At 69.1% G+C, this 55,711-nt stretch carries 51 protein-coding genes and 1 pseudogene (2 of these 52 only partly in view); 27 read left to right on the top strand and 25 right to left on the bottom strand.

Annotated elements, in window-relative coordinates:
• From FHS00_RS00355 to FHS00_RS00365, 3 genes are all read left to right on the top strand, one after another.
• Positions 1-784, top strand: the 3' portion of a protein-coding gene (locus FHS00_RS00355; protein ID WP_183468776.1) for a branched-chain amino acid ABC transporter permease. The gene continues 104 nt to the left of window position 1, outside the view; 784 of the gene's 888 nt are visible here — the last part of the coding sequence; its start codon lies beyond the left edge, outside the window; the stop codon is at positions 782-784.
• 1 nt (position 785) lies between these two features.
• A complete protein-coding gene (locus FHS00_RS00360) occupies positions 786-1,754 on the top strand; it encodes a branched-chain amino acid ABC transporter permease (protein WP_183468778.1) in 969 nt (322 codons plus the stop codon).
• 88 nt (positions 1,755-1,842) lie between these two features.
• A complete protein-coding gene (locus FHS00_RS00365; RefSeq protein WP_183468780.1) occupies positions 1,843-2,985 on the top strand; it encodes a CaiB/BaiF CoA transferase family protein in 1,143 nt (380 codons plus the stop codon).
• A gap of 166 nt (positions 2,986-3,151) precedes the next feature.
• On the opposite strand, the gene citF is transcribed toward FHS00_RS00365, so the two are convergent.
• The 3 genes from citF to FHS00_RS00380 form a co-directional block, all read right to left on the bottom strand.
• On the bottom strand, positions 3,152-4,651 hold the full coding sequence (gene citF / locus FHS00_RS00370; protein ID WP_183468781.1) for a citrate lyase subunit alpha: 1,500 nt from the start codon (positions 4,649-4,651) through the stop codon (positions 3,152-3,154).
• 101 nt (positions 4,652-4,752) lie between these two features.
• Positions 4,753-5,181: an ester cyclase gene (locus FHS00_RS00375; protein WP_183468783.1), complete on the bottom strand. Its 429-nt coding sequence runs from the start codon at positions 5,179-5,181 to the stop codon at positions 4,753-4,755.
• A gap of 27 nt (positions 5,182-5,208) precedes the next feature.
• Positions 5,209-6,156 (bottom strand): glutathione S-transferase family protein, encoded by a 948-nt coding sequence (locus FHS00_RS00380; RefSeq protein ID WP_183468785.1) that lies wholly within the window; start codon positions 6,154-6,156, stop codon positions 5,209-5,211.
• Positions 6,157-6,595: 439 nt separating this feature from the next.
• Between FHS00_RS00380 and FHS00_RS00385 the strand changes: the two genes are divergently transcribed.
• Both FHS00_RS00385 and FHS00_RS00390 read left to right on the top strand, forming a co-directional pair.
• Positions 6,596-7,393, top strand: coding sequence for an SDR family NAD(P)-dependent oxidoreductase (locus tag FHS00_RS00385; RefSeq protein WP_183468787.1), 798 nt, complete (start codon positions 6,596-6,598; stop codon positions 7,391-7,393).
• A 93-nt stretch (positions 7,394-7,486) separates the two neighbouring features.
• Positions 7,487-8,947 carry an aldehyde dehydrogenase family protein gene (locus FHS00_RS00390; protein ID WP_183468789.1) on the top strand — a complete coding sequence of 487 codons (1,461 nt, stop codon included), beginning with the start codon at positions 7,487-7,489 and terminating at the stop codon, positions 8,945-8,947.
• A gap of 419 nt (positions 8,948-9,366) precedes the next feature.
• Here FHS00_RS00390 and FHS00_RS00395 read toward each other — a convergent pair whose 3' ends face one another.
• On the bottom strand, positions 9,367-9,798 hold the full coding sequence (locus tag FHS00_RS00395; protein WP_183468791.1) for an organic hydroperoxide resistance protein: 432 nt from the start codon (positions 9,796-9,798) through the stop codon (positions 9,367-9,369).
• Positions 9,799-9,924: 126 nt separating this feature from the next.
• Here FHS00_RS00395 and FHS00_RS00400 point away from each other — a divergent pair, with 126 nt between their 5' ends.
• From FHS00_RS00400 to FHS00_RS00430, 7 genes are all read left to right on the top strand, one after another.
• Positions 9,925-10,347: a MarR family winged helix-turn-helix transcriptional regulator gene (locus tag FHS00_RS00400; RefSeq protein WP_183468793.1), complete on the top strand. Its 423-nt coding sequence runs from the start codon at positions 9,925-9,927 to the stop codon at positions 10,345-10,347.
• A 168-nt stretch (positions 10,348-10,515) separates the two neighbouring features.
• Complete coding sequence (locus FHS00_RS00405; protein WP_183468795.1) at positions 10,516-11,346, top strand: chromate resistance protein ChrB domain-containing protein; 831 nt, start codon at positions 10,516-10,518, stop codon at positions 11,344-11,346.
• Entirely contained in the window at positions 11,343-12,713 is a 1,371-nt protein-coding gene (chrA, locus tag FHS00_RS00410) for a chromate efflux transporter (RefSeq protein WP_183468797.1), read from the top strand. The genes FHS00_RS00405 and chrA overlap by 4 nt, the downstream gene beginning before the upstream one ends.
• Positions 12,714-13,117: 404 nt before the next feature.
• A complete protein-coding gene (locus FHS00_RS00415; RefSeq protein ID WP_183468799.1) occupies positions 13,118-13,972 on the top strand; it encodes a cache domain-containing protein in 855 nt (284 codons plus the stop codon).
• Between the two features lie 2 nt (positions 13,973-13,974).
• Positions 13,975-16,848: a bifunctional diguanylate cyclase/phosphodiesterase gene (locus tag FHS00_RS00420; protein ID WP_183468801.1), complete on the top strand. Its 2,874-nt coding sequence runs from the start codon at positions 13,975-13,977 to the stop codon at positions 16,846-16,848.
• 180 nt (positions 16,849-17,028) lie between these two features.
• Positions 17,029-19,899, top strand: coding sequence for a Hint domain-containing protein (locus FHS00_RS17835; RefSeq protein ID WP_183468803.1), 2,871 nt, complete (start codon positions 17,029-17,031; stop codon positions 19,897-19,899).
• A 91-nt stretch (positions 19,900-19,990) separates the two neighbouring features.
• Positions 19,991-20,539: a GNAT family N-acetyltransferase gene (locus FHS00_RS00430; protein ID WP_183468805.1), complete on the top strand. Its 549-nt coding sequence runs from the start codon at positions 19,991-19,993 to the stop codon at positions 20,537-20,539.
• Positions 20,540-20,619: 80 nt separating this feature from the next.
• Here the strand turns inward: FHS00_RS00430 and FHS00_RS00435 are convergent, their stop codons facing one another.
• The 5 genes from FHS00_RS00435 to rpsF form a co-directional block, all read right to left on the bottom strand.
• On the bottom strand, positions 20,620-22,578 hold the full coding sequence (locus FHS00_RS00435; protein WP_183468807.1) for a bifunctional 2',3'-cyclic-nucleotide 2'-phosphodiesterase/3'-nucleotidase: 1,959 nt from the start codon (positions 22,576-22,578) through the stop codon (positions 20,620-20,622).
• A gap of 117 nt (positions 22,579-22,695) precedes the next feature.
• Positions 22,696-23,712 carry a PAS domain-containing protein gene (locus FHS00_RS00440; RefSeq protein ID WP_183468809.1) on the bottom strand — a complete coding sequence of 339 codons (1,017 nt, stop codon included), beginning with the start codon at positions 23,710-23,712 and terminating at the stop codon, positions 22,696-22,698.
• Positions 23,713-23,916: 204 nt separating this feature from the next.
• Positions 23,917-24,501 carry a 50S ribosomal protein L9 gene (gene rplI / locus FHS00_RS00445; protein WP_183468811.1) on the bottom strand — a complete coding sequence of 195 codons (585 nt, stop codon included), beginning with the start codon at positions 24,499-24,501 and terminating at the stop codon, positions 23,917-23,919.
• Between the two features lie 12 nt (positions 24,502-24,513).
• Positions 24,514-24,741 (bottom strand): 30S ribosomal protein S18, encoded by a 228-nt coding sequence (rpsR, locus tag FHS00_RS00450; RefSeq protein WP_017929480.1) that lies wholly within the window; start codon positions 24,739-24,741, stop codon positions 24,514-24,516.
• Between the two features lie 24 nt (positions 24,742-24,765).
• Positions 24,766-25,119 carry a 30S ribosomal protein S6 gene (gene rpsF / locus FHS00_RS00455; protein WP_183468813.1) on the bottom strand — a complete coding sequence of 118 codons (354 nt, stop codon included), beginning with the start codon at positions 25,117-25,119 and terminating at the stop codon, positions 24,766-24,768.
• A gap of 279 nt (positions 25,120-25,398) precedes the next feature.
• Between rpsF and FHS00_RS00460 the strand changes: the two genes are divergently transcribed.
• From FHS00_RS00460 to FHS00_RS00475, 4 genes are all read left to right on the top strand, one after another.
• A complete protein-coding gene (locus FHS00_RS00460) occupies positions 25,399-25,947 on the top strand; it encodes an ABC-2 transporter permease (RefSeq protein WP_183468815.1) in 549 nt (182 codons plus the stop codon).
• 72 nt (positions 25,948-26,019) lie between these two features.
• The gene (gene fabD, locus FHS00_RS00465) at positions 26,020-26,946 is read left to right on the top strand and encodes an ACP S-malonyltransferase (protein WP_183468817.1); all 927 of its coding nucleotides are present in this window, start codon (positions 26,020-26,022) and stop codon (positions 26,944-26,946) included.
• Positions 26,947-27,073: 127 nt separating this feature from the next.
• Positions 27,074-27,811 carry a 3-oxoacyl-ACP reductase FabG gene (gene fabG, locus FHS00_RS00470; RefSeq protein ID WP_183468819.1) on the top strand — a complete coding sequence of 246 codons (738 nt, stop codon included), beginning with the start codon at positions 27,074-27,076 and terminating at the stop codon, positions 27,809-27,811.
• 193 nt (positions 27,812-28,004) lie between these two features.
• The gene (locus FHS00_RS00475) at positions 28,005-28,238 is read left to right on the top strand and encodes an acyl carrier protein (RefSeq protein ID WP_017929475.1); all 234 of its coding nucleotides are present in this window, start codon (positions 28,005-28,007) and stop codon (positions 28,236-28,238) included.
• 112 nt (positions 28,239-28,350) lie between these two features.
• On the opposite strand, the gene FHS00_RS00480 is transcribed toward FHS00_RS00475, so the two are convergent.
• Positions 28,351-29,196, bottom strand: coding sequence for a PilZ domain-containing protein (locus FHS00_RS00480; protein ID WP_183468821.1), 846 nt, complete (start codon positions 29,194-29,196; stop codon positions 28,351-28,353).
• A 155-nt stretch (positions 29,197-29,351) separates the two neighbouring features.
• On the opposite strand from FHS00_RS00480, the gene fabF reads away from it, so the two are divergent.
• The 7 genes and pseudogenes from fabF (at position 29,352) to FHS00_RS00510 (ending at position 35,371) form a co-directional block, all read left to right on the top strand.
• The gene (fabF, locus tag FHS00_RS00485) at positions 29,352-30,620 is read left to right on the top strand and encodes a beta-ketoacyl-ACP synthase II (RefSeq protein ID WP_183468823.1); all 1,269 of its coding nucleotides are present in this window, start codon (positions 29,352-29,354) and stop codon (positions 30,618-30,620) included.
• On the top strand, positions 30,620-31,783 hold the full coding sequence (gene mltG, locus FHS00_RS00490; RefSeq protein ID WP_183468825.1) for an endolytic transglycosylase MltG: 1,164 nt from the start codon (positions 30,620-30,622) through the stop codon (positions 31,781-31,783). Before fabF ends, mltG begins: the two co-directional genes overlap by 1 nt.
• A 178-nt stretch (positions 31,784-31,961) precedes the next feature.
• The gene (locus FHS00_RS00495) at positions 31,962-32,309 is read left to right on the top strand and encodes a hypothetical protein (protein WP_183468828.1); all 348 of its coding nucleotides are present in this window, start codon (positions 31,962-31,964) and stop codon (positions 32,307-32,309) included.
• Positions 32,239-33,441: pseudogene (locus FHS00_RS00500) on the top strand (DNA-packaging protein); the annotation flags it as partial. The gene FHS00_RS00495 and the pseudogene FHS00_RS00500, both read left to right, overlap by 71 nt.
• 370 nt (positions 33,442-33,811) lie before the next feature.
• Positions 33,812-34,060 carry a DUF7742 family protein gene (locus tag FHS00_RS18020; protein WP_484497039.1) on the top strand — a complete coding sequence of 83 codons (249 nt, stop codon included), beginning with the start codon at positions 33,812-33,814 and terminating at the stop codon, positions 34,058-34,060.
• A gap of 59 nt (positions 34,061-34,119) precedes the next feature.
• On the top strand, positions 34,120-34,926 hold the full coding sequence (gene cysE, locus FHS00_RS00505; RefSeq protein ID WP_183468830.1) for a serine O-acetyltransferase: 807 nt from the start codon (positions 34,120-34,122) through the stop codon (positions 34,924-34,926).
• Between the two features lie 34 nt (positions 34,927-34,960).
• Positions 34,961-35,371 (top strand): hypothetical protein, encoded by a 411-nt coding sequence (locus FHS00_RS00510; protein WP_183468832.1) that lies wholly within the window; start codon positions 34,961-34,963, stop codon positions 35,369-35,371.
• Between the two features lie 16 nt (positions 35,372-35,387).
• Here the strand turns inward: FHS00_RS00510 and FHS00_RS00515 are convergent, their stop codons facing one another.
• The 8 genes from FHS00_RS00515 to FHS00_RS00550 form a co-directional block, all read right to left on the bottom strand.
• Entirely contained in the window at positions 35,388-35,648 is a 261-nt protein-coding gene (locus FHS00_RS00515) for a hypothetical protein (RefSeq protein WP_183468834.1), read from the bottom strand.
• 82 nt (positions 35,649-35,730) lie between these two features.
• On the bottom strand, positions 35,731-37,101 hold the full coding sequence (locus tag FHS00_RS00520; protein ID WP_183468836.1) for a pyruvate dehydrogenase complex dihydrolipoamide acetyltransferase: 1,371 nt from the start codon (positions 37,099-37,101) through the stop codon (positions 35,731-35,733).
• A gap of 13 nt (positions 37,102-37,114) precedes the next feature.
• On the bottom strand, positions 37,115-38,515 hold the full coding sequence (locus tag FHS00_RS00525) for a pyruvate dehydrogenase complex E1 component subunit beta (protein WP_183468838.1): 1,401 nt from the start codon (positions 38,513-38,515) through the stop codon (positions 37,115-37,117).
• A gap of 3 nt (positions 38,516-38,518) precedes the next feature.
• Positions 38,519-39,565 carry a pyruvate dehydrogenase (acetyl-transferring) E1 component subunit alpha gene (gene pdhA / locus FHS00_RS00530; RefSeq protein WP_246390865.1) on the bottom strand — a complete coding sequence of 349 codons (1,047 nt, stop codon included), beginning with the start codon at positions 39,563-39,565 and terminating at the stop codon, positions 38,519-38,521.
• Positions 39,566-39,730: 165 nt separating this feature from the next.
• Positions 39,731-40,027, bottom strand: a complete 297-nt coding sequence (locus FHS00_RS00535; RefSeq protein ID WP_183468840.1) for an FtsB family cell division protein — start codon at positions 40,025-40,027, stop codon at positions 39,731-39,733.
• 169 nt (positions 40,028-40,196) lie between these two features.
• Positions 40,197-41,126: a class I fructose-bisphosphate aldolase gene (locus FHS00_RS00540; RefSeq protein WP_183468842.1), complete on the bottom strand. Its 930-nt coding sequence runs from the start codon at positions 41,124-41,126 to the stop codon at positions 40,197-40,199.
• A gap of 127 nt (positions 41,127-41,253) precedes the next feature.
• On the bottom strand, positions 41,254-42,066 hold the full coding sequence (locus tag FHS00_RS00545) for an SDR family NAD(P)-dependent oxidoreductase (protein WP_183468845.1): 813 nt from the start codon (positions 42,064-42,066) through the stop codon (positions 41,254-41,256).
• Positions 42,063-43,253 (bottom strand): phosphoglycerate kinase, encoded by a 1,191-nt coding sequence (locus FHS00_RS00550; protein ID WP_183468847.1) that lies wholly within the window; start codon positions 43,251-43,253, stop codon positions 42,063-42,065. The genes FHS00_RS00545 and FHS00_RS00550 overlap by 4 nt, the downstream gene beginning before the upstream one ends.
• A gap of 119 nt (positions 43,254-43,372) precedes the next feature.
• Here FHS00_RS00550 and FHS00_RS00555 point away from each other — a divergent pair, with 119 nt between their 5' ends.
• On the top strand, positions 43,373-43,879 hold the full coding sequence (locus tag FHS00_RS00555) for a peptidylprolyl isomerase (protein WP_183468849.1): 507 nt from the start codon (positions 43,373-43,375) through the stop codon (positions 43,877-43,879).
• Positions 43,872-44,417, top strand: coding sequence for a peptidylprolyl isomerase (locus FHS00_RS00560; RefSeq protein ID WP_183468851.1), 546 nt, complete (start codon positions 43,872-43,874; stop codon positions 44,415-44,417). The genes FHS00_RS00555 and FHS00_RS00560 overlap by 8 nt, the downstream gene beginning before the upstream one ends.
• Positions 44,418-44,468: 51 nt before the next feature.
• Here FHS00_RS00560 and FHS00_RS00565 read toward each other — a convergent pair whose 3' ends face one another.
• From FHS00_RS00565 to FHS00_RS00590, 6 genes are all read right to left on the bottom strand, one after another.
• A complete protein-coding gene (locus tag FHS00_RS00565) occupies positions 44,469-45,578 on the bottom strand; it encodes a sensor histidine kinase (RefSeq protein ID WP_183468853.1) in 1,110 nt (369 codons plus the stop codon).
• A 66-nt stretch (positions 45,579-45,644) separates the two neighbouring features.
• Complete coding sequence (locus tag FHS00_RS00570; protein ID WP_183468855.1) at positions 45,645-47,048, bottom strand: protein adenylyltransferase SelO; 1,404 nt, start codon at positions 47,046-47,048, stop codon at positions 45,645-45,647.
• Between the two features lie 122 nt (positions 47,049-47,170).
• Positions 47,171-48,103, bottom strand: a complete 933-nt coding sequence (locus FHS00_RS00575; RefSeq protein WP_183468857.1) for a nucleoside hydrolase — start codon at positions 48,101-48,103, stop codon at positions 47,171-47,173.
• A gap of 69 nt (positions 48,104-48,172) precedes the next feature.
• On the bottom strand, positions 48,173-48,739 hold the full coding sequence (ilvN, locus tag FHS00_RS00580) for an acetolactate synthase small subunit (RefSeq protein WP_183468858.1): 567 nt from the start codon (positions 48,737-48,739) through the stop codon (positions 48,173-48,175).
• A gap of 73 nt (positions 48,740-48,812) precedes the next feature.
• The gene (locus FHS00_RS00585; RefSeq protein WP_183468859.1) at positions 48,813-50,564 is read right to left on the bottom strand and encodes an acetolactate synthase 3 large subunit; all 1,752 of its coding nucleotides are present in this window, start codon (positions 50,562-50,564) and stop codon (positions 48,813-48,815) included.
• A gap of 286 nt (positions 50,565-50,850) precedes the next feature.
• On the bottom strand, positions 50,851-51,798 hold the full coding sequence (locus FHS00_RS00590; RefSeq protein WP_183468860.1) for a YihY/virulence factor BrkB family protein: 948 nt from the start codon (positions 51,796-51,798) through the stop codon (positions 50,851-50,853).
• A 178-nt stretch (positions 51,799-51,976) separates the two neighbouring features.
• Here FHS00_RS00590 and FHS00_RS00595 point away from each other — a divergent pair, with 178 nt between their 5' ends.
• On the top strand, positions 51,977-53,854 hold the full coding sequence (locus FHS00_RS00595; RefSeq protein WP_183468861.1) for a PhoX family protein: 1,878 nt from the start codon (positions 51,977-51,979) through the stop codon (positions 53,852-53,854).
• A gap of 111 nt (positions 53,855-53,965) precedes the next feature.
• Positions 53,966-55,615, top strand: a complete 1,650-nt coding sequence (locus FHS00_RS00600; protein ID WP_183468862.1) for an alpha-amylase family protein — start codon at positions 53,966-53,968, stop codon at positions 55,613-55,615.
• A 42-nt stretch (positions 55,616-55,657) separates the two neighbouring features.
• On the opposite strand, the gene FHS00_RS00605 is transcribed toward FHS00_RS00600, so the two are convergent.
• Positions 55,658-55,711: the final stretch of an arginyltransferase gene (locus FHS00_RS00605; protein ID WP_183468863.1), read on the bottom strand. 786 nt of this gene lie beyond the right edge of the window; the window shows 54 of its 840 coding nt (coding positions 787-840); the start codon falls outside the window, past its right edge; it ends in the stop codon at positions 55,658-55,660.

A 55,711-nucleotide genomic window follows, 5' to 3' on the forward strand; every position in this document is an offset into this window, starting at 1 on the left:
GATCTTCGGCCTGCTGCGGGTGATCAACTTCGCGCATGGCGCGCTCTACATGATGGGCGCCTTCATCGCCTTCCTGCTGGGCCAGTGGCTCGGCCTGCCGTTCTGGGCACTGCTGGTCGTGGCGCCGGTCCTCGTCGGCGTCTTCGCGGTGGCGATGGAGAAGCTGCTGCTGCGCCATGTCTACGGGCTCGACCCGCTCTACGGGCTGCTGCTGACCTTCGGCGTCGCGCTGGTGATCGAGGGCATGGCGCAGTACATGTTCGGCGTCGCCGGAAAGCCGTTCTCGCAGCCGCAGGCGCTGTCTGGCGTGAGCATGATCGGCGGGATGATCCTGCCGCATTACCGGGTCTTCGTGATCGTCGTGGCGCTGATCACCTGCCTCGGCACCTGGGCGCTGATCGAGCGCACCCGGCTCGGCGCGTTCCTGCGGGCCGCGACCGAGAACCGCCCGCTGGTCGAGGCCTTCGGCGTCAACGTGCCGGTACTGCTGACCGCGACCTACGCCTTCGGCGCGCTGCTCGCCGGTTTCGCCGGGGTGATGGGGGCGCCGGTGTTCCAGGTGAGCGCCTTCATGGGCTCGAACCTGATCATCATCGTCTTCGCGGTGGTGGTGATCGGCGGCATGGGTTCGATCGGCGGCGCCATCGCCTCGGGCTTCCTGCTCGGCCTGTGCGAGGGGCTGACCAAGGTGGTCTATCCCGAGGCAGCCAACATCGTCGTCTTCGCCATCATGGCCGTGGTTCTCTTCTTTCGCCCCTCGGGCCTGTTCGGAAAGGCTGCCTGACATGCAAAGCACCGATCTCTACATCCGTCCCGACCTGGGGCAGGGCGCGCGCCGCCTGCCGCTGCAGGCGCTGCTGCTGGCGGCCGGGCTGGTGGCGCTCGCCGCCGCGCCCTTCCTGCTCTACCCGGTCTTCGTGATGAAGCTGCTGTGCTTCGCGCTCTTCGCCTCGGCCTTCAACCTGCTCCTGGGCTATGTCGGCCTCTTGAGCTTCGGCCACGCGGCCTTCTTCGGGGGCGCGGCCTATGTCACCGCGCACAGCGTGAAGGTCTGGGGGATCGACCCGGTGGCAGGCATCGCGCTGGGCACCCTCGCCGCCGCCGTGATGGGGGCCGCGATGGGCGCCATCGCGATCCGCCGGCAGGGCATCTACTTCGCCATGACCACGCTGGCGCTGTCGCAGATGATCTACTTCCTGTTCCTGCGCGCGCCCTTCACCAATGCCGAAGACGGCATCCAGAACGTGCCGCGCGGCCATGCCTTCGGCCTGATCGACCTGAGCCAGACGCTCAACATGTACGGCCTCGTCGTGGCGGTGTTCCTGGTCGGCATGTTCGCGATCTGGCGGGTGATCAACTCGCCCTACGGCCAGGTGCTCAAGGCGCTGCGCGAGAACGAGACCCGTGCCGTCTCGCTCGGCTACCGGGCCGACCGCTACAAGCTCGGCGCCTTCGTCTTCTCGGCGGCGATCGCCGGGCTGGCGGGCGCGACCAAGGCGCTGGTGTTCCAGATCGCGACGCTGACCGACGTGGCCTGGCAGATGTCGGGCGAGGTGATCCTGATGTCGCTCCTGGGCGGCGTCGGCACGCTGGCCGGTCCCTCGGTCGGTGCCGGCCTGATCGTCACGATCCAGAACTACTTCGCCACCACCGGCTTTCCGGTGAACGTGGTGCTCGGCCTGCTTTTCATCCTCTGCGTGCTGTGCTTCCGCTCCGGCATCGTCGGAGAGCTCGCCAAGCGCGCCCGCCGCTGACCTGAAACCCGCGGTGCGGCCCCTTGGCCGCGCCGGTTCCCACCTCACCTCTGCACTGCCCGATCGGGGCACACGGGAGAGACCTGCCATGACCGATCTCGCCGGGCTGAACGTCGTCAGCCTCGAACACGCCGTCGCCGCGCCCTACGCCTCGATGAAGCTCGCCGATGCCGGCGCGCGGGTGATCAAGGTCGAACGCCCCGAGGGCGATTTCGCCCGCGGCTACGACAACCTGGCCAAGGGCGGCAGCGCCTATTTCGTCTGGCTCAACCGGGGCAAGGAATCCGTGGCGCTCGACCTCAAGGACGAGGCCGACCGGGCGCTGCTCGACGCGATGATCGCCAAGGCGGACGTGTTCATCCAGAACATGGGGCCGGGCGTGATCGAGCGGCTGGGCTTTGCGCCGGAGCGGCTGCGCGCCCGCGATCCGCGCCTCATCATCTGCTCGATCTCGGGCTATGGCAGCGAGGGGCCGCGCGCCCGCCAGAAGGCCTACGACCTGCTGATCCAGGCGGAATCAGGGCTGGCGGCGATCAACGGCACGCCCGAGGGTCCGGCCCGCGTCGGCGTCTCGGTCTGCGACATCGCCGCCGGGATGACCGCCTATCAGGCGATCCTGGAGGCGCTGATCGGGCGCGGCATCTCGGGCAAGGGGCGGCATATCGAGGTGTCGCTCTACCACGCCATGGCCGACTGGATGAACGTGCCCTACATCCAGCACCATTACGGCGGCAAGACGCCGGGGCGTCAGGGGCTGAAGCATCCGACCATCGCGCCCTACGGCGCATTCGAGTGCGCCGACGGCCGGGCGCTGCTGCTCTCGGTGCAGAACGACCGCGAATGGGCGCAGCTCTGCTCCGCTTTCGACGCGCCCGAAGCGGCGACGGACGGCCGCTTCCGCACCAACAACGACCGCGTCGCGAACCGGGCCGAGACCGATGCGCTGGTCGCCTCCTGGCTGGCGCGCGGCGACCGCGAGGCGAACATCGCGCTGCTCGAGGAGGCCCGGATCGCGGTCGGCCGGCTGTCGGATCTGCAGGACGTGGTCGAACACCCGCAGAACCGCTTCGTCGAGGTCGAGACCCCGCAGGGCACGCTGCGGCTGCTGGCACCGGGCGCCATCGATCGCGACGGTGCCGCGCGCCACTACGGGCCGGTGCCCGAGCTCGATCAGCACGGCCGCGCGATCCGCGCGGAATTCGCGGAGGCGCGCGTGGCGGCCGAGAGCTGAGACCGATATGGAATGACGGATGGCGTGGGGCCGATGCGGATCGGTCCCATGCTGTCGGAGCTGACTTGTGCGCTCCCCTGCGGGGCTCGCGAGATGGTTGGACATGTGACAGATGCCGGGAAGCGCGTAGCAGCGTCGGACGCCGGACCCTTGAAACGACCCGCACTCAGCGGTGGGCCGGGGACCCGACCTGCCGCACGACATCGGTGACGCTGCCATCCCGATACTCCGACACGGCGACGACGCGCCCTTCGGCGCGCGGCGGAACGGGACGGCTGGCGGCAGCAGCGGCGCGCGCGGCCAGATCCTCGATCCCGACCACGGGCAGACCGGCGGCCCGCAGCTGACCGGCCAGTTCCTCGCGGCGGGGGTTCACCGCGATCCCGCCATCGGTGACGATCACGTCCACCGTCTCGCCCGGCGTGGTCAGCGTGCCGACCCGCGGCACGATCTTGGCGAAACCCGCCGCCGTCAGCCGCGTGGTGATGATCGCCAGCCGCGACCCGGCGGCGGTGTCGGCATGCCCGCCCGAGCCGCCGATGATCTCGCCGCCCGCCCGCGTCGTGACGTTGACGTTGAAGCCGAGATCGACCTCGGCCGCGCCCAGCACGACCGCGTCGATCCGGTCGACCACCGCGCCGCCGACATGCGGCCCGGCATAGACCGCGGCCGACATCGCCTGGTGCCGCGGATCGCTCTGGTAGGAGCGCACCGCCTCGAGGTCGAAGCACTGCACGTCCATCAGACCGCGAAACAGCCCGGCCCGCAGCATCTCCACGTGGAAGCCGGTGATGCCCCCGGCGCAGAAGCTGCCGGTGACGCCGCGCGCGGCCATCGCCCGGCCGACCTCGGCAGCGGTGGCGAGCGAGATGCCCCCTGCGCCGGTCTGAAACGCGAAGCCGTCCTTCAAAAGCCCGCTCGCCGCGATCACCGCGGCTGCCTGCGCGCCGATGGCGCGGCTGCCCGGATCCTCGGCCGGGCGCGTGGTGCCCGAGGCGATGCCGGCGGGGTCGCCGATGCTGTCGACCAGCACGACGTGGTCGACGCGGTCCTGCGGGATGTCGATCGCGGCGGCGGGAAAGGGCACGAGCGTGTCGGTGACGGCGACCACATGCTCGGCCGACATCACGTCGGTCAGCGGATAGCCCAGCGTGCCGCAGGCCGTCCGCCCGGAGCGCCCCGACAGGTTCCCCAGCGCGTCCGCGGCGGGGGCGGCAACGAAGGCCGCGTCGATCTTCAGCTCGTCATGCGCGATCGCCCGGGCCCGGCCGCCATGGGTGCGGAGCACCACCGGCAGGTCGAGGGCGCCGCGGCTGATGGCGGCGCCGACCGGCCCGGAGATGAAGCTGGCCGAGATCCGGCTCACCGTGCCGCTGGCGATGTGCTCCAGGAGCGGCGCATGCACCGGAAAGATCGAGGTCGCCGCGACATGCAGATCCTTCAGCCCGCGCTGCGCCAGCGCCGCCATCACGAGGTTGAGCACGCCGTCGCCGTCGCGCAGATGGTGATGGAAGCTGACCGTCGCGCCGTCGCGCAGGTCGCAGGCCTCGATCGCCGCCCTGATGCTTTCGAGCAGCTTGCCGCGACGCCGATCGGTCTGGGCGGCGCGGATCCTGGTGGCGCGCAGCGGGCCGTAGCCGGGAAGGGCGGCGGGCAGATCTTGCATCACTCTCTCCATGGCGGGCGCCGGATATGGGCGCGGCAGGCCGGACGTCTGCCGGCCTGCCGTCATAGGGTCGAGGCCGGCGTCTGCGCGCCCGCCGGCTGTCAGCCCGGCAGCAGGCCAAGCTGTTGCTGCAGGCCGAGATTGTCGATCGCGGGCCATTGCTCGGCGATCTTGCCGTCCTGCATCCGGAACAGGTCGAGCACGGCGACGTCGAACCGCTTGCCGGTGGCCTCGTGCGGGCCGAACGGGCCGGAATGGACGCCCCGGAACTGCAGCCGCACCAGCACCTTGTCGCCCTCGGCCACGGTGTCCTGGATGTCGAGCTCGATCTCCGAGAAGGCGCCGAGCAGCAGATCGCCCAGCTGCAGAACCCCGTCCGGCCCTTCGACCGGAAAGGGAAGGGTGGTGTCGCGGCGGACATAGCCCGCGGCGACGTTCTGCTCGAGCCAGTCGCGATCCTTGGTGGCGAAGGCCTTGAAGTAGTCCTTCGCGCGCTGGCGGTTGGCCTCGATGTCGGTCCGGTCGGTCATGATGTGCGATCCTTGGAGCATTGGGTGTCAGGCGACGCTGCGGACGGCTTCGGTCGCCGGCAGCACTTCGAAGCCGGCGCGGGGGAAGTGGACATGCACGCGGCCCACCAGCGGGTCCTTGCGCGCGATCACCACCTCCTGCGCATCGGCGGCCACGAGCAGGCCCTCCACCGGCACGCGGGCGTTGTCGTCGGGCGTTACGGTGACCCGGCTGCCCTGCGCCAGTCCCGACGGGTCGTTGCAGCCGATGCCCGGCTCTGCAGGTTCGGCGGCGCGGGCCGCCTCGATCGCCGCCTCGGGCGCGATCTCGACGCAGGTGCCATGGCCGATCGCCGCGACCCGGTCCAGCCAGGCGGTGACGCGGTTTGAGAGGCCGAGCTGGGCGTCGATGGTGTCGGCGCCGCAATTGGCCCGCAGCAGCCAGAGCGTGTGGTGGCAGGTCAGGTCGGCGGCGCTGACGGCAGAGCCGGTCAAATAGTCGCCATGCTCCGCGAGCATCGAATCAAGCCACTGCGCGAAGGCGGTCAGCTGCTGGACATAGGCGGGCAGCATCGGCGCCATGGCGGGTTTCGAGATGTCGTAGCCGAGATAGTTCGTCTTCCGGTCCACGAGGAAGGCCTCGGGCAGATGCTCGCCGATGTGATGGACCAGCACGCCGATCGCGGGCTTCCAGGTGGCGCGGTCCCACCACAGCGACAGCGCCTTGGCGATGCCTTCGCCGCGCGGGTAGAGCGTCGGTTCCGGCGCGATCCGCTCGAGCGCGCGATAGACCATCTCGCTGTCGCAGTAGATGTCGGCGCCGATCTGCAGCACCGGCAGGCGCCGGTAGCCGCCGGTCAGCGCGTCCAGCAGGGGCCGGGGCGGCACCGCCTCGACCTTGACCGAGCTCCATGTCAGCCCCTTGAGGCCCAGAGCGAGGCGGATCTTTTCGCAAAACGGCGACAGGTCGTAATGGTGCAGGATGATGTCGGGCATGTCTCGGGTCTCCTCCGCGACCGCCGCTCCTCCCGGGGCCGCTCCCTGAGAGGGGACAATAGCAGGGCCTCGGGCCCGGCCGGTAAGAGCGTTTGGTGAGGGCGGGTATAGGAGAGTGGAATGGGTCGGGGGAGCGGGATCAGGTGGCATGCGAACCGGGTCTTCGACGTTGGGGCGTCCGATGGCCTGTTGCTGCAACGGGATGGCGCCTAGGGACCGTAACCCGGACCCTAGGCGAAGACTGATGGTAAGAGGCTCATCGGTCGGTCGTTCTTTTGGAGCCAAGTCCAGTACCGAGCGCGACCATTGCCGGAGATCGGGGCTCGACGCGTCGGCTATAGCCGCAAGCTATGCCCGCCAGATGGCACCGATCTTTGCATCCGGGGGGGATTTGGGGCTTTCTGCCGCTCGACCGAGTGCGTTGAGTGGAGGCCGCGCGATGGGTGAACGTCTGAAGGACAAGGTGGTGTTTGTCACCGGCGCAGGCTCGATCGGGCCGGGCTGGGGCAACGGCAAGGCGGCGGCGGTGGCCTTCGCCCGCGAGGGCGCGAAGGTGTTCGCGCTCGACCTGAACGAGGCGGCGGTCGCGGAGACCGCCGGCATCATCCGCGAGGAAGGCGGCACGGTCGAGACCGCCGTCTGCGACGTGTCCAAGGCCGATCAGGTCGAGGCGGCGGTGGCGCAGGCGATGGAGGCCTTCGGGCGGATCGACGTGCTGCACAACAATGTCGGCATCATCGATCCCGGCAATCCCGAACAGCTCTCGGAAGAGCAATGGGACCGGCTGATGGCGATCAACGTCAAGTCGATCTACCTGACCTGCCGCCACATCCTGCCGATCATGACCCGGCAGGGCGGCGGTTCGATCGTCAACATCTCTTCGATCGCCTCGACCCATAGCCTCGGCTACAGCTGCATCAGCTATTCGGCATCGAAGGGGGCGGTGAACGCCTTCTCGCGCGACATCGCGCTGAACTACGGGCCCAAGGGCATCCGCTGCAACACGATCCTGCCGGGCCTGATGAACACGCCGCTGATCCACAAGGGCAACGTCACCGAGGTCTACGGCTCGACCGAGGCGATGGTGAAGCAGCGCGACGCGCTGGTCCCGCTCGGCCATATGGGCGACGCCTGGGACGTGGCCTGGGCCTCGGTCTTCCTCGCCTCCGACGAGGCCAAGTTCATCACCGGGATCGAGCTGGTGGTGGATGGCGGCATCACGCTGAAGGTCAAGTAGGCCGACGATCCGAACCCGCCCCCCGGCACGCCCGGGGGGCGATCCGCAGTTACCGGGCGCCCCAGCGCGCCATCCCGACGTCAGGAGGCAACCATGTCCGACCAGGCCACCCGCGCGAATGCGAGCGCCACCGAGCTCGAGCGGCTCGACCACTGGATCGGGGGCGCGTCGGCGCAGCCCGCCACGGGCGACTACATCGAGACGGTGAGCCCGATGACCGGCGCGGCCCATCTGCGGGTCGCGGCGGGCGACGCGGGCGACGTGGCCCGCGCGGTCGCCGCCGCCGAAGCTGCGCGCGACGGCTGGCGCCGCTTCCCCGCGGCCGAGCGCGGGCGGCTGATGCTGGCGCTGGCGCAGAAGATGCGCGCCGAAAAGGAGCGCCTCGCCGAGATGGAGCGCGCCGATACCGGCAAGCCGATGGCCGGCGCGCTGGGCGAGATCGAGGGCTCGGCCCAGTATTTCGAATTCTACGGCTCGCTGGTCTACCTGCCCGTGGGCGACGTGCTCGACGTGGCGCCCGACCAACACGTCTTCACCCGGCGCGAGCCCTATGGCGTGATCGGCGTGATCACCCCGTGGAACCTGCCGCTCAACCAGGCCGCGCGGGCGATCGCCCCGGCGCTGGTGGCCGGCAACACCATCGTCGCCAAGCCCTCCGAGATCACTTCCCGCACCACCATCGAGATGGCGCGCATGGCCAGCGAGGTCGGCTTTCCGGCGGGCGTCATCAACATCGTGCTCGGCACCGGCGAGGCGGTGGGCGAGGCGATCGTGCGGGCCGAAGCGGTGCGCAAGGTGGCCTTCACCGGCTCGGTCGGGGTTGGGCGCGCGATCGGTCGGATCGCCGCCGAACGGATCATCCCGCTGACGCTGGAGCTGGGCGGCAAATCGGCGAACATCGTCTTCGAGGACGCCGATCTCGACCTCGCGGCGGCCGAGGCGGTCAAGGGTTTCACCCTCAATGCGGGCCAGGTCTGCTCGGCCGGCACGCGGCTTCTGGTGCAGCGCTCGATCTATGACCGGTTCATGGACAAGCTCGCCGCCGAGATCGCCAAGATCGTGCCGGGCGAAAATCTCGGCCCGCTGATCACCCCGGCGCAGTTCGAGCGGGTGAAGGGCTATTTCACCACTGCCGAGGAGGACGGCGCGCGGCTACTCGCCGGGGGCGGCATCGCCGAGGTCGCGGGGCAGGAGGGTGGCTTCTACGTGAAGCCCACGATCTATGCGGACGTGACCAACTCCATGCGCATCGCCCGCGAGGAGATCTTCGGCCCGGTCGGCGTGGCGATCGCCTTCGAGGACGAGGACGAGGCGGTGCGGATCGCCAACGACTCCGACTACGGCCTGATCGGCACGCTGTGGAGCCGCGACGTCAGCCGCGCGCTCAGGGTCGCCGACCGGATCGAGGCGGGGCAGATCTTCGTCAACGTCTGGAACACCATGTCGGTGCAGACCCCCTTCGGCGGCCACAAGAACTCGGGCTACGGGCGCGAGAAGGGGATCGAGGCGATCCACCACTACTCGCACCTCAAGACGGTGACGGTGAAGATCTGACGCCGCGGTCGGGCGGGCGGCGCTCCAAGACGCCGCCGCCCGATCAAGGTGCCGGGCAATCCGGCCCCTCCCGACTTGACCGGATGGGGGGGAGCCAGCTCGGGGCCACGGGGCGATCCGAGTCCGTCACGGCTATCTCGAGCCCTGCAAAGAAGGCGGTCTTTCCTCGAAACCAGCCGTTTCGCGGATCAGGCAGCGCATCTACCTGACGCGCAAAGAAGCCTGACGGAACGTGTTCGGCTGCGTCGAGATGCTCTAAAACCCCAAGCGAAAGCGCGCGCCGAACCGCATGCTGTCGCCCGCCTGCTTCGGGCGGCAGCAGAAGCTGAGGCACCACGGCCTCCGGGAAATGTGGGGCCATTCATCCTCAAGCGAACGGCCGCCCTCGGGCGGCCGTCGGTGTCTCCGGATCGTCGGCGTCAGAGCACGAGGGTCGTGACCTCGATGTTGCCGTGGGTGGCGTGCGAGTAGGGGCAGATGCCGTGGCCCGCCTCGGCGACCTTCTCGGCCTCGGCGCGCTCGACGCCGGGCAGGCTCACCTCGAGCGTCACCACGAGGCCGAAGCCCTTGTCGGCGCGCGGGCCGATGCCGACCGTGGCGCGGACGGTGGCGTCGGCAGGCACGCGGGCGAGGCTCTTGTCCTGCGCGGTCGCGAAGCGGATCGCACCGAGATAGCAGGCGGCATAGCCGGCGGCGAAGAGCTGCTCGGGGTTGTTGCCGTCGCCGGAGCCGCCAAGTGCCTTGGGCGGGGCGAGCCGGAATTCCAGCATCCCGTCCTCGGTCTTCACCAGCCCCTCGCGGCCACCGCCGCTGGCGAGGGCGGCAACGCTGTATTTCGCTTCGATCGACATGACATGCTCCTGATGAGTCGGGTGCGATTGTATCGTGTGCGATGTATCTAGCCGGCGCCGCGCTGCCCTGCAAGAGATTGCGACAAGATCGTGCGCGATATATTTATGGCTCAAAGGAGGCCCGCCATGTCCGACAACGCACTGCTCTGCCTCAGCCTCTATGCCGCCTCGCGGGCGATGACCCGGGTCTACCAGCCGCTGCTCGACGCGCTGGACCTGACCTATCCGCAATACGTGGTGCTGCTGTCGCTCTGGGCCGAGGACGACCAGCCGGTGGGCGCGATCGGCCGGCGGCTGATGCTCGAGACCAACACGCTGACGCCGCTGCTCAAGCGAATGGAGGCGGCGGGGCTGCTGCGCCGGACGCGCAGCGCCCGCGACGAGCGGCAGGTGATCGTCTCGCTGACAGAGGCGGGCAGGGAGATGGAGGCACGCGCCGCCCATGTGCCGGGTTGCATCGTCGCGGCGACCGGGCTGGACCAGGACGAGCTGCGCGATCTCGCCACCCGTGTCGCCGCCCTCAAGGATCGGCTGGCCGCGCAGGCGTGACGGCGCGGGGCCGGTTCGGCCATCGCATGCGGGTCGCTCGCGGCATCGCTGTCATCTTGACAGCTCCACGATCCGGCGCGCACCATGACGACATGGGGCCCGCGACCGCCCCACGAGGCGCCAGCCGAAGATCGCGTTCCATGCCACCCGTGTAACGGAGGAACGCAGATGCCTGCGCCAAACGCGATATCACCGGAAAAGCTCGCCCGCCTGATCGGCACGCCGAAGACGCCGCTGTTGCTGGATGTCCGCTCCGACGAGGACCGTGCCGCCGATCCGCGCCTGCTTCCCGGCGCCCTTGCGGTCGGCGACCGCGCCCCGACAGCGCTTGCCGCCGAGCTGTCCGGCAGGCCCTCGATCGCCATCTGTCAGGCCGGCCACAAGCGCAGCCAGGGGGCGGCCGCGTGGCTGCGCGCCGAAGGCTGTCCGTCGGAATATCTCGAAGGCGGGTTCGAGGCGTGGCGCGAGGCCGGCCTGCCGCTGGTCGACACGAGGCATCTGCCGCCGCGCGACGGGCAGGGCCGGACCGTCTGGGTCACGCGCGCCCGGCCCAAGATCGACCGCGTCGCCTGTCCCTGGCTGATCCGCCGCTTCGTCGACCCCCGCGCGGTGTTCCTGTTCGTCGCCCCGGCCGAGGTCGAGGGCGTGGCCGAGCGATACGGCGCGGCGCCCTTCGACGTGGAGAACGTGTTCTGGAGCCATCGGGACGCGCACTGCACCTTTGACGTCATGCTGTCGGAGTTCGGCCTGTCGCTGCCCGCGCTCAAGCGGCTCGCCGTGATCGTGCGCGGCGCCGACACCGCGCGGCTCGACCTCGCGCCCGAGGCGGCGGGCCTGCTGGCCGCCTCGCTCGGCCTGTCGCGCATGCATGCCGACGATCTCGAGCAGCTCGACGCCGGGATGCTGCTCTACGACGCCTTCTACCGCTGGGCCCGGGACGCCACCGACGAGACCCATAACTGGCCCACCAACAAGCCCGGACCGCACGGCCCGCAATGAGACAGGATCGCCCTTACCCCAGCCTCGCCGAGGCGACGCGCATCTGGGCCCGGATCGGCCTGCTGAGTTTCGGCGGACCGGCCGGTCAGATCGCGCTGATGCACCGCATCCTAGTCGAGGAGCAGAAATGGCTGGGCGAGCGACGCTTCCTGCACGCGCTCAACTACTGCATGCTGCTGCCGGGGCCCGAGGCGATGCAGCTCGCCGTCTATATCGGCTGGCTGATGCACCGCACCATCGGCGGGCTGATCGCGGGGCTGCTCTTCGTGCTGCCCGGCGTCGCGGCGATCATGACGCTGAGCTGGATCTACGCGCTCTACGGCAATGTCGGGCCGGTCGAGGCGCTGTTCTTCGGGCTCAAGGCGGCGGTTCTGGCCATCGTCGTGCAGGCGGTGGTCCGGATCGGGTCCCGCGCGTTGAAGAACGGTGCGATGCTGGCGGTCGCCGTGGCCTCCTTCGTGGCGATCTTCGTCTTCGCCGTGCCGTTTCCGCTGATCGTGCTCACCGCCGGGCTGATCGGCTTTCTCGGCGCGCGTGCGGGGCTGCCGGCCTTCCAGGATGGCGGCGGGCACGGCAAGGTGGGCGCCGTGCAGGTCGACGACGCCGAGACGCTGCTGGGCGAGGAGACGCCGGAGCATACCCGCGTCAACCGCGCCTGGGCGCTGCGCGTCTCCTCGGTTCTGCTCCTGCTCTGGTTGACGCCGGTCGCACTCCTCTTTCTCCTGTCCGGCCCGGCCGATGTCTTCGCGCAGATCGCCGGGTTCTTCAGCGTCATGGCGGTGGTGACCTTCGGCGGCGCCTATGCGGTGCTGGCCTATGTCGCGCAGGAGGCGGTGCAGAATTTCGGCTGGCTCGCGCCCGGCGAGATGCTCGACGGGCTGGGCATGGCCGAGACCACGCCGGGGCCGCTGATCATGGTGACGCAGTTCGTGGGCTTCATGGGCGCCTATCGCGACGCCGGGGGCCTGCCGCCGCTGCTGGCGGGCACGCTGGGCGGGCTGCTGACCACATGGGTGACCTTCATGCCCTGCTACCTGTGGATCTTCCTCGGCGCCCCCTTCATCGAGCGCATGCGTGGCAACAAGGTGCTGGGCGCCGCCCTGACCGCGATCACCGCCGCCGTGGTGGGGGTGATCCTGAACCTCGCGATCTGGTTCGGGATGCACGTGATCTTCGAGGATGTCAGACCCGTCACGGGCATGGGCGTCGACATGGAACTGCCGGTGCCCGCTTCGGTCGACCTCGCGGCGCTGGCCCTGGTGGTGCTGGCCGCCATCGCCGTGTTTCGCCTCCGCCTCGGCCCGGTCACGGTGCTGGCCGCATGCGCGGCGGCGGGCATGGTGATCGGGGCCGTGGGCTGGGCCTAGGCGCCGGGCAGGGCGCCGGCACCCCGCCTTCACTTGCCCGGCGCTTCGGCCGACGATCTGGCGATAGAGCGCTGGGTCGGTGTCGGCCTCGGGGCCGAAGAGGAGCACCCGCGCCGCCGCATCCGGCGGGCGCACGCGATCCTGACTGCGCCTCTCGTTTCTGGGTCGGCTGCGCCCCGTGCGAATTGACGCCGGGTGTCACCGACCTGCCGCAGCGCGCCTGGACGGGCTGTCCGCCGGTCGGCGCCTTTCCCGTGGCAGAAATGTCATTGGATCAGCGTGCGAAACGGTACCGCGCCGGCCACGCCACAGAAATGCCCGACTTCATGAGGAAAAGTTAACAGGGGAACGGCTCGATCCGCCGCGGCGGTGGGGCGACATGACGGGATACGAGGGAACGAGATATGCGCAACCTGAAATTCACGGGCGGCATGAAAAATGCCGGCGTCTCGCTTGCGCTGGCTTTGGCCATGGCGGGCGGTGCCAAGGCCGATCCGGCGGCGATGGACGCGCTGGCCGAACGCGGTGCCGCCGCGATCGGGCGGCTGCACGCCAACGCGCAGCGGGCGCTGGTGACGGTCGCCCAGGACGAGGCCTTCACCGCCTATTTCGAAACCCACGAGAATGGCGACCGCCATCTCCACAAGGCGCGCATCGACCAGGTGTCGCTCGCCACGCAGGACCGGTTCCACGTCGAGGAGATGTGCCTGATCGACCCCAACGGCGCCGAAATCTCGCGCATCGTCGGCGACCAGATCGCGCATGACCTCGCCACCGACGAGGCGGACGCCTCGTTCTTCGCGCCCGGCTTCGCCACCGCGCATCGGCAGGTCTATACCTCGCCGATCTACCTGTCGCCGGATGCCGACAAATGGGTGGTGGCCTATGTCACCCCGGTGATGGTCGGCGACGACAAGCGTTCGATCCTGCATTACGAGCACGCCTTCACCGCCTATGGCGACGTGCTGCAGCGGCTGGCCGCGAACGGCCCGGGCGAGTTGATGATCGTCGCCGATACCGGCCACGTGATCTATGACAGCCGTCAGGAGATCCCGACCGCGCGGGTCGGCGATCTCGAGGCGCGCGACGACTATTTCGAGCGGTTCGAGTTTGCCGGTCTCGACCTCGCGGGGTTCCGCGCGGCGATCGGCCAGGACGCGACCAGCGGTCAGGGCCGCATCGAGGCCGGTGACGTGGCGCGCGACGCCGCCTTCCGCGTCATCGGTCCCTGGACGCTCATCGGCTGGCAGGACAGCTGATCATGGCGAGGCGCATCCCCGATCTCGGTTGGGCGCGGGCGGGGCTGCGTCTCAAGGTCTCGGCGACGCTGTTCGCCTGCGCGGTGGCATCGCTCGGCATCGGCACGGTGGTCGCCACCCAGTTCGGCGAGCGCGCCCTGCAGACCGAGATGGCCGACAAGGTCACCCGCGCGCTGCAGGCCGACATGCATGATTTCGAGCGGTTGCTCGACCGCGCGATGTACGACCTGACCACCCTTTCCGAGACGGCCGCGATGCAGGACGTGCTGATCGCCGACGGCATCGGCGAGATCGCGCGTTCGCTGCGGATGGTGCGGACCCGCTACCGCGAGTTCGGGGCCTTCGTGGTGACCGACGACACCGGCACGGTGATCGCGGCCGAGGGCGCCGACACTGCGCCCGGCGACAGCTTCACCTTCGACCAGCTGGGGCGCAGCCTCGAGGGCCTACCGATGGTGGGCCAGTTCGACGCCCATCCCGAGCTTGCCGACGACTCCTTCCTGTTCAGCGTGCCGATCCGGGCCGAGTACGACCCGCTGACCGTGATCGGCGTGCTGTCCGGCGTGATCGACATGTCCCAGCTGCAGGCGCAGCTCGCCCGGATCCAGATCGTCGACGAGGCGCAGGGCGCCGAGCGGGCGCTGCTCTTGTGCGACGGCGAGGGCCGGCTGATCTACCGCACGCCGGACCCGGCCGCCGACGCCATCGTCGGCCGCCTGATGGACGCCGCGGTCAAGGCAGGGGCGGCCCAGCCGGTGGCCCGTGGCGGTGATCTCGTGACCGCGGCGGACATGCCCCGCGGCAGCGCCTTCGATCACCTCGACCTGCAGATGGTCGCCGGCGTCACCGAGCAGGCGGTGTTCGGCAGCATCGATCAGCTCAAGCGCAACCTCGCCCTGACCACCGCCCTGATCGCGCTGGTCATGCTGGTCCTCGGCCGGTTCGGCGCCCGCAGCCTGACCAACCCGATCACCGCCATGAGCGCGGCGATGAACCGGCTGTCGCAGCACAGCCGCGACGACGACCGCGTGCCCGAGGTCGACGGGCTGATCGCACCCGCCATCCTCACCCGCAAGGACGAGATCGGCGTGCTGGCGCGCAGCTTCCGGCGGCTGATCTCGCAGCTCGCGGAGGCCCGCCAGCGGCTGATCGAGCAGTCCGAGGCCGAGATCGCCCAGCGCGCCATCCAGCTCGACGCCGCGCTCAACAACATGTCGCTCGGCCTGTGCATGTTCGGCCCAGACGGCAAGCTGGTGGTGCACAACCACCGCTTCGAAGAGATCTACGGCCTGTCCGTCGAGGCGCTCCAGCCCGGCATGGCGATCGGCGAGCTGCTCGACGTGATCCGCGGCGCCGGCCACGACCCCGATGGCGAGGACCTCGATTTCGTCTCGGTTCTGGCGCGGCGCGACGGCAACCGGGTGACGCGCAGCCATCTCGCCACCACCGGCGACGGCCGCTCGGTGTCGATCTCCTGCGTGCCGATGCCCACGGGCGGCTGGGTCGCCACCTTCGAGGACGTGACCCAGCGCAAGCATGACGAGGCCCGGATCGAGCACATGGCGCATCACGACGCGCTCACCGACCTGCCCAACCGCCTGCTGTTCTCGCGCCGGATCGAAGAGACCATCGCCAGCTCGGCGCGTGGCCGCGAGCACGCGGTGTTCTATCTCGATCTCGATCATTTCAAGTCGGTCAACGACCTGCACGGCCACCCGATCGGCGACGAGCTGCTGCGCCAGGTGGGCGCGCGGCTGCAGGGCTGCCTGCGCCCCACCGGCGTCGTGGCCCGTTTCGGCGGCGACGAGTTCGCCATCGTCGAGAGCGACATCTCCTCGGGCGAGGAGGCGCGCAAGCTCGCCGAGCGGATCATCGAGGAGATCTCCCGGCCCTTCGAGATCGACGATCACCTGGTCGTGGTCGGCACCAGCATCGGCATCGCGCTCTATCCCGGCGATGGCGGCGACGCCGAGACGCTGGTCAAGGCGGCCGACATGGCGCTCTACCGGGCCAAGGCCGACGGCCGCAACGGCTTCCGCTTCTTCGAGCAGGAGATGGACAGCTCGATGCAGCGGCGACGCCTGCTCGAGCGCGACCTGCGGCTTGCGCTCAAGAATGACGAGCTGGAGGTGTTCTACCAGCCGATCGTCAATATCGGCACCAGCCGGGTCAGCTGCTTCGAGGCGCTGCTGCGCTGGACCCATCCCGAGCGCGGCGCGGTCTCCCCGGCCGAGTTCATCCCGCTGGCCGAGGAGATCGGCCTGATCGGCGAGATCGGCCACTGGGTGCTGGAGCGCGCCTGCGAGGCCGCCTCCGGCTGGCCCGAGCATGTCCGCATCGCGGTCAACCTCTCGCCGGCCCAGTTCCGCGCCCACAGCCTCGTCGACCAGGTCGCGCGGGCGCTGGAGCGCACCGGTCTCGCGCCGCACCGGCTTGAGCTGGAGATCACCGAATCGATCCTGCTGCGGCAGACCGATCTGGTGCTGACGATCCTCAAGCAGCTGCGGGCCATGGGCGTGCGCGTCTCGATGGATGATTTCGGCACCGGCTACAGCTCGCTGGGCTATCTGCGCTCCTTCCCCTTCGACAAGATCAAGATCGACCGCTCCTTCATCCGCGATGTCGAGAAGGGCGGCGACGCGCTGTCGATCGTGCGGGCGATCACCGGTCTGGGGGCGAGCCTCGGCATGACCACCACCGCCGAGGGGGTCGAGACCATCGAACAGCTCAGCCGGCTGCGCTCCGAGGGCTGCGACGAGGTGCAGGGCTTCTATTACAGCCCGGCGGTCCGGCTCGAAGCGGTGCAGGCGCTGCTCGACGGCATCGGCGCGGTGCCGCAGCCCGGCTCGAAGGTTCCGACGGCGTTGAGCGCCTGAGGCGGCGGCGCGCCATTATCGCACCGCCGGACCCCACCGGGCCCGGCGGTCTGGGCCGTGCCCGGGCCGCAAAGCCCCGCGACGCTCGAAACAAAGGACCGAAGACCGGCCAGACTTTGCCCCATTCAGCCCCCAATCGGGTGGTGATGTGAGCCTGACCATAAACGGCGGGGGCGCGTCATGGCTGTCTATCTCTTCTCGGGCTTCACCGAATCCGACCTGACGACCAAGGACCACATCGCCGTCGGCGACCCGATCGACGTGCCCGGCGCGACCACCCACAGCTTCCGCCTCGAGGATGACGACGCCCGGATGTCGGGCGACACGATCACCGAGGGCCAGAGCGACGACCGCACCCAGAGCGTCAGCATACGCAAGGGCACCACGAATGTCGTCGACGGCCCGATCTATCTCGACGAGGTCTACACGCTCGAAGACCCCGATGGAAACCGCTACACCATGTACGAGATGGAGGTGGAGGGCACCGGCGAGGACTTCTACGTCTTCCAGGACCCGCCGCCGCCGCCGGGCACCAAGCTAATGGTCGTCGGCCGCGAGGACGCCACCGCCGGCGACGTCTCCTACGACCAGTTCTCGGGCAATGACGGCTTCGAAGCCAACGATCGCGAGGTCGGGACGGTCCATGGCGGGCCGGGCAACGACACCATCGCCGGCACGCCGGGCGACAACGTCCTCTATGGCGGCGCGGGCGACGACAAGATCAGCGGCGGCAACGGCGCCGACCAGATCTATGGCGGCGACGGCGACGACACCCTGAACGGCGAAGCTGGCAACGACACGCTCTATGGGGGCGCGGGCAACGACGTGGTCGAGGGCGGCACCGGCGACGACCAGCTCTATGGCGGGGAGGGGGCCGACAGCCTCTATGGCGGCCATGGCAGGGACACCCTCAATGGCGGTGCGGGCGCCGACACGCTCTATGGCGGCGAGGATGACGACCTCTTCGTGCTGGAGGACGGCTTCGGCGCCGACCGGATCTATGGCGGCGGCGTCGCGAACGGCACCGATGTCGACCGGATCGACCTGAGCGGGCTGAGCTCGGGCGTCGAGATCACCTATACCGGCGAGGAATCCGGCACCATCCGGCAGGGCGACAGCCTCGCCCGCTTCGAGGAGATCGAGCGCATCGACGGCACTGCCCATGGCGACCGGATCGACGCCTCGGCCCGCAGCGACGCCGCCACCATCGACGGCGGTGCCGGCAACGACACGATCATCGGCGGGGCGGGCAACGACACGCTGTCGGGCGGCGCCGGCGCCGACCGGATCGCCGGCGGGGCGGGCAATGACCGGATCGATCTCGGCACCCAGCCGGGCGAGGCCGACACCGTCGTGCTCTCGGATGGCGACGGCCAGGACGTGGTGCTGAACTTCGAGCCGCCGGTCGAGAACCCGAATGGCAGCTGGACCGCGATCGACCGGATCGACGTGTCGGGCCTGCACGATGCCAACGGCCAGCCGGTCAACATCTGGGACGCGACCGTGACCTCGGCCGACAATGGCGACGCGATCATCACCTTTCCGGGTGGCGAGAGCCTCCGCCTTGTCGGCGTGACCGCCGCCCAGGTCAGCTCCCCCGGCGCGATGACGGCGATGGGCATCCCGCCCTCGGACGGCACCATCACCGGCACCGCGGGGGACGATGTGATCACCCCGGGCTGGGCCGATGCCGATGGCGACCGGGTGGATTCGTCCGACGCCATCCTCGAACGCCACAGCGGCGACGACGACCTGATCCTCGCCGGGGCGGGCAACGACATCGTCGAGGCCGGGGCCGGGAACGACACCATCGTCGGCGGCAGCGGCGACGACGAGCTCTATGGCGGCACCGGCAGCGACCGCTTCGTGCTGTTCAACGGCTTCGGCCATGACCGGATCGCGGGTGGCGAGGACACGGGGGGCGACGATGTCGACAAGATCGACGGCAGCCACCTGTCGCAGGGCATGGACGTCACCTTCACCGGCGATGAGGCGGGCCGCCTCGAAGCGGGCACCGACAGCGCCGAGTTCAAGGAGATCGAGGCGGTGCAGGGCAGCGGGCAGGCCGACCGGATGGACGCCTCCGCGACCACCGGGGGCATCTCGCTCTCCGGCGGCGGCGGCGACGACACGCTGATCGGCGGCAGCGGCGAGGACCACCTCGCCGGGGGCACCGGCAATGACGTCCTCACCGGCGGTCGCGGCGCCGACCGTCTGAATGGCGGCGACGGCAACGACACGCTGCGGATGTCGCACGGCGACGGCGCTTCGGGCGGGGCGGGCGACGATTTGTTCCTGTTCGAGGATTTGGGTGAGACCGGGACCGGCGACACCACCGTCAATGGCGGCGAGGGTTTCGATACGCTCGACCTCGGCAAGGCCGCGCGGATGGAGACGCTCAGCATGACGAGCGGGCCCGACGGCTATTCCGGCTCGGTGCAGATGGACAACGGCTCCACCATGCGCTTCTCGCAGATGGAGCGGGTGATCTGCTTCACCGCCGACACCCGCATCGCCACGCCCTTCGGCCCGCGCCGCGCCGCCGATCTGGCGGTGGGCGATTTGGTGCTGACCCGCGACAATGGCCCGCGGCCGCTGCGGTGGGTCGGCAGCCGCCGCACCACCGCAGTTGGTCCGCGCGCGCCGATCCGGATCCGGCCCGGCGTGCTGCCGGGGCTGGAGCGCGACCTGCTGGTGTCGCCGCAGCACAGGATGCTGTTCGAAGGCTACCGTGCGCAGCTGCTGTTCGGCGCCGACGAGGTGCTGATCGCCGCGCGCTACCTCGTCGACGGCTACGACGTGACGGTGGAGCGGGGCGGCGAGGTGCACTACGTCCACCTGCTGTTCGACGCCCACGAGATCGTCATGGCCGAGGGCGCCGCGACCGAGAGCTTCCAGCCCGGCCTGCGCGGCATCATCGGTCTCGACGCGCCCTCGCGCGAGCGGCTCTTCACGGTCTGCCCGCAGCTGCGCGCGATGCCCGATGGCTGGGGCCGGTCGGCCCGCCCGACGCTCCGGGCGCACGAGGCGCGCGCGCTGCTCGCCGCTTGAAAAAGGGGTGTCTGCAAACCGTGTTGGATTACCTGGCGGACAAAATCGAAACTCGGCATCCATCGCAACTGATGTGAAACAAGAACCGACAATGACCGCTGCCTATCGCTTGCCCGAGGCATTGGAGACCGAGCGCTATCGCCTCAGACGCCTTCGGGTGGAAGATGCTCCAGCTATCTTTGACGCCTACGCGTCCGATCCTGTTGTCACGAAGTATCTGACATGGAGGCCGAGCGAGACCGAGGCGGAAACTGCTGCCGTCCTCAAAATCCTGTCAAGCAACTGGGATCGGGGCGAAAGCTTTCCGATGGTCGCGTTCCATCGTGAACAACCCGAGGACCTGCTTGGCATGTTCGAGGCCCGGCTGATCGGTTCGCGGGTAAACTATGGATACGTCCTCAAGGCCACTGCTTGGGGTAAGGGATGCGCTTCGGAAGTCATGCGCGCGCTCATTCCGCATGCGCTGTCCCATCCGGAGATATTCAGAACGGAAGCATATTGCGATGTCGACAATTCGGCATCGGCTCGAGTGCTGGAGAAGGCGGGCATGATCCGCGAGGGAACCCTGCGCCGCTACCTTGTTCATCCGAATGTTTCGGATGAACCGCGCGATTGCCTTGTCTATTCGAAGGTCGCGTAGAAGCCTCAAGGAGGCACCCGCACGGTGTGCGGACACTCCCTGAAGAAGGCGCGGGGGTCTCCCCCCCGCGCCCATGGCCCTCAGAGCCGGATCACGAAGCGGGCGAAGCCGTCCGGCCCGTCGCCAGCAGGCGCGATCTGCACGCCCTTCACGTCGTTGAGATACTCGGCCGCCCGCGGGCCGGTGTCGAACAGCACCGAGGTGCCGTCGAGCGGCGTGAAGTGCCAATTGGCGTCGGCCGAGGGGCTGATCGTGCCCTGTTCGACGATGTAGCGCACGATCACGTCGCGGTTGGTGTCGGGCGCCTCGAACACGATGGTCGAGCCATCCGCGCCGGGGAAGCTGCCGCCGCCGGTGGCGCGGTAGTTGTTGGTGGCGACGATGAACTCCTGTTCGGAATCAATGGGCTGGCCCTCGAACTGAAGGTTCTTGATCCGGCTGGCATCGGGGTTCACCACGTTGCCCTCGCGGTCGAACTTCGACGGCTCGGAGAGGTCGATCTCATAGGTCACCCCGTCGATCACGTCGAAATTGTAGGACGGGAATTCGGGGTTCAGCAGGACCTGGTCCTCCTGTCCCGGTTCGACCTGGTTGAACATGCCCGCCGAGCGCTCAAGCCAGTCCTTGACCTGCGCGCCGGTGATCCGCACCGCCCGCACCGTGTTCGGGTAGAGGTAGAGATCGGCCACGTTCTTGATCGCCACGTCGCCGGTCGGCACGTCGGTATAGTATTCCGGACCGCCGCGACCGCCCGCCTTGAAGGGCGCCGCCGCCGAGAGGATCGGCAGACCCTCATGCTCGGTGCCGGCCAGCATCTGCTCGATGTACCAGCGCTGCGCGTTGGAAACGATCTGCACCGACGGGTCGTCGGCCACCAGCGCGAAGTAGCTATGCAGCGGCGCGTCGGTCTTGCCCACCGCGCGGCGCACGTAGTCGAGCGTCTCCTGGTGCTCCTGCGCGACCGATTCCAGCACCGGCTCGAAGCTCTCCACCAGCGGCGTGATCGACCGGTCCTCGCCGCGCTCGTAGATCGGGCGCGCCTCGACCTCGGCCTCGGCCACGCGCCAGCCTTCGCCGTCGCGTTCGATCATCAGGTCGACGAGACCCATGTGGCTGCCCCAGAAGCCCGCCATCACGCCCGGCTTGCCGCCGATCGTACCGGCGGCGACGTCGACCCCCTCATGCCCCTCGTAATCGGGGCCGGGGAAGACGAGGTGGCTGTGCCCGGTCAGGATCACGTCGATCCCCTCGACCCGCGCCAGCGGGATCGCGGCGTTCTCCATGCCTTCCTCGTGCTCGGCCGCGCCGATGCCGCTATGGCTCAGCGCGATGACGATGTCGGCGCCTTCCTCGCGGATCTTGGGGACATAGGCCTCGGCGGCGCGGACGATGTCGCGCGGCTCGACCTTGCCCTCGAGATGCTTGCGGTCCCAGTTCATGATCTGCGGCGGCACGAAGCCGATCACGCCGATCCGGATCGGATGGGTTTCGCCGTCGCCGGTGGTGATCTCGCGGTCGAGGATCACGTAGGGCGGCACCAGAGTCTCGTCCTCGATGATGCTCTCGCCCTTGGTCGTCACGACGTTGGCCGAGACGATCGGGAAGGCGGCGCCGGCGACCGAGTTCATCAGGAAGTCTAGCCCGTAGTTGAACTCGTGGTTGCCGAGCGTCGAGGCGTCGAAGCCGAGCGTGTTCATCGCCTCGATCACCGGGTGCATCGCGCCTTCGGGCATGCCGCGCTCATAGGCGATGTAGTCGCCCATCGGGTTGCCCTGCAGGAAATCGCCATTGTCGAACAGCACCGAGTTGGTGGCCTCGGCGCGGATGTCCTCGATCAGCCGCGCGGTGCGGGCGAGGCCGACCGTGTCGATCTCCTTGTCGGCGTAATAATCATAGGGGTAGACGTGGACGTGGATGTCCGTCGTCTCCATGATGCGCAGATGCGCCTGTCCACCCTGGGCCCTGACCGAGAAAGGGTGCAGCGCCAGCATGGCCGAGCTTCCGGCGAGAAAGCCGCGGCGGTTCAGGATCAGTGTCATGATCGTCTCCCTGCTGTCGGGGGTCGTGCGCCCCCGTGTCATGCCGGCAGGGTAACGGCTTCGCGTTACAGGGGAATGACCTTTCGCATCTTGCCGTAGCGGAAAGGCGGCGTCGGGTCAGGCGTGGAGGCGCTCCGCGGTCTCAGGCGGAAAGGCGATCAGCGCCGCCAGCCCCTCGGGCCGCCAGTCGAATTCGAGCCGCCCGCCCGCCGCCTCGACCATGCTTCGGATGATCGCGGCGCCGTTGCGCCGCTGCGGCGGCGCCACCTCCGGGCCGCCGCTCTCGCGCCAGCGCAGCGCGAGGCCCTCGGCCTCATCGACCGCGATCTCGACCCGGCCCGTGGCGCGGCTCAGCGCGCCGTGCTTGACCGCGTTCGCGGCCAGCTCGTGCAGCGCCAGCGTCAGCGCCGAGACCGCGGCCCCCGGCACCCGCGCATCCGCGCCGACCAGCTCCAACTGCGCCGCGCCCACCGGCGCATAGGCCGCGAGCAGCGGCTCGATCAGCGGGCGCAGCCGCACCGTCTCGTCCGGCGGGGTGGCGAAGGCGCGGAAATGCGTGTCGCTGAGCGCCCTGAGCCGGCGCTCGATCTGCACGGCCAGCGCTTGCGGGTCGCTTTCGTCCCGGGCCGACATGCGGATCGTCACCGACATCACGTTGACGATGTTGCGGAGCCGGTGCTCCAGCTCGCGCGTCGCCAGCTCGCGGCCGCGCCGCTCGGCCTCGCGCTGCGGGGCGGCGTCCATCTGCGTGCCGAAGAAGAACCGCGCGCGGCCATTCTCGTCGTCGAGCGGCCCGATCTGCAGGGTGTTGATGAAGGCCTCGCCATTCTTGCGGTAATTGACCAGCTCGACCGTGCCGACCCGTCGCTCCGCCAGGATGCGGCCGATCTCCTCGACGCTCTGCGGGGTGGTCGCCGGGCCCTGCAGGAACCGGCAATTGCGGCCCAGCGTCTCCTCGGGCGGATAGCCGGTCAGCTCGCAGAAGGCGGCGTTGACATAGACGATCGGGTTGTCGGGCAGGGTGGGGTCGGTGACGCAGAGCGGCAGCCGGGTGTGGCGGATCGTGGCCAGCAATCCTGCCTCGTCGAATCCCGGTGCGCAGGCCCAGAGCGGTTCGTCGGTTGCCAGCTTCATGTCGCGCCCTCCGATGTCGCCATCAGGACGGCCCCAAGGGAGAGTCGGGTCAACCCGAACGGCCCGGATGGCGGCGATATGACGTAGCGTCACGAGCGCGCCGCCGAGCTGGCGCCGGGACGCGGCAAACCTATGGGGAGCTTGACATGCGAAAGGGGCCGCACCCTCGGATGCGGCCCCTTCCGGCGTCTCGTGGCGGGGGCTTCAGCCCTCCGAGCCCTCGTCGTCATTGGCGGCGCCGCCGATGTCGTCGAACAGGCCCTGGATCTCGAACTCGGCAGCGGCTTCTTCTTCCGCGGCCAGTTCCTGGATCGACTTGCCCGACGCCTGCAGTTCGGCTTCTTCGGCCGAGCGCGCGACGTTGATCGCGATGGTCGCTTCGACCTCGGGGTGCAGAACCACGCTCACTTCGTGCAGGCCCAGCTCCTTGATCGGACCGCGCAGCACGACCTGCTTGCGGTCGAGGGTGAAGCCGTCGGCGGTCGCCGATTCCGCGATGTCGCGGGTGGTGACCGAACCGTAGAGCGCGCCGCCGTCGGAGGCGGAGCGGATCACGACGAACTGCTGTCCGTCGAGCTTCTCGGCCATCTTCTCGGCGTCTTTCTTCGATTCCAGGTTCTGCGCTTCGAGCTGCGCTTTCTGGTCTTCGAAGCGGGCCTTGTTGGCCTCGTTGGCGCGCAGCGCCTTGCCCTGGGGCAGAAGGAAGTTACGGGCGTAGCCGTCCTTCACCTTCACGATCTCGCCCATCTGGCCAAGCTTGGCCACACGTTCCAGAAGGATCACGTCCATGTGTCGGTCTCCTTATTTCACGGCGTAGGGCAGCAGCGCCAGGAACCGCGCGCGCTTGATCGCCTGGGCGAGCTTGCGCTGGTTCTTGGAGCCGACGGCGGTGATGCGCGAGGGCACGATCTTGCCGCGCTCGGAGATGTAGCGCTGCAGCAGACGCGTGTCCTTGTAGTCGATCTTCGGCGCGTTCTCGCCCTCGAAGGGGTCGGTCTTGCGGCGACGGAAAAACGGTTTGGTGGCCATTCTCTTATCCTTTCCTGGAGGCGATCAGCGGCGCTCGCGGCGCTCGCCGCGCTCTTCGCGCTTCTGCATCTGGACCGAGGGGCCCTCTTCGTGGGTGTCGACCTTGATGGTCAGGACACGCATCACGTCGTCATGCAGGCGCATCAGGCGCTCCATCTCCTGCACGGCGGCCGAGGGCGCGTCCGAACGCAGGAAGGCATAGTGGCCCTTGCGGTTCTTGTTGATCTTGTAGGCCATGGTCTTGACGCCCCAGTACTCGTTCTCGAGCACCTTGCCGCCATTGTCGGCGAGGACGGTCGAGAAGTGCTCGACGAGGCTTTCGGCCTGCGCGTTGGACAGGTCCTGACGCGCGATGAAGACATGCTCGTAAAGCGGCATGCGTTCTCCAGTTCGGTTTCTCGGCGCATTTCATAGAACGGGGCCTGAGCCTTCCGCTCCCCGTTCACGAGAGTCTGCGCGGTTCATGCGAATGCGCGGAAGGATGCGGCCTTATACAGACTGCGCGGCGCGGCGCAAGCCTCGCCCCGGCAGGGCGTTTGGACGCGACGTCGAAAACGCGGGACGCAACGTCATAACGCCTGTTTGGCGCCACAATCGCGCCCCGTTCGATGCTCAACCTCAAGTTATCCCGATCGTCGCCGTCCAGAGGTGTCCATCATGACCGCAGCCGTCCCGACCCGCTCCATCCGCGCGCCCTTCATCCTGGGCGGGCAGCGCCGATGGCAGAGGATCGCCATGCTGACCGCGTTCGCGGCCTGGGCCTTCGCATTGGGCGTCACCGCGGCGGTCGGGGCCATCTGGCTGTCGCCGATGGGGCTGAGCCTCGACGGCGAGCTGTGGCTGCGGCTGGTCGTGGCGGTGACGCTGGGCGGCGGGCTGGTCTGCTACGGCGCGCTGGGGCGCCGCGAAGAGATGCATTTCGATGCCGAGCGTCGGATGGTGCGGGCGGTGCTGCGGCGGCCCTCGGGCCGGGTCGAGCCGGTGGCGCGCTGGCGCTTCGAGGATTTCAGCGGGGTCGAGATCCGCAGCCGGGCCGAGGCGCGCAGCATGGCGCTGCGGGCCGAGCTGCATCTCGTCGGCCGCGGCCTGTCGGTCCGCGTCGCCGAGGGCGACCTCGACGCGATGACCGCGCTGGCCCGGCGGATCGAGGCCGAGCTGGGCCTCTCGGCACCGCGCGGCGGCCGGCTGTTCCGCCGCGGCGCCTGACGCTTTCTTGTCGTGGCGGCGCCAAGCCGCTATGCGATGGCCCGACGCACCGCATCACAAGGGAGCAGGGCCATGCGCGCATTCGTTTTTCCGGGGCAGGGGTCGCAGACAATCGGCATGGGCCGGGCGCTGGCCGAGGCCTATCCGGCGGCGCGCGACGTCTATGACGAGGTCGACGCCGCGCTGGGGGAAAAGCTCTCCACGCTGATCTTCGAAGGCGAGATCGAGACGCTGACCCTGACCCGCAACGCCCAGCCGGCGCTGATGGCGACCTCGATCGCGGCGATGGCCGCGCTCAAATCCGAAGGCATAGACGTCACCGCGGCGGATTTCGTCGCCGGTCACTCGCTCGGCGAATACTCGGCGCTCTGCGCGGCGGGCGCGCTGCGGCTCGACGACACGGCGCGGCTGTTGCGGCTGCGCGGAGAGGCGATGCAGCAGGCGGTGCCGGTCGGCGAGGGCGCGATGGCGGCGCTCTTGGGCCTCGATCTCGACACCGCCCGCGCGGTGGCCGAGGCCGCGGCGCAGGGCGATGTCTGCCAGGCCGCCAACGACAACGACCCCTCGCAGGTGGTGATCTCCGGCCACAAGGCGGCGGTCGAGCGGGCGCTCGACATCGCCAAGGAAAAGGGCGCCAAGCGGGCGATCCTGCTGCCGGTGAGCGCGCCGTTCCACTGCGCCCTGATGGCGCCCGCCGCCCGCGCCATGGCCGACGCGCTCGAAGGCGTCGAGATCCGCGAGCCTGCGGTGCCGGTCGTCGCCAATGTCCGCGCCGCGGCGGTCTCCGACCCGGCGCTGATCCGCACGCTGCTGGTCGACCAGGTCACCGGCGCGGTGCGCTGGCGCGAAAGCGTGGAATACATGGCCGGGCAGGGCGTGATCGAGTTCTGGGAGATCGGCGCCGGCAAGGCGCTGACCGGGATGATCCGCCGGATCGCCAAGGGCGCCGAGACCCGCGCCATCGGCACCCCCGAGGACGTGGCGGCGGCCAAGGGCTGATCCCGCTCCGGGCCGTATCCAAGACCAAGACGAAGATCCCGCCCGCGTGCCACGGCGCGCGGGCTGTGGTCCGGGCGCGGCCTTGCTGCTAAACCGGGCACAAACTGAGATCCTGAGGAGAAAGAAGATGTTCGACCTGACCGGCAAGACCGCCCTCGTCACCGGCGCCTCGGGCGGCATCGGCGGCGCCATCGCCACCGCGCTGCACGGCGCCGGCGCCACGGTGGGGCTTTCGGGCACCCGCACCGCGCCGCTCGAGGAGCTGGCGGCGAGCCTGGGCGACCGCGCCCATGTCCTGCCCTGCAACCTCTCGGATGCCGAGGCGGTGAACGCGCTGCCCAAGCAGGCGATCGAGGCGATGGGCGGGCTCGACATCCTCGTCAACAACGCCGGCATCACCCGCGACAACCTGTTCATGCGGATGTCCGAGGAAGACTGGGCGCAGGTGCTGGAGGTCAACCTCACCTCGACCATGCGGCTGTGCAAGGGCGTGGTGCGGCCGATGATGAAGGCCCGCTGGGGCCGGATCATCAACATCTCCTCGATCGTCGGCGCCACCGGCAACCCCGGCCAGACCAACTATGCCGCCGCCAAGGCGGGCATGGTCGGCATGTCCAAGTCGCTCGCCTACGAGGTGGCCAGCCGCGGCATCACCGTGAACTGCGTGGCGCCGGGCTTCATCGAGACGGCGATGACCGACAAGCTCAACGACGAGCAGAAATCCGGCATCCTCGGCCAGATCCCGTCGGGCCGCATGGGCACGCCCGAGGAGATCGCCGCCGCCGTGCTCTACCTCGCCAGCCCGGAAGCCGGTTACGTCACCGGTGCGACGTTGCACGTCAATGGTGGCATGGCGATGCTCTGAGCCACCGCATTCCGTGCAGGGAAGGGGGCGAAAGCGTTTGCGCCTCCCGAAATCTCTGCTACATGACCACGTGATTTGCCGAATTTGGCGCTTTGGCGCCGGTCGGTCAGCGGCCCGAGCGGGCACATCAAGCCGCCCCCTGGGGCAAGCAGTGAAAAGGCCCGGAGTGGCCGGAAAGACGTGAGGAATTGACATGAGCGACGTCGCCGATCGCGTGCGCAAGATCGTTGTTGAGCATCTGGGTGTCGAAGAGGACAAGGTCGTCGAGAACGCCTCCTTCATCGACGATCTGGGCGCCGACAGCCTCGACACCGTCGAGCTGGTCATGGCCTTCGAGGAAGAGTTCGGGATCGAGATCCCCGACGACGCCGCCGAGACCATCCAGACCTTCGGCGACGCGGTCCGCTTCATCAAGGAAGCGCAGTAACATAACGGGCCGCGCCTTCGGGACGCGGCACCGGGCCGGGATCTTCGGATCCGAGGCATGCAGCGGCACCCCACGGGGTGCCGTTCGCGTTTCCGGGCCCAGGTTTCGCGGCTCAGCCGGGCTGCGGCGCGACGCCTTCGGGCTCCGGCAGGGTCAGGATCGGCGCCACCGCGTCCTCCGGCAGCGGCCGCAGGAACTGCACGCCGACATAGTGGCGGTTGCGCCAGCGCGCCCGCGCCCCGATCCGCCGGTCGCCCAGCGTGATGATCACCGCCCCCAGCGGCCCCGGCTCGAACTCCGGATCGAGCCGTAGCTTGGCGCCGAGCCGACTGATATCGACGAGCCGGGTCTCGGTTTCCGACCGGCCGGCGCGCAACCGGGCCGGGAGGTTGACGGCATGTCGCCGGGCCTGGCGTCGACGGCGGCGGTTGCGCCGCGCCAGCAGGCGCCCGAGCAGCGTCCCGAGACCGGCCAGCACCAGCGCGCCCAGCCCCAGCCCGGCCAGATCGGCCATCCGCATCCCGGCGAGCCCGTCGCCCGTCGCCGGGCCGGGCCGTTCCTCGGCCTCGGGCCCCGCCTGCGGCCCCGCCGCGCGCTCGGGCGCGCAGGCATGGCGCGCCAGCAGCAGCACGAGCCGCCCCTGCACCGCGCGCGCCGCGGGGGCGGCGAGACGGGCGTGGGCCGCGGCCTCGCCGTCGCGCCGTGCCAGCGTCACCGCCTCCTCGGCCAGCCGCAGCGCGGCGTCGAGATCGGCGCGGTGACGCGCCAGCGGGTGGCCGCGCAGGTCCCACATCGCCCGTTCGGTATCGATCCGGCGCAACGCCCGGTCGAGCCCGGCGAGGTCGCCCGCGCGGCTGCCCGCCGCGACCCGCCCCAGCGCCGCGATCGCCTCGCAGGCCGGGTCGGCGCGCAGCGGCGCCGCCATCAGCATCACGATCAGCGCCAGCCAAAGCCGCATCGAACCCTCCGTTTCGCGCATTTGACCCAAGGAGGCTGAAGGTGGCGTTAAGCCCGACTGGGCGGCGGGCCGCCAAATTCGACACGCCCGCGCTCTTGCTCCCGCGCGAAGCCCTGCGGTATCAGGGCGCGAGTTTTGACGAAGAGGATGGTCAGATGCGGCGAGTGGTCGTGACGGGGCTGGGGCTGGTGACGCCGCTGGCCGACAAGGTCGAGCCGAGCTGGGAGGCGATCCTGGCGGGAAAATCGGGCGCGGGCACCATCACCCGCTTCGACGCCGATCACTTGGCGACGAACTACGCCTGCGAGGTACCGCGCGGCGACGACGCCGACCCGGCGGTCCGGTTCGATCCGAACGCCTACATGGAGCCGAAAGAGCAGCGCAAGGTCGACGACTTCATCCTCTACGGCATCGCCGCCGCCCAGCAGGCGGTCGAGGATTCGGGCTGGATGCCCGAGGATGACGAAAGCCGCGAGCGCACCGGCGTGATGATCGGCTCCGGCATCGGCGGCCTGAACTCGATCGCCGAGACCGCGCTGCTCATTCGCGACAAGGGCCCGCGTCGCGTCTCGCCCTTCTTCATTCCCGGCGCGCTGATCAACCTGATTTCGGGCCAGGTCTCGATCCGCTACGGCTTCAAGGGGCCGAACCACTCGGTCGTCACCGCCTGCTCGACCGGCGCGCATGCCATCGGCGACGCGGCCCGGCTGATCAAGTACGGCTCGGCCGACGTGATGGTGGCCGGCGGCGCCGAGGCGGCGATCTCCGAGATCGGCATCGCCGGCTTCAACGCCTGCAAGGCGCTCTCGACCAAGCGGCGCGACGATCCGCAGGCCGCGAGCCGCCCCTATGACAACGACCGCGACGGCTTCGTCATGGGCGAGGGCGCGGGCATCGTCGTGCTCGAGGAATACGAGCACGCTAAGGCCCGCGGCGCCAAGATCTATGCCGAGGTGCTGGGCTACGGCCTGTCGGGCGACGCCTACCACATCACCGCGCCGTCGGAGGATGGCGAGGGCGGCGAGCGGGCGATGCGCGCCGCGCTCAAGGATGCCGGGATCACGGCCGACAAGATCGACTACATCAACGCGCACGGCACCTCGACCATGGCCGACACGATCGAGCTCGGCGCGGTGGAGCGGCTGATGGGCGAGGCGGCCAGGAACGTCACCATGTCCTCGACCAAGTCGATGACCGGCCACCTCTTGGGCGCGGCTGGCGCGATCGAGGCGATCTTCTCGATCCTCGCGATCCGCGACCAGGTCGCGCCGCCGACCATCAACCTCGACAACCCGGCGGTCGAAACCGTCGTCGACCTCGCGCCCAACGCCAAGCGCGAGCGCAAGATCGACGTGGCGCTGTCGAACAGCTTCGGCTTCGGCGGCACCAATGCGAGCGTGCTCTTCGGCCGGGTCGCCTCCTGATGTGGCGTCATCTCGCCTCGAACACGATCACCTTCATGATCGTGGGGCTCGCAGGCGCCGCCGGCGTGATCGCATGGGGCGTCAACGAGTATTCGGGCGAGGGCCCGCTTGAAACGGCGATGTGCCTGCGCGTCGAGCCGGGCACCAACATGCGCGCCGTGAGCGCCCGGCTCGAGGAGCAGGGCGCGATCGGCTCGGCGCCGATCTTCCGCATCGGCGCCGAGTATTCCGAGAAGGCCGGCCAGCTCAAGGCCGGCAGCCACCTGATCCCCGAGCAGTCGTCGATGGAGGAGATCCTCGACATCGTGACCCGCGGCGGTGCCTCCACCTGCGGCACCGAGATCCTCTACAAGATCGGCGTCAACGCGGTGGCCGCCGAGGTGCGCGAGCTCGACCCCGCGACTTCGAGCTACACCGAGCTGGCGGAGTTCGACCCGACCGCCGAGGGCGTCGAGATCCCGGCCGAATACGAGACCATGCGCGAGCGCGCCGACACGCGCTACCGCATCTCCATGGCCGAGGGCGTGACCTCCTGGCAGGTGGTGCAGGCGCTCAACGCGATCGACACGCTCGACGGCGATGTCGAGGAAATCCCTGCCGAGGGCAGCCTCGCGCCCGATAGCTACGAGATCGCGCCCGGCACCCAGGTCGCGGCGGTGCTCGAGCGGATGGAGGCCGCGCAGGCGGCGATCCTCGCCGAGACCTGGGAGAACCGGGCCGAGGACCTGCCGCTTGAGACGCCGGAAGAGGCGCTGATCCTCGCCTCGATCGTCGAGAAGGAAACCGGCGTCGCCGCCGAGCGGCCGCAGGTCGCCAGCGTCTTTGTCAACCGGCTGCGGCAGGGCATGCCGCTGCAGACCGACCCGACCGTGATCTACGGCATCACCGAGGGCAAGGGCGTGCTCGGGCGCGGGCTGCGGCGCAGCGAGCTGCAGGCCGAGACGCCGTGGAACACCTATGTGATCAACGGTCTGCCGCCGACGCCGATCGCCAACCCGGGCCGCGCCGCGATCCAGGCGGCGCTCAACCCGGCGAGCACGGATTACGTGTTCTTCGTGGCCGACGGCACCGGCGGTCACGCCTTTTCCGAGACGCTGGCCGAGCACAACAGCAACGTCGCCAAGTGGCGCGAGATCGAGGCGCAGCGCGCTGCGGGAAATTGATTTTCCGTAAACGGACCGGTCGGTTACGGCCCATTCCTCAGATCGCCGAGATTGACTTTTGGCACGCAGTGTCTTAGGGTAAACGTCAGGCTGAGACAAATGCACGGCGGCCCCGGAGAAATCCGGGGCCGCCTTTTTTCGTGCCCGCGTCCCAGCCGTAGGTTGAGGAGGAACAGGCATGACGACGGATGACACAGGCGGCGTGACGGCGGCCGAACAAGCCGCGCGCCGCAAGGAGTGGGAGGATGCGTGGACGCTGCTCTCATCGGTGCGCTCCACGCTGGCGGACCTGCTGGAAGCGGCCCGCTACGAGACCGGCGTACCAAAGGAAATTTCCAAGAAGATCAGCGATCTGGAAAGCGCGCTTAAGGCGGCGTTCGAAGTGGAGAGGCGTTTCAATGACTGGCTCAAGCGACAGGATGGCGGCCTCGCCGCAGGCGAGATCGACCTCGACGATGCCTGGCGGCGGATCACTTGCCGGCTGGATCGCCTGCGCGCCTGCTGCCGAGAGGACCGCCTTTCTTGACGGGCTCGACCCGGCCGCGCTGGCGGCGCTGCCGCATCTGTTCGATCTCTGGGCGCTGCCGCATCAGCGGCCGCCAGGCGGCGACTGGCGGACATGGGTGATCTTGGGCGGTCGCGGCGCGGGCAAGACCCGGGCCGGGGCGGAATGGGTGCGCGGTCAGGTGGAGGGTCCGCGCCCGCGCGATCCCGGCCGGGCGCGACGCGTGGCGCTGATCGGCGAGACGCTCGACCAGGCGCGTGAGGTGATGGTCTTCGGCGATAGCGGCCTCATGGCCTGTGCGCCGCCCGACCGGCGGCCGGACTGGTCGGCGACCCGCCGGATGCTGACTTGGCCCAACGGCGCCACGGCGCAGATCTTCTCGGCGCATGACCCCGAGGCGCTGCGCGGCCCGCAATTCGACGCCGCCTGGGCCGACGAGTTGGCCAAGTGGAGGCGCGGGCAGGAGGCGTGGGACATGCTGCAATTCGGGCTGCGGTTGGGCGATCCGCGCGCCTGCGTCACCACCACCCCGCGCAACGTCGCGGTGCTGCGCGACCTGCTGGCTGCCGACAGCACCGTGACCACCCATGCGCCGACCGAAGCGAACGCCGCCAATCTCGCGCCGGGCTTCCTGGACGAGATGCGTCGCCGCTACGCCGGGACACGGCAGGGCCGGCAGGAGCTCGACGGCGTGCTGCTGGCCGATGCCGAGGGGGCGCTGTGGACCGCCGCGATGCTGGCCGCCTGCGTGGTCGAGGGGGCGCCCGATCTCGACCGGATCGTGGTCGCGGTCGACCCCTCGGTGAGTGCGCATGCAGGCTCCGACGCCTGCGGCATCATCGTGGCGGGCGCGGTCACGCAGGGCCCGCCCGCCGACTGGCGGGCCTATGTGCTCGAGGACGCGACCGCGCTCCGCGCCTCGCCGCAGGGCTGGGCGCGCGCCGCCTGTGCCGCGATGGAGCGGCACGGGGCTGAGCGGATGGTGGCCGAGGTCAACCAGGGCGGTGCGCTGGTCGAGACGGTGGTGCGGCAGGTCGACCCGCTGGTGCCGTTCAAGGCGCTGCATGCCGGGCGCTCCAAGGGGCTCCGGGCCGAGCCGGTCGCCGCGCTCTACGAACAGGGCCGGGTGCACCACCTGCGCGGGCTCGGTGCTGCACGAACTGCCGCCCGGCACTGGGGCAGCGTGCGCATCTGCGCGCGGCCGAGCGGGGCGGCGATCTGGCGATCTCGTGGATCCGGCGGGCCCGGAGCGGGGCCGATGCCTGGGCCGGGCGCGAGGTGCCGCTCGACGTGCCGCGCGAGGCCTATCTGCTGCGGATCCTGTCGGAGGGGCTGCTGCGGCGCGAGGTCGAGCTGCAAACGCCGGGCTTCAGCTATGACGCGGCAATGCGGGCCGCCGATGGGGCGACGGGGCCGCTGGTGGTGCAGGTGGCGCAGGTCACGGACGCCTGGGGGGCGGGGCCCTTCGCCACGCTGGCGGTGCCCGGGGGAGGCCGATCCTGCCGGGTTGCCTCGATCGCGGGGTGGCGGCGCTGCTGGCGGCGCGGCCCGAGGCCCGGCCGGCGCTCGCCGGGCGGATCGTCGCGGAGGCGCGCGCCGCCGATGCCTGGCGGCGGCGGATGGGCCGGGCGCACCCGCTTTGGGGCGACGGATCGCTGATGGCGGCGGCGCTGCGGCACCCGGCCCGGCCGCTGTCGCCCTCGCTCGGGCCGGAGGCGCGCGCGGCGTTGCGGCAACTGCTCGATGCCCTTGACGCGGCTTCGGGGCTTTGATCTTGGCGCGCAGGCCCTATCTTGGGCAGACGAGGACGCGGGATCAGGAGGCCATGGCGATGGCGACACCACAGGCGCAACTGGCCGAAATCGACCCGGTCTGGAGCCGAATTCGCGGCGAGGCGGAGGACGCGATCGCGGCCGAGCCGCTGATGGGCGGGCTGGTGCATTCCAGCGTGCTGCACCACCAGAGCTTTGCCTGCGCGCTGGCCTACCGGCTGTCGCTCAAGCTCGCCTCCGACGAGATGCCCGCGCAGATCCTGCGCGAGATCATCGACGGCGCCTATGCCGCCGAGCCGGAGCTGGTGGTTTCGGCCCGCGCCGACCTGGTCGCCACCTATGAGCGCGACCCGGCCTGCCATCGCTTCCTGCAGCCGCTGCTGTATTTCAAGGGCTACCAGGCGATCCAGTCCTACCGGCTCGGCCATTGGCTGTGGCAGGAAAACCGCCGCGACCTCGCCTATTTCGTGCAGATGCGGGTCTCCGAGACCTTCGGCGTCGACATCCACCCGGCGGCCCGGATCGGCCGCGGCGTGATGATCGACCACGCCCATTCGGTGGTGATCGGCGAAACGGCGGTGGTCGGCGACAACGTGTCGATGCTGCATTCGGTGACGCTCGGCGGTACCGGCAAGGAAGAGCAGGACCGCCATCCCAAGATCGGCAACGGCGTGCTGATCGGTGCCGGTGCCAAGGTGCTGGGCAACATCCGGATCGGCGACTGCTCGCGGATCGCGGCCGGGTCGGTGGTGCTGATCGACATCCCGGCCTGCAAGACCGTGGCGGGCGTGCCCGCGCGGATCGTCGGCGAGGCGGGCTGCGCCCAGCCCTCGGTGTCGATGGACCAGACCTTCAAGGGCGAGTAGCCCTGCCGCGGGGCGCGGGGCCGGGGAGACGAAGATGTCGAAGATCCTGTGCACCGCGCTGCTGCTGACCGCCTCCGGGGCCATGGCCGAGGGGGCGCCCCCCGGCGACGATCACCCCCGCCGCGCCGCGAGCGGCATCTTCGATACCGAGGGGGTGATCGCCTGCGCGATGAATCCGGGCGAGGCGCTGGGCGAATGCGGCTTCGGCCTCGCGCTGGGCCGGGATGGCGACGCCACGCTGGTCGCGACCTTTGCCAATGGTTTCCGACGTACGCTCAGCTTCGATGGCGGGCGCTTCGTGCGGGGCGATGCGACGATGTCGGGCACCGGCACCGACATCGACTGGCGGATCGAGGACGGGTTGCATCTGATCCGCGTCGACGACCAGCGCTACGAGGTGCCGACGGCGACGCTGCCGGGACCGGAGGCCGCGCCGCCCGAGTGATCTCGGGCGTTTGGGGCTATTTGTGGGGCCGGAGCAGGCGGCGCAGCAGGACCTCGACGACCATCCCGGCCAGCGACAGGGCCGCGAACCATGCAAACCACGACCATTCGGTCGCCTCGGCGAGTCGGAAGGCGACCATCAGGGCGATCACCGAGATTCCGCCTCGCAGAACTGCGATGCCCCACGCCTTCATGATATTCGACCCCGTGTGATGCGGCTTCGGGACGGATCGCCCGAGGCGATGCTGCTGAACGCGAAGGGTGCGTGCAAGCGTCATGTGCGACGACCTGCGATAGAGAAGGGCCGCACCTTCGTTCGAAGGCGCGGCCCCTTGGCCCTGCAGGAGGGATCCGGCCTGATCAGGCCAGCATCACCATCGGGTTTTCCAGCGCGTCGGCGATCTGCTTGAGCAGCTCGGCACCCAGCGCGCCGTCGATCACCCGGTGATCGACCGAGAGCGTCACCGACATCACCGTCGCCACCTCGATCTCGCCCGCGTCGTTGACCACCGGCTTCTTCACGCCCGCGCCGACCGCGAGGATCGCGCCATGCGGCGGGTTGATCACGGCGTCGAAGTTGTCGATGCCGAACATGCCGAGGTTGGAGATCGCGAAGCTGCCGCCCTGGTATTCATGCGGCGCGAGCTTCTTGTCGCGGGCCCGCTTGGCGAGGTCCTTCATCTGCGCCGAGAGCGACGACAGCGAACGGCTTTCGGCGTCGCGCAGCACCGGGGTGAAAAGGCCACCCTCGATCGCCACGGCGACGGCGACGTCCGACGGCTTGAGCTTGAGCACCCGGTCGCCGGCCCAGACCGCGTTGGCGTCCGGCACCGCCTGCAGCGCCAGGGCCGAGGCCTTGATGATGAAGTCGTTGACCGAGAGCTTCACGCCGCGCCCTTCGAGCTGCTTGTTCAGCTGGCTGCGGAATTTCAGCAGCGCGTCGAGCTTGATGTCGCGGCGCAGGTAGAAATGCGGGATGGTCTGCTTGGCCTCGGTGAGACGCGCCGCGATGGTGCGACGCATGCCGTCGAGCTTGACCTCCTCGAACTCGCGATCCGCATACATTTTGCGGATCTGCTCGGCCTGCGCGCCGGGGGCGGCGGGCGCGGCCACCGGGGCCTTGTCGGCCTGGGCAGCGGGGGCCTTTACGGTCTCGGCCGCGGCGGGCTTCTGGCCCGGCTTGGCGCTTTCGACGTCGGCCTTGACGATGCGGCCGTTCGGGCCCGAGCCCTTGATCTGGCTCAGGTCGAGGCCCTTGTCGGCCGCGATGCGCCGCGCCAGCGGCGAGGCGAAGACGCGCTCGCCATCGCCCGAGCGGGCGGCAGGCGCGGCAGGGGCGGCGTCGTCGCCCTTGCCCTGCTGCGCGGCGGCGCCGTCATCGCCATAGCCCTTGGCCGGCGCGGTGGCCTGCTCGGGATGCGGTGCGGCGTGGCTGTCGGCGTCGCGATCCTTCGCGCCGCCGGTCTCGCCGATGTCATCGGCGCTTTCGCCTTCCTCGAGCAGCACGGCGATCGGGGTGTTGACCTTCACCCCCTCGGTGCCCTCGGCGATCAGGATCTTGCCCACGACGCCTTCGTCGACGGCCTCGAACTCCATCGTCGCCTTGTCGGTCTCGATCTCGGCCAGCAGGTCGCCGGAGGAGACGGTGTCGCCCTCCTTGACCAGCCATTTCGCCAGCGTGCCCTCTTCCATGGTGGGCGACAGCGCGGGCATCAGGATTTCGGTCGGCATGTCTCGCGCTCCGTTACTTGTAGGTCACTTTGCGCACCGCCTCGACGACCTCGTCGGTCGTGACCAGCGCGTGCTTCTCGAGATTGGCGGCATAGGGCATCGGCACGTCCTTGCCGGTGCAGTTGATGACCGGCGCGTCGAGATGGTCGAACGCCTCCTGCATCAGCACCGAGGAGATGTAGCCGCCGACCGAACCCTGCGGCCAACCCTCTTCGACGGTGACGCAGCGGTTGGTCTTCTTGACGCTCTCGATGATCGCGTCGGTGTCCATCGGGCGGATGGTCCGCAGGTCGATCACCTCGGCCTCGATGCCGTCGGCGGCGAGCTTCTCGGCCGCCTCGAGGGCGTAGGTCATGCCGATGCCGAAGGAGACGATGGTCACGTCGGTGCCTTCGCGGGCGATGCGCGCCTTGCCGAGCGGGATGGTGAAGTCATCCAGCACCGGCACCTCGAAGGAGCGGCCGTAGAGGATCTCGTTCTCGAGGAAGATCACCGGGTTGGGGTCGCGGATCGCGGATTTCATCAGGCCCTTCGCGTCGGCGGCGGTGTAGGGCATGACGACCTTGAGGCCGGGGATCTGCATGTACCAGGCGGCGTAGTCCTGGGAGTGCTGGGCACCGACGCGGGCGGCGGCGCCGTTGGGGCCGCGGAACACCATCGGGGCACCCATCTGGCCGCCCGACATGTAGAGCGTCTTGGCCGCCGAGTTGATGATGTGGTCGATCGCCTGCATGGCGAAGTTGAAGGTCATGAACTCGACGATCGGGCGCAGACCGCCGAAGGCCGCGCCGACCGCAATGCCGGCGAAGCCGTGCTCGGTGATCGGCGTGTCGACCACGCGCTTGGGGCCGAACTCGTCCAGCAGGCCCTGGGAGATCTTGTAGGCGCCCTGGTACTCGCCGACCTCTTCGCCCATCAGGAAGACGTTGTCGGCGCGGCGCATCTCCTCGGCCATGGCGTCGCGCAGCGCTTCGCGGACCGTGGTGGTCTTGGTCTCGGTGCCCTCGGGCCAGTCCGGGGTGCGCGGCGGCTTGGGCGCGGCGGCGGCCGGCGAGGAGGCGGCGGGGACGTCGGCGGGCAGGGTGTCCTTGGCCTTGGTCTCTTCCTTGACCTCGGTCTTGGCCTCGCTGCCGGCGTTCGATCCGGCGCTCTCGGCGGCGGAGGCGTCCTCGCCCTCCTCGAGCAGCACGGCGATCGGGGTGTTGACCTTCACGCCCTCGGTGCCCTCGGCGATCAGGATCTTGCCGACGGTGCCTTCGTCGACGGCCTCGAACTCCATCGTCGCCTTGTCGGTCTCGATCTCGGCCAGGATGTCGCCGGAGGAGACGGTGTCACCCTCCTTCACGAGCCACTTGGCGAGCGTGCCTTCCTCCATGGTCGGCGAGAGGGCGGGCATCAGAATTTCGGTCGCCATGGATCAGGCCTCCTGCGGGGCTTCGTCAGCGTAGATGTCGGTCCAGAGCTCCTCGAGCGCGGGCTCGGGGCTCTCCTTGGAGAACTCGGCGGAGTCGTTGACGATCTCCTTGATCTCCTTGTCGATCGCCTTGAGATCTTCCTCGGTCGCGTGGTTGCCGGTCAGCAGCAGCTTGCGGACTTGCTCGATCGGGTCGCGCTCGTCGCGCATCTTCTGCACCTCCTCGCGGCTCCGGTACTTCGCCGGGTCCGACATGGAGTGGCCGCGATAGCGGTAGGTCTTGATCTCGAGGATGTAGGGGCCCTTGCCTTCGCGGCAGTGGGCGACGGCGCGCTCGCCGGCTTCCTTGACCGCCAGCACGTCCATGCCGTCGACCTCTTCGCCCTTGATGCCGTAGGCGGCGCCGCGCTCCCACAGGGAGGGGCTCTTGGTCGAACGCTGGACGCTGGTGCCCATCGCGTACTGGTTGTTCTCGATCACGAAGACGACCGGCAGCTCCCACAGCTGGGCCATGTTGTAGGTCTCGTAGACCTGGCCCTGGTTGGCCGCGCCGTCGCCGAAATAGGTGAAGGTGACGCGCTTGTTGTCGAGATACTTGTCGGCGAAGGCGAGGCCGGCGCCGATCGGCACCTGCGCGCCGACGATGCCGTGGCCGCCGTAGAAGTGCTTCTCCTTCGAGAACATGTGCATGCTCCCGCCCTTGCCCTTGGAGTAGCCACCCTCGCGGCCGGTCAGCTCGGCCATCACGCCCTTGGGGTCCATGCCGCAGGCCAGCATGTGGCCGTGGTCACGGTAGGAGGTGATCCGCTTGTCGCCTTCCTCGGCCGCGGCCTCGAGCCCGACCACCACGGCCTCCTGGCCGATGTAGAGGTGGCAGAAGCCGCCGATCAGGCCCATGCCGTAGAGCTGGCCGGCCTTTTCCTCGAAACGCCGGATCAGCAGCATCTCGCGGTAGTAGTGCTTCAGCTCATCGGCGGGGATGTTGGAGCCCTTGGGGGCAGGATTGGTACCCTTGGCGGGCGCCGCGTCGGAGGTCTTCCGGGTCGCCATGGCGTCTCCCTTCGCGCTGTGACGGATAGTTTAGCCTTGAACTATCCCTTACAGAACTTGCGCGGGATGCAACAGGGCAATTCGCGCAACCCGGAAATGCGCGACGCCGCGCGGATCGGATCCGGCGCGGCGCAACAAAACAAGGCGATGGAGGCTTCCGCTGGGTCAGCGGATGACGATCTCGTCGGCGCGGATCATGCCGAGCACCTCGCGGGCGCGGGCGTCGAGCAGGTCGAGATCGAGGTAACGGTCGGACAGGCGGCGGGTGAGATTCTCCATCCGCGCGACTTCCTCGCGCAGGCTGGCGAGCTCCTTCTCCAGGCCCCGTGCCTCGGATTCGACCTCTGCCCGGCGGAACACGCCGTAATCGCCCTGAACGGCGGCAAAGGTGAAATAGAGCCCGATCAGCAGCGAGCCGATCAGGTAGAGGGCGGGGCCCAGAGAAGGGGTGCGCTTCAACATCACTCGTGCCTCGTGCGCCGCCTCTTTGCCGGACGGCTGCCATCAGCCTGCCATGAAAAAGGCGGCGGAAACATCGCGTTCCGCCGCCTCGGCCCGAATTCGCCTAGTGCTGTGACCCTATTGCCTCTTTCGACAGGCCGATCGGGTCAGGCGCGGCGAAACCTGGTCTTCAGGCCTTGCCCAGATAGATGTCCTGCAGCTTGCCCAGCAGTTCGAGCGCCTCGGCGCGCGGTCGCTGGAACGAGTTGCGGCCGATGATCGAGCCGTTGCCGCCGCCGTCGCGGATCGCGCGGGCGTCGTCATAGACCGAATCCGTGCCCTTCTTGGCACCGCCCGAGAACACCATCAGGCGACGGCCGGCGAAGGCCGACTGCACGCAGTGGCGCACGCGCGCCGCCTGGGTCGAGATGTCGATGCCCTCGGCCTCGTAGACCTTCTTGGCCTCCGGCAGCGACAGGTGGTCGGTCGACAGCTTGATCTTGATGATATGGGCGCCGATCAGCGCCGCGATCTGGGCGGCATAGGCGGCGATGTCGATCGCGGTCTCGCCGTCCTTGTCGAGCGCCTCGCCGCGCGGGTAGGACCAGATCACGGTGGCCACGCCCTTGGCGGCGGCCTCCTTGCGCATCTCGACGATCTCCTCGAACATCTCGAGCGCGCAGTCCGAACCCGGGTAGATCGTGAAGCCGATCGCCGAGCAGCCAAGCCGCAGCGCGTCGTCGACGCTGGCGGTGACGGCCTGGTTCTTGCCGGCGGTGCCCGACATCAGCGAGTTGGCGCTGTTGCATTTCAGGATGGTCGGGATCTGGCCCGCGAAGCTGTCGGCGCCGGCCTCGATCATGCCCAGCGGCGCGGCATAGGCGTTCAGCCCGGCATCGATGGCCAGCTTGTAGTGATAATGCGGGTCGTAGCCTTCGGGGTTGGGCGCGAAGCTGCGGGCGGGGCCGTGCTCGAAGCCCTGGTCGACCGGCAGGATGATCATCTTGCCGGTGCCGCCCAGCTTGCCCGCCATCAGCATCCGGGCGAGGTTGGCCTTCACGCCGGGGGTCTCGCCCTCGTAGTTGCGAAGGATGTCGCGGACGATTTCGGTGGTCTGCATGGGGCGCCTTTCGGTTTGCATCTGCAGCGAACGTTAAGGCGCTCCCCGGTGGCTCACAATGCTGTTAGCGCCACCGGGGAGCAGTGTTAGCGCAACCAAAACCCCGTGATCTCAGGGGTTTGGGGATTCACGATCGGCCGTAGGCCCGGCCGGCGATCCGGGCGCTCAACCCGCGCGGCAGAACCCGCCCGGCGAAGGCCGCGATCCGGGTCATGCCGCCGGGCACGACGGTCTGCCGACCGGCCAGCATCGCTTCCCAGCCGGCCTGCGCGACGTCGCGGGCGCGGGCCGGGCGGACCGGTCCGGCCGGGCCGTCGGGATGCATGCCCGCGGTCTCGAAGAAGTTGGTCTCGACCGGGCCGGGGCAGAGCGCGGTCACGGTGACCTCGCTCTCCTCGGCGCGCAGCTCGCTCGACACCGCGTCCGACAGCGACAGCAGATAGGCCTTGGTGGCGTGGTAGACCGCCATGCCGGGGCCGGGGATGAAGGCCGCGACCGAGGAGACGTTCATGATGTGGCCGGTGTTCTCGCGGCGCATATGCGCCACCGCCGCCTGCATCAGGATCGTCGCCGCCGAGACGTTGACCGCGACCAGCCGCTCGACTTCCTCGGTGCCGCCATCGCCGAAGCGGCGGTGCAGCCCGAGACCGGCATTGTTGATCAGGATCTCGATCCGGCGGCCCTCGGAGGCCTCGCGCCAGAGACGCTCGGCGCCGCCCGGACGGGCGAGATCGGCGGGGATCACCACGACCTCGACGCGCTCGCGCAGCTCGGCGGCCAGCGCCTCGAGCTTGTCCTCGGAGCGGGCCGAGAGGATCAGCCGGCGGCCGCCGCGGGCGGCGATGCGGGCGAACTCGACGCCGAGGCCCGAGGAGGCCCCGGTGATCAGCGTCCAGCCACGGCTTTGCGGGACCAGGTCGGTGCGTGCCAGCCCGCTCATGCGCCCAGCGCCTTCACGCCCGGCAGCACCTTGCCTTCCATCCATTCCAAGAACGCCCCTCCTGCGGTGGACACATAGGAAAAATCATCCGCGACGCCGGCCGCGTTGAGCGCCGCCACGGTGTCGCCGCCGCCGGCGACGGAGATCAGCTTGCCGGCGCGGGTCAACTCGGCGGCCTTGCGCGCCGCGGCCACGGTGCCGCGATCGAAGGGCGCGATCTCGAAGGCGCCGAGCGGGCCGTTCCAGACCAGCGTCTTGGCCTGCTCCAGCGCCATCTCGACATGGGCGACGCTGTCGGGGCCGGCATCGAGGATCATCGCGTCGGACGGGGTGTCCTCGGCCTTGACCACCTCGTTCTCGGCGCCGGCCTTGAACTCGCGCGCCACGACGACGTCGCGCGGCAGCAGGATGGTGCAGCCCTTCTCCGCGGCCTTGGCGGCGATCTCCTTGGCGGTGCCGGTCAGGTCGTGCTCGCACAGCGACTTGCCGACATCGAGCCCCTGGGCCGCGAGGAAGGTGTTGGCCATGCCGCCGCCGATCACCAGCGTGTCGACCTTCTCGACGAGGTTCGACAGCAGGTCGAGCTTGGTCGAGACCTTGGCGCCGCCGACCACGGCGACCACCGGCCGCTCGGGGTTGCCGAGCGCCTTTTCGAGCGCCGAGAGCTCCTCGGCCATCAGCCGGCCCGCCGCGGCGGGCAGCAGCCGGGCCAGCGCCTCGGTCGAGGCATGGGCGCGGTGGGCGGCGGAGAAGGCGTCGTTGACGTAGACGTCGCCCAGATGCGCCAGCTTCTCGGCGAAGTCGGGGTCGTTCTTTTCCTCACCCGCGTGGAAGCGGGTGTTCTCCAGCAGCAGCACCTCGCCATCGGCGAGCGCGTCGACCGCCGCCTGCGCGGCATCGCCGACGCAATCCTCGGCGAAGGCCACCTTGCGGCCGAGCTTCTCTTCGAGCGCGGGCAGGATCTGGCGCAGCGACATCTCCGGCACGACCCGGCCCTTGGGGCGGTCGAAATGCGCCAGCAGGATCACCTTGCCGCCCTTGTCGGCGATGTCGGCGACGGTGGGGCGGATCCGCTCGATCCGGGTGGCGTCGGTGACGCGGCCATTCTCGACGGGGACGTTCACATCCACCCGCACCAGCACCCGCTTGCCCGCGAGGTCCATCTCGTCGATCGTCTTCCAGCCCATGCGCCGTCCTTTCCGTTTCGTGTTGGCGAATAGGTAGCGCCGGGGGCGGTGGCTCTCAAGCCATTGGCTTGCGCGCGCGAGGGGCTTATGTCGGGGACAAAGCAGCAGGAGGACCGGCAATGGCCGAGATCAAGGACCCCGAGAACACCATCATCATCGAGCTGAAGGACGGCCCGGTGGTGATCGAGCTTCTGCCCGACGTGGCGCCGAAGCATGCCGAGCGCATGAAGGAGCTGGCCCGCGCCGGCGCCTATGACAACGTGGCCTTCCACCGCGTGATCGACGGCTTCATGGCGCAGACCGGCGATGTCGAGCACGCCAACATGGAAAAGGACTACAACCCGCGCCGCGCCGGCACCGGCGGCTCGGACAAGCCGGACCTCCCGGCCGAGTTCTCCAAGCTGCCGCATGACCGCGGCACGCTGGGCGCGGCGCGGTCGGCCAACCCGAACTCCGCCAACTCGCAGTTCTTCATCAACTTCAAGGACAACCACTTCCTCAACGGCCAGTACACCGTCTATGGCCGGGTGATCGAGGGGATGGAGCATGTCGACAAGATCGCCAAGGGCGAGCCGCCGGCGAATCCCGACCGGATGATCAGCGTCAAGGTGGCGGCCGATGCGTAAGCTCGCCGTTCTGCTGGCGCTCGCCGCCAGCCCCGCCGCCGCCACCGGCCTCGAGATCGACGTCGCGGGTCAGGCCAATGGCACGATCAAGATCGACCTGCTCGAGGACGTGGCCCCGGGTCATGTCGAGCAGATCACCGCGCTGGCCGAGGAGGGCGCCTATGACGGCGTCGTCTTCCACCGGGTGATCGACGGCTTCATGGCGCAGACCGGCGATGTCGAGTTCGGCCGCGAGGGCGGCGACATGTCGATGGCCGGCATGGGCGGCTCGGAGCGCGACGACCTGAAGCAGGAATTCTCGGACATTCCGTTCGAGCGCGGCACGGTCGGCATGGCCCGCAGCCAGGATCCGAACTCGGCCAACAGCCAGTTCTTCATCATGTTCGGGCCGGGGGATTTCCTCAACGGCCAGTACACTGTGGTCGGCCAGGTCACCGAGGGTCTCGAGGTGCTCGACGCGATCAAGCGCGGCGAGGGTCCGAACGGCGCCGTGATCGGCGCGCCGGACGTGATGCGCGAGGTCCGCGTCACCGAGTGACGCGACCGCTTCGTGACACGGCATCAGGGGGCGCTTCGGCGCCCCCTTTTGTCATTCATCGAGCTTGGGAAGCGGGAAGCGGATCTCGATCCGGGTGCCGTCCGGGCCGCTCTCGCGGTGGATCATGCCCTCGATCCGGGCGACCGAGGCATCGATGATCTGCCGGCCGAGGCCGGTGGGACGGGCCGGGTCGGTCACCATCCGGGCGCTGCCGGCGCCGTCATCGACGATCTCCAGCATGCCGTGATCGCCAAGCGCGGTGAGCCGCACGGTCACCGAGCCCGGCCGGTCGCCGGGGAAGGCGTGCTTGACCGCGTTGGTCACAGCCTCGTTGAGCGCCAGCGCCAGCGCGGCGGCCACCTCGGAGGGTACCTGCATCGCCTCGAAGTTGCGGATGATGCGCAGCTGTGGCGGCAGGGTCCGTTCCAGGTGCCGGATGATGTCGGGCAGGAAATGATGCAGGGTGATCTCGTTGCGGGCCGAGACCTTGTGCAGCTCGGCATGCAGCATGGAGATCGCGGAAAGCCGGTCGATCGTCTCCGAGAGCGCCTCGCGGGTTTCCTCGCTCTGGGCCTGGGCGCGCTGGATGCGGACCAGCCCGGTGACCATCTGCAGCGAGTTCTTGACCCGGTGGTCGACCTCGGCGGCCAGCGTCTCCTGCACGACCAGCGCGCGGCGCAGCTCCATCCGGCGCGTCACCTGCCGCGCGAGGATGATCAGCAGGCGCTTGGTCTCCTCGGAAAGCTTGCGCGGCTCCCGGTCGAGCACGCAGAGCGCGCCGATCGGCACCTCGCGGCCGAGCTTGAGGATCGCGCCACCATAATAGCGGATCGCGTCCGGTCCGGTGACCAGCGGGTTCTCGGAGGTGCGCGGGTCGCGGGTGGTGTCCTCGATCTCGAAGAAATCCGGCCCGGTCAGCCCGTGCGAGCAGATGGACTCGTCCATCGTGTAGTCGCGCTGCCCGGTGCCGAAGGCGGATTTGGCCCATTGCCGATTGGTGTCGACCAAGGTGACCAGCGAGATCGGCGTGCCGGTGATCTCGGCCGCGTAAGCGGTGATCTCGTCGAAATCGGCCTCGTCCTCGCTGTCCATGATGCCAAGCGAGCGGATCGCCTCGGCGCGGCGTTCGGCAGTCAGATCTGGAACGTCACGCAATGGCATATACTCTGCTTGGTCCCGGTCGGCTGGGACGGAAACGGAAACGAAACGGGGCATTATTAAGACTTACTAGGTGCCGCAGAAGGTCCTGTCGACCCTATCACCTTCTCCGGGTGGGTCGACGTAACGTTTTGCAAGGTCCGGGTCGGGATCGAACGGCCGGGTCACCACGCCGAGCATCTCCTCGAACGGGGCGAGATCGCCGGTCAGGGCGGCGGTGATCGCGGCCTCGATGCGGTGCAGGCGCGGGATCACCTGCGGGTTGGCCCGGGCGGCGATTGCAAGGTCGGGGCCACGCGCGCGCCACGCCGCGATCCATTCGGCGTCAGAGGTCGCGCGCTCGGGCGCGTCTTCGGCCAAGGCCCGGAAGCTGTTGGTGAAATCGCGTTCCTCGCGGGTCATGGCGGTGAGCAGACCCTCGATCAGCGCGCGGTCCTCGGGCAGCGGATCGGCAAGGCCGAGCTTGGCCCCGAAGCGGCGCAACCAGGCGGCCTGGTAGAGATCGGCGAAGCGGTTGATGATCGCGGTGAAGTCGTCGACGGCCTTTTGCTGATCGGGCATCAGTGGCACCAGCGAGGTCGCGAATTGCGCGATGTTCCACAGCGCGACCTGCGGCTGATTGCCATAGGCGTAGCGGCCATGCGCGTCGATCGAGGAAAAGACCCGCGCCGGGTGGTAGACATCCATCATCGCGCAGGGGCCGTAATCGATGGTCTCGCCCGCGACCGCGCAGTTGTCGGTGTTCATCACCCCGTGGATGAAGCCGAGGCTCATCCATTGCGCGATCAGCTCGGCCTGCCGCGCGACCATCTGGGCCAGCAATTCGGGCACTGATCCGGCCGAGGGGAAGTGCCGGGCCATGGTGTGCTCGGCCAGCGCGCGCAGGCCCTCGGTGTCGCTGCGGGCGGCCAGCACCTGAAAGGTGCCGACGCGGATATGGCTTTGGGCCACGCGGGTCAGGATCGCGCCCGGAAGGGCGGCCTCGCGGATCACCTCCTCGCCGGTGGTGACGGCGGCGAGCGCGCGGGTGGTCGGCACGCCAAGCGCGTGCATCGCCTCGCTCATCAGGTATTCGCGGATCACCGGCCCGACCCAGGCACGCCCATCGCCCATGCGGCTGTAGGGCGTCTGGCCCGAGCCCTTGAGCGCGATGTCGCGGCGGACGCCGTCGGGGCCCACCACCTCGCCAAGGAGGATCTGCCGCCCGTCGCCGAGCTGCGGGTTCCAGCTGCCGAACTGGTGGCCGGCATAGAGCTGGGCGATGGGGGTGGCGCCCTCCGGCACGGCGTTGCCGGCGAAGACGCGCAGCCCCTCATCGGTGCGCAGCGCGTCGGGGTCGAGCCCCATCTCGCGGGCCAGACCGTCATTGAGGGCAATCCAGTCGGGATCGGCGACCGGCACTGGGGCCTGTCGGGTGAAGAGCCGCTCCGGCAGCCGGGAATAGGAATTGTCGAACGAGATCGCGATAGTCATAGATGGCATCTATGCCGTCGCGGCGCCGGGCCAAGATCCTCGGCCCGGCAAATCGCCTTCTCTTTGGGCCCGTGTCCGGACGGGCACGGGTTTCGCGTCGTCCCGGGCCCGTGGCGGCCCGGTCAGAGCCGCCCGATCCGCTCGGTCAGCAGGTCGAAGAAGCCGGCCCGGTCGACATCGCCGATGAAGAGCGCGTTGGGCGCGCGGTCGGTCACGCCCCACCAGTCGGCGACGGTCATGCCCAGCGTCAGCTCGGAGCCGGTCTCGATCTCGACATTGATCTCGCGGCCCGAGAAGAGATCGGGGCGCAGCAGCCAGGCGATCACGCAGGGATCGTGCAGCGGCCCGCCCTCGGAGCCGTATTTCTCGGTGTCGAAGCGCTCGAAGAAATCGGTCCAGCTCGCCACCACCTCGCCGATCCGGCCCATGCCGCGCATCGTCGCGATCCAGTCGCGCGAGGTCAGCGCCTTGTGGGTGGCGTCGAGCGGCAGCACGGTGATCGGGCGACCGCAGGCGAAGACCTCCTTGGCGGCCTCCGGATCGACATAGATGTTGAACTCGGCCGCGGGGGTGATGTTGCCGCCCTCGAAGAAGCCGCCGCCCATCAGCACGATGCGCTCGACCTTCTCGACGATGTCGGGGGCGCGGCGGAAGGCGGTGGCGATGTTGGTCAACGGCCCGAGCGGGCAGAGCGTGACCGTGCCGGGCGCCTCGCGGCGCAGCGTCTCGATGATGAAGTCGACGCCGTGCAGTTCCTGTAGCGGCAGGGTGGGGTCGGGCAGGGTGATGCCGTCGAGCCCGGTCTTGCCATGCACGTGCTCGGCGGTGACGAGCGGGCGGGCCAGCGGCCGGTCGCAGCCGGCGAAGACCGGCGTGTCGCGGCCCGCGAGCTCCACCACCTGCCGCGCGTTGCGCTGGGTGAGGTCGAGCGGCACGTTGCCGGCCACGGCGGTGAGGCCCAGAACCTCCAGCTCGGGCGAGGCCAGCGCCAGCAGGATGGCGACGGCGTCGTCCTGGCCGGGATCGGTGTCGATGATGATCTTTCGCGCGCCCATGCGGTCCTCCTTTAAGATCCGCAGAAAGGCAGGAACGCCGCGCCGAGGCAAGCCCCGCGCGGCGTCAGGTCAGACCCGCGCCTCGGGGCCGCGCGACAGCGCCGCCACGCCGGTGCGCGCCAGCTCGGTCAGGCCGAGGGGGCGCATCAGGTCGGCGAAGGCGTCGATCTTCTCCGGGGTGCCGGTGATCTCGAACACGAAGCTCTCGAGCGTCGAGTCGACCACGTTGGCGCGGAAGATGTCCGCGAGACGCAGCGCCTCGACCCGCGCGTCGCCCTCGCCGCGCACCTTGAACAGCGCCAGCTCGCGCTCCACGGTCGGGCCCTCGACGGTGAGGTCGTGGACCTCGTGCACCGGCACGATGCGGCCGAGCTGCGCCTTGATCTGCTCGATCACCTGCGGCGTGCCGGAGGTGACCAGCGTGATCCGCGAGCGGTGGCCGGTGTGGTCGATCTCGGCCACGGTCAGGCTTTCGATGTTGTAGCCGCGGCCCGAGAACAGGCCGATGACCCGGGCGAGCACGCCCGGCTCGTTGTCGACGATCACCGCGAGGGTGTGGCGTTCCTCGACGTCGGAATAGACCGAGCGGAGGTTGTAGGCGGAGTGGCTGGTCGAGCCGGCCTTGATGTTCAGCATGGGGTCGTCCTTTCCCCGGGCCGGGACCCGGGACGTTTCGAATTGTCCTGCGCAGCCCCCGAGGGGACCGCGGTCACACCAGCACCGCGCCGCCGGCCTCGATGGCATGCGCGGTCGAGACCTCGCCCATCAGCATCTCGTTATGGGCCTTGCCCGACGGGATCATCGGGAAGCAGTTCTCGTGCTTCTCGACGAGGCAGTCGAAGATGACCGGGCCGTCATAGTCGAGCATCTCCATGATCGCGTCGTCGAGATCGGCGGGGTCCGAGCACTGGATGCCCTTGGCGCCGAAGGCCTCGGCGAGCTTGACGAAATCGGGCAGCGCCTCGGACCAGCTCTGCGAGTAGCGCTCGCCATGCAGCAGCTCCTGCCACTGGCGCACCATGCCGAGCCGCTCGTTGTTGAGGATGAACTGCTTGACCGGCAGGCGGTACTGCACCGCGGTGCCCATCTCCTGCATGTTCATCAGCCACGACGCCTCGCCCGCGACGTTGATCACGAGCGCGTCGGGATGCGCCATCTGCACGCCGATCGAGGCCGGGAAGCCGTAGCCCATGGTGCCGAGGCCGCCGGAGGTCATCCAGCGGTTCGGATCCTCGAAGCCGAGATACTGCGCGGCCCACATCTGGTGCTGGCCGACCTCGGTGGTGACGTAGCGGTCGCGGCCCTTGGTCAGCGCCTCGAGCCGCTGCAGCGCGTATTGCGGCTTGATGATCTTGTCGGAGTTGCGGAAGGCGAGGCAGTCCTTGGCGCGCCATTCGGCGATCTGCGCCTGCCATTGCGCCAGCCCCTCGCGGTCGGTCTTGCGGCCATTGGCGGACCAGGCGTCGAGCAGGTCCTTGAGCACATGCGCGACGTCGCCGATGATCGGGATGTCGGTGCGGATCACCTTGTTGAGCGAGGAGGGGTCGATGTCGATATGGGCGCGCACCGAGTTCGGCGAGAAGGCGTCGATCCGGCCGGTGATCCGGTCGTCGAAGCGGGCGCCGACGCAGATCAGCAGGTCGCAGCCATGCATCGCCATGTTGGCCTCATAGAGCCCGTGCATGCCGAGCATGCCCAACCACTGCTCGCCCGAGGCCGGATAGGCGCCGAGGCCCATCAGCGTCGAGGTGATCGGGAAGCCGGTGGCGGAGACCAGCTCGCGCAGTAGCTTGCTGGCCTCGGGGCCGGAGTTGATTACCCCGCCGCCGGTGTAGAAGACCGGGCGCTTGGCGGTTTCCATGGCACGGGCCAGCGCCTCGATGCCGGCCGGGTCGCCCTTGACCGCGGGGGCGTAGCGGGTCGAGCGGGTTTCCTTGCCGCCATATTCGCCGGTGGCGAACTGCACATCCTTCGGGATGTCGACCAGCACCGGGCCGGGGCGGCCCGAGGTGGCGACGTGGAACGCCTCGTGCAGCGTCGAGCCGAGCCGGTCGGTCTCCTTCACCAGCCAGTTGTGCTTGGTGCAGGGGCGGGTGATGCCGACGGTGTCGGCCTCCTGGAAGGCGTCCGAGCCGATCATGAAGGTCGGCACCTGGCCCGACAGCACGACGATCGGGATCGAGTCGAGCAGCGCGTCGGTCAGGCCGGTGACGGCGTTGGTCGCGCCGGGGCCGGAGGTGACCAGCGCGACGCCCGGCTTGCCGGTGGAGCGGGCATAGCCCTCGGCCGCGTGGATCGCGCCCTGTTCGTGGCGCACCAGCACGTGGCGGATTTCGTTCTGCTGGAACAGCTCGTCATAGATCGGCAGCACCGCGCCGCCCGGATAGCCGAACACCGTGTCGACGCCCTGATCCCTGAGCGCCTGCACGACCATCTTCGCGCCCGTCATTTGCCCTGTCATCGTGCCGCTTCCCTGTCTGCTGCCCTGTCAGTGGATACGAAAAAGCCCCCGGTGATCCGGGGGCGCATGGTCGACCGTCATGGTCCTGCCGTTACCGGCCCACGCGCCCAACCTCACCAAGTACGAGAAGGAGATCCATGTTCTCCGGTCCTTTCCGTTCCGCCCGCGCAGATATGCACGGGCGGGCGGGAGCGTCAACCGCAAACGGCGGAGAAAATGTCGTGGACCCGCGCGTCAGGGTAACTTTCTTATGGCAAGGGGGTGCGTGGCGGTCGAAGCGCAAAGCCTATTGCGCTACCGAATTGCCCGACTCGGCCTTCGCATCCTCCATCAGCGGGTCGTTCTTGGCATCCTCCGGTTGCGGGTCATGCTTGGCCTGACGCTCCATCTCGCTGTCGAACTCGGCCCCCATCAGCACGATGAAGGAGGACAGCCACAGCCACATCAGCAGCACGATCACGCCGCCCAGCGCGCCGAAGGTCTCGTTGTAGCCGCCGAAATTGCGGACGTAGAAGGCGAAGCCGATCGAGCCCACCAGCCACAAAAGGCAGGCCAGCCCGGCGCCCGGCGTGATCCAGCGCCATTTCTTGTCGCCCCGGTCGGGGCCGTAGCGGTAGAGGATCGCCAGACCCAGCGCGACGAGGATCAGCAGCACGGGCCAGCGCACGAGGTTGATGATCCACTCGGTGGTCGCGCCCCAGGGCAGCACGCCCAGCACCGCCGGCAGCAGCGCCGCGACGGCGATGATCAGCAGGAAGCCCACGATCATGCCGAGCGTCAGCGCCAGCTTGACGAGGTTGAACCTGACCAGCCCGCGGGTCTCCTCGGCCTCGAAGGCGACGTTGAGCCCTTCCATCAGCGACTGCACCCCCTTGGAGGCGGAGTAGATCGCCACCAGGATGCCGAACAGCGCGGCGAGGCCGAGCCCGCCCTCCTCGGAGCCGGCGACCTCCTTGGCCTGGCTCAGAACGATCTCGGCGGCCTGCTGCGGCAGGAAGCCCGACAGCGCCTGAAGCTGGTCGACCACGGTGGAGGGCTCGAAGAACAGCCCGGCGATCGCCATGGCGGCGACGATGCCGGGGAAGATCGCCAGCAGGCCGTAGAAAGCGCAGCCGGCGGCGATCAGGCTGACATGGTCGTCGCCGATCTCGGAATAGACCCGTTTCAGCGTGGCGAACCAGCCGGGCTTGTTGATGTCGCCCGGATGGGCGTCGGGGTTCTTGGCATGCGCCATCTGGGCCTCCTTGCTTGTCTGTCGTGACGACAACGTGACAGCACGCGGCCCGTTCCCGCGGGTTCCCGCCGATCGGCGATGAGACAAAACTCTTACAGAACCGTCGCATGGGTTTCATCTGCCGCGCCCAGCAGGGCGGCGTGAGCCCCGACGGGGCTTTGATGACAAGGGACACGCCATGAAGCGCTTCAACATCAACAAGATCAGCTGGGACGAGCTGGACGAGCTGCGCCGCCCGACGCCCGAGACCACCGATTTCGATCGGGTGGTGCAGGCCGCTGTGTCGCGGCGCGGGTTCCTGACCGGCCTGGTGGCCTTCGGCTCCGGCGCGGCGGTGATGGGTGCCGGGGCGGTCCGCGCCTCCGGCGAGCTGAAGCAGGGCGCGGCGCGCTTCGCCTTCACCCCGATCGCGGCGCAGACCGATTTCACCGTGCATGTGCCCGAGGGCTACGAGTGGAAGGTGCTGGCGAGCTGGGGCGATCCGCTGTTCTCCGACGCGCCGGCCTTCGACCCGGCCAACGGCACCACCCCGGAGGGGCAGGTGCGGGCCTTCGGCGAGAACACCGACGGCATGGAGCTGTTCGACATCGACGGCCACGAGGTCATCGCGGTCAACCACGAATACGCCAATCTCGACATCAACCTGCCGCAGAACGACGAGGGCACGCCGCTGTCGGTGACCGATGTGCGCAAGATCCAGGACGCGCAGGGCGTCGCGGTGTTCGAGGTGAAGGAGGGCGAGAATGGCTGGGAGGTCGTGATCGACAGCCCCTTCAACCGCCGGATCACCCACAACACGCCGATGCGGATCGCGGGCCCCGCCGCCGGTCACGCGCTGCTGCGGACCGAGGCCGACCCGTCCGGCACCGAGAGCCTCGGCACCTTCAACAATTGCGGTGCGGGCCGCACGCCGTGGGGCACCTACCTGACCTGCGAAGAGAACTTCAACGGCTACTTCGGCTCGACCGACGAAGCGTTCGAGCGCCCCGAGGGCTTTGCCCGCTACGGCATCGAGCTGGAGTCGGGCTACGACTACGAGAAGTTCGACCCGCGCTTCGACATCTCGAGGAACCCGAACGAGCCGCACCGCGCCGGCTACGTGGTCGAGATCGACCCCTCGGACGCCGCCTCGACGCCGGTGAAGCGCACCGCGCTGGGCCGGTTCAAGCACGAGAACGCCGAGGTGACGCTGGCCGCCGATGGCCGCGTGGTGGTCTATCTGGGCGATGACGAGCGCGGCGAGTTCCTCTACCGCTATGTCTCCGACGACGTCTATGTGGAGGGGGGCGACACTTCCGGGCTGCTCGATGCGGGCCAGCTCTATGTCGCCAAGTTCCACGAGGACGGCACCGGCGAGTGGCTGGCGCTGACGCCGGAAGCCACCGGCATGGATCGCGCGATGATCCACATCCACACCCGACAGGCGGGCTCGGCGGTGGGCGCCACGACCATGGACCGTCCGGAATGGGTCGCGGTGAACCCGACCCGGGTCGAGGCCTATTGCGCGCTCACCAACAACAAGAACCGCGCGGTGAAGGCCAATGCCGGCGGCGACGAGACCCCGGCCACCGGTCCCAACCCGCGGGCCGAGAACAATTACGGCCAGATCGTCCGCTGGCGTCCCGAGAACGAGGATCACGCCGCCGACCGCTTCGACTGGGATCTCTATGTCATGGCGGGCAACCCGGAGGTGCATGCGGACGCCTATGCCGGTTCGACGAACGTCACGCCCGGCAACATGTTCAACTCGCCCGACGGGATGAAATTCGACAGCCGCGGCATGCTGTGGATCCAGACCGATGGCGACGACAGCAACGAGGGCGAGTTTGCCGGCATGGGCAACAACCAGATGCTGGTGGGCGATCCGGCCTCGGGCGAGATCGCGCGCTTCATGACCGGGCCCAAGGGGTCCGAGGTCACCGGCGCGACCTTCTCGACCGACCGCCGGACGCTGTTCGTCGGCATCCAGCATCCCGAGAACTTCCCCGACCCCGAGGCGCTGCCGCGCAGCTCGATCGTGGCGATCCGCCGCGCCGACGGCGCCGAGATCGGCTGATCCGGAGAGGGGCCCCGGCCCCGCGGGCGGCCCGGAGCGATCCGGGCCGCCCCTTCGCGCTCTCGCCGCCGGGTCGCGGCGGCCTAGCTGGTCGGGCAAAGGAGATCCTCCATGCTCGACCTGTGGTACAAGAACGCCGTCATCTACTGTCTCGACGTCGAGACCTTCATGGACGCCAATGGCGACGGGGTCGGGGATTTCAGCGGCCTGACCGACCGGCTCGACCACATCGAGGGGCTGGGGGCGACGGCGATCTGGCTCAACCCGTTCTACCCGACGCCGAACCGCGACAACGGCTACGACATCACCGATTTCTACGGTATCGATCCCCGGCTCGGGAACGCGGGCGATTTCGTGAGCTTTGCCCGCGCCGCCTCGGATCGCGGGCTCAAGCTGATCATCGACCTCGTGGTCAACCATTGCTCGGTCGACCATCCCTGGTTCCAGAGCGCCCGCTCGGACCCCGACAGCCCCTATCGCGACTGGTTCGTCTGGTCGAAGGAAAAGCCCGCCGACATCACCGAGGGGATCATCTTTCCCGGCGTGCAGGAGGCGGTCTGGACCTATGACGAGAAGGCGGGCGCGTGGTACATGCACCGCTTCTATGCGCATCAGGCGGATTTCAACATCGCCAACCCGGCGGTGCGGGCCGAGATCCTGAAGATCATGGGCTATTGGCTGGAGCTGGGGGTCTGGGGCTTCCGGATTGACGCGGTGCCCTTCCTGATCGAGTACAAGGGCCTCGACGAGGAGCCGGATCGCGACCCGATGCTGCTCTTGTCGGAGATGCGCGATTTCCTGAGCTGGCGGCGCGCGGGCGCGATCATGCTGGCCGAGGCCAATATCGAGCGCGAGAAGGCGCCGGAGTATTTCGGCGGCCGCGAGTTCGGCGCCGACGAGCGGATGCACCTGATCCTCGACTTCCCGCTGAACCAGGCGATGTGGCTGGGCTTCGCGCGCGGCGCGGCGACGCCGGTGATCGCGGCGCTGGGCAGCCGGCCCGAGGGCGCGCCGCTGCAGGCGCAATGGGCGACCTTCCTGCGCAATCACGACGAGCTGTCGCTCGACAAGCTTTCGGACAGCGAGCGGCAGGAGGTGTTCGACGCCTTCGGCCCGGATCCGGACATGCAGCTCTATGATCGCGGGCTGCGCCGCCGCCTCGCGCCGATGCTCGACGACACCGACCGGCTGGCGCTGGCGCAGTCGCTGCTGTTCGCGCTGCCGGGCACGCCGGTGATGTGGTATGGCGACGAGATCGGGCAGGGCGAGGATCTGTCGCAGAACGAGCGCGACGCGGTGCGCAGCCCGATGCAATGGGCCGACGAGCATCGCGGCGGCTTCTCGCGCGGGACCGGTGACCTGCTGCGCCCGGTGGTCGAGGACGGCCCCTGGGGGTTCCACGAGACCAACGTCGCCGCCCAGCGCGGCCGTCCGGGCAGCCTGCTCACCCGCGTGCAGCAGCTGGTGCGCTGCCGCCGCGCCTGCCCGGAGATCGGCTGGGGCGACACCGAGGTGGTCGAGGAGCTGCCGGAGCAGGTGCTCGGGCTGGTGTCGGCGTGGCGCGGCACGCGGGTGCTGACGCTGCACAATTTTTCGGCCGAGCCGGTGCGTTGCGCGCCGAAGATCGCGGATGCGCATCACCTCGTCGCCCTGCTGGGCGGGCCGGACGAGGCGGCGCCCGGTCAGCTCGATCCCGGCGGCGAGATCGAACTGCAGGGCTACGGCTATCGCTGGTACCGCATCGACGGCGAGCGCGCCTGAACGGGACGCGGGCGGACCCCGGCGGGGTCCGCGACCGCGCGCTCAGCGCGCCCGGACGGGCCGGGTTTCGGGGAGGGTGATCCGGGCCACCTGCTC

This window comes from Limimaricola variabilis, assembly GCF_014195545.1.
Classification (GTDB): Bacteria; Pseudomonadota; Alphaproteobacteria; order Rhodobacterales; family Rhodobacteraceae; genus Limimaricola; species Limimaricola variabilis.

Excerpts from the sequence above, each read along its gene's own strand:
- FHS00_RS00360 (WP_183468778.1), top strand. The coding sequence starts at position 786 with ATGCAAAGCACCGATCTCTACATCCGTCCCGACCTGGGGCAGGGCGCG.
- FHS00_RS00365 (WP_183468780.1), top strand. The coding sequence starts at position 1,843 with ATGACCGATCTCGCCGGGCTGAACGTCGTCAGCCTCGAACACGCCGTC.
- citF (WP_183468781.1), bottom strand. The coding sequence starts at position 4,651 with ATGCAAGATCTGCCCGCCGCCCTTCCCGGCTACGGCCCGCTGCGCGCC.
- FHS00_RS00375 (WP_183468783.1), bottom strand. The coding sequence starts at position 5,181 with ATGACCGACCGGACCGACATCGAGGCCAACCGCCAGCGCGCGAAGGAC.
- FHS00_RS00380 (WP_183468785.1), bottom strand. The coding sequence starts at position 6,156 with ATGCCCGACATCATCCTGCACCATTACGACCTGTCGCCGTTTTGCGAA.
- FHS00_RS00385 (WP_183468787.1), top strand. The coding sequence starts at position 6,596 with ATGGGTGAACGTCTGAAGGACAAGGTGGTGTTTGTCACCGGCGCAGGC.
- FHS00_RS00390 (WP_183468789.1), top strand. The coding sequence starts at position 7,487 with ATGTCCGACCAGGCCACCCGCGCGAATGCGAGCGCCACCGAGCTCGAG.
- FHS00_RS00395 (WP_183468791.1), bottom strand. The coding sequence starts at position 9,798 with ATGTCGATCGAAGCGAAATACAGCGTTGCCGCCCTCGCCAGCGGCGGT.
- FHS00_RS00400 (WP_183468793.1), top strand. The coding sequence starts at position 9,925 with ATGTCCGACAACGCACTGCTCTGCCTCAGCCTCTATGCCGCCTCGCGG.
- FHS00_RS00405 (WP_183468795.1), top strand. The coding sequence starts at position 10,516 with ATGCCTGCGCCAAACGCGATATCACCGGAAAAGCTCGCCCGCCTGATC.
- chrA (WP_183468797.1), top strand. The coding sequence starts at position 11,343 with ATGAGACAGGATCGCCCTTACCCCAGCCTCGCCGAGGCGACGCGCATC.
- FHS00_RS00415 (WP_183468799.1), top strand. The coding sequence starts at position 13,118 with ATGCGCAACCTGAAATTCACGGGCGGCATGAAAAATGCCGGCGTCTCG.
- FHS00_RS00420 (WP_183468801.1), top strand. The coding sequence starts at position 13,975 with ATGGCGAGGCGCATCCCCGATCTCGGTTGGGCGCGGGCGGGGCTGCGT.
- FHS00_RS17835 (WP_183468803.1), top strand. The coding sequence starts at position 17,029 with ATGGCTGTCTATCTCTTCTCGGGCTTCACCGAATCCGACCTGACGACC.
- FHS00_RS00430 (WP_183468805.1), top strand. The coding sequence starts at position 19,991 with ATGACCGCTGCCTATCGCTTGCCCGAGGCATTGGAGACCGAGCGCTAT.
- FHS00_RS00435 (WP_183468807.1), bottom strand. The coding sequence starts at position 22,578 with ATGACACTGATCCTGAACCGCCGCGGCTTTCTCGCCGGAAGCTCGGCC.
- FHS00_RS00440 (WP_183468809.1), bottom strand. The coding sequence starts at position 23,712 with ATGAAGCTGGCAACCGACGAACCGCTCTGGGCCTGCGCACCGGGATTC.
- rplI (WP_183468811.1), bottom strand. The coding sequence starts at position 24,501 with ATGGACGTGATCCTTCTGGAACGTGTGGCCAAGCTTGGCCAGATGGGC.
- rpsR (WP_017929480.1), bottom strand. The coding sequence starts at position 24,741 with ATGGCCACCAAACCGTTTTTCCGTCGCCGCAAGACCGACCCCTTCGAG.
- rpsF (WP_183468813.1), bottom strand. The coding sequence starts at position 25,119 with ATGCCGCTTTACGAGCATGTCTTCATCGCGCGTCAGGACCTGTCCAAC.
- FHS00_RS00460 (WP_183468815.1), top strand. The coding sequence starts at position 25,399 with ATGACCGCAGCCGTCCCGACCCGCTCCATCCGCGCGCCCTTCATCCTG.
- fabD (WP_183468817.1), top strand. The coding sequence starts at position 26,020 with ATGCGCGCATTCGTTTTTCCGGGGCAGGGGTCGCAGACAATCGGCATG.
- fabG (WP_183468819.1), top strand. The coding sequence starts at position 27,074 with ATGTTCGACCTGACCGGCAAGACCGCCCTCGTCACCGGCGCCTCGGGC.
- FHS00_RS00475 (WP_017929475.1), top strand. The coding sequence starts at position 28,005 with ATGAGCGACGTCGCCGATCGCGTGCGCAAGATCGTTGTTGAGCATCTG.
- FHS00_RS00480 (WP_183468821.1), bottom strand. The coding sequence starts at position 29,196 with ATGCGGCTTTGGCTGGCGCTGATCGTGATGCTGATGGCGGCGCCGCTG.
- fabF (WP_183468823.1), top strand. The coding sequence starts at position 29,352 with ATGCGGCGAGTGGTCGTGACGGGGCTGGGGCTGGTGACGCCGCTGGCC.
- mltG (WP_183468825.1), top strand. The coding sequence starts at position 30,620 with ATGTGGCGTCATCTCGCCTCGAACACGATCACCTTCATGATCGTGGGG.
- FHS00_RS00495 (WP_183468828.1), top strand. The coding sequence starts at position 31,962 with ATGACGACGGATGACACAGGCGGCGTGACGGCGGCCGAACAAGCCGCG.
- cysE (WP_183468830.1), top strand. The coding sequence starts at position 34,120 with ATGGCGACACCACAGGCGCAACTGGCCGAAATCGACCCGGTCTGGAGC.
- FHS00_RS00510 (WP_183468832.1), top strand. The coding sequence starts at position 34,961 with ATGTCGAAGATCCTGTGCACCGCGCTGCTGCTGACCGCCTCCGGGGCC.
- FHS00_RS00515 (WP_183468834.1), bottom strand. The coding sequence starts at position 35,648 with ATGACGCTTGCACGCACCCTTCGCGTTCAGCAGCATCGCCTCGGGCGA.
- FHS00_RS00520 (WP_183468836.1), bottom strand. The coding sequence starts at position 37,101 with ATGCCGACCGAAATCCTGATGCCCGCGCTGTCGCCCACCATGGAAGAG.
- FHS00_RS00525 (WP_183468838.1), bottom strand. The coding sequence starts at position 38,515 with ATGGCGACCGAAATTCTGATGCCCGCCCTCTCGCCGACCATGGAGGAA.
- pdhA (WP_246390865.1), bottom strand. The coding sequence starts at position 39,565 with ATGGCGACCCGGAAGACCTCCGACGCGGCGCCCGCCAAGGGTACCAAT.
- FHS00_RS00535 (WP_183468840.1), bottom strand. The coding sequence starts at position 40,027 with ATGTTGAAGCGCACCCCTTCTCTGGGCCCCGCCCTCTACCTGATCGGC.
- FHS00_RS00540 (WP_183468842.1), bottom strand. The coding sequence starts at position 41,126 with ATGCAGACCACCGAAATCGTCCGCGACATCCTTCGCAACTACGAGGGC.
- FHS00_RS00545 (WP_183468845.1), bottom strand. The coding sequence starts at position 42,066 with ATGAGCGGGCTGGCACGCACCGACCTGGTCCCGCAAAGCCGTGGCTGG.
- FHS00_RS00550 (WP_183468847.1), bottom strand. The coding sequence starts at position 43,253 with ATGGGCTGGAAGACGATCGACGAGATGGACCTCGCGGGCAAGCGGGTG.
- FHS00_RS00555 (WP_183468849.1), top strand. The coding sequence starts at position 43,373 with ATGGCCGAGATCAAGGACCCCGAGAACACCATCATCATCGAGCTGAAG.
- FHS00_RS00560 (WP_183468851.1), top strand. The coding sequence starts at position 43,872 with ATGCGTAAGCTCGCCGTTCTGCTGGCGCTCGCCGCCAGCCCCGCCGCC.
- FHS00_RS00565 (WP_183468853.1), bottom strand. The coding sequence starts at position 45,578 with ATGCCATTGCGTGACGTTCCAGATCTGACTGCCGAACGCCGCGCCGAG.
- FHS00_RS00570 (WP_183468855.1), bottom strand. The coding sequence starts at position 47,048 with ATGACTATCGCGATCTCGTTCGACAATTCCTATTCCCGGCTGCCGGAG.
- FHS00_RS00575 (WP_183468857.1), bottom strand. The coding sequence starts at position 48,103 with ATGGGCGCGCGAAAGATCATCATCGACACCGATCCCGGCCAGGACGAC.
- ilvN (WP_183468858.1), bottom strand. The coding sequence starts at position 48,739 with ATGCTGAACATCAAGGCCGGCTCGACCAGCCACTCCGCCTACAACCTC.
- FHS00_RS00585 (WP_183468859.1), bottom strand. The coding sequence starts at position 50,564 with ATGACAGGGCAAATGACGGGCGCGAAGATGGTCGTGCAGGCGCTCAGG.
- FHS00_RS00590 (WP_183468860.1), bottom strand. The coding sequence starts at position 51,798 with ATGGCGCATGCCAAGAACCCCGACGCCCATCCGGGCGACATCAACAAG.
- FHS00_RS00595 (WP_183468861.1), top strand. The coding sequence starts at position 51,977 with ATGAAGCGCTTCAACATCAACAAGATCAGCTGGGACGAGCTGGACGAG.
- FHS00_RS00600 (WP_183468862.1), top strand. The coding sequence starts at position 53,966 with ATGCTCGACCTGTGGTACAAGAACGCCGTCATCTACTGTCTCGACGTC.